At 68.0% G+C, this 55763-nt stretch carries 55 protein-coding genes and 1 pseudogene; 36 read left to right on the top strand and 20 right to left on the bottom strand.

From position 1 onward, the window contains the following. Positions 1-72 precede the first annotated feature (72 nt). Both BST28156_RS09195 and BST28156_RS09190 read right to left on the bottom strand, forming a co-directional pair. Positions 73-231 (bottom strand): annotated as a pseudogene (locus BST28156_RS09195) (type II toxin-antitoxin system HipA family toxin); the annotation flags it as partial. Positions 232-234: 3 nt separating this feature from the next. Beyond that, positions 235-474: a helix-turn-helix domain-containing protein gene (locus BST28156_RS09190; RefSeq protein WP_174902013.1), complete on the bottom strand. Its 240-nt coding sequence runs from the start codon at positions 472-474 to the stop codon at positions 235-237. 182 nt (positions 475-656) lie between these two features. Between BST28156_RS09190 and sapR the strand changes: the two genes are divergently transcribed. From sapR to BST28156_RS09145, 9 genes are all read left to right on the top strand, one after another. After that, complete coding sequence (gene sapR, locus BST28156_RS09185; protein ID WP_174902012.1) at positions 657-1523, top strand: sap1 transcriptional regulator SapR; 867 nt, start codon at positions 657-659, stop codon at positions 1521-1523. Between the two features lie 24 nt (positions 1524-1547). Continuing rightward, positions 1548-2111 carry a D-alanyl-D-alanine dipeptidase gene (ddpX, locus tag BST28156_RS09180; protein ID WP_174902011.1) on the top strand — a complete coding sequence of 188 codons (564 nt, stop codon included), beginning with the start codon at positions 1548-1550 and terminating at the stop codon, positions 2109-2111. 47 nt (positions 2112-2158) lie between these two features. Next, positions 2159-3760: an ABC transporter substrate-binding protein gene (locus tag BST28156_RS09175; protein ID WP_174902010.1), complete on the top strand. Its 1602-nt coding sequence runs from the start codon at positions 2159-2161 to the stop codon at positions 3758-3760. Positions 3761-3770: 10 nt separating this feature from the next. Then, on the top strand, positions 3771-4841 hold the full coding sequence (locus BST28156_RS09170) for an ABC transporter permease (RefSeq protein WP_174902009.1): 1071 nt from the start codon (positions 3771-3773) through the stop codon (positions 4839-4841). Positions 4842-4904: 63 nt separating this feature from the next. Then, a complete protein-coding gene (nikC, locus tag BST28156_RS09165) occupies positions 4905-5819 on the top strand; it encodes a nickel transporter permease (RefSeq protein ID WP_060237200.1) in 915 nt (304 codons plus the stop codon). Position 5820: 1 nt separating this feature from the next. After that, entirely contained in the window at positions 5821-6732 is a 912-nt protein-coding gene (locus BST28156_RS09160) for an ABC transporter ATP-binding protein (protein WP_254596362.1), read from the top strand. After that, on the top strand, positions 6729-7505 hold the full coding sequence (locus BST28156_RS09155) for an ABC transporter ATP-binding protein (RefSeq protein ID WP_174902007.1): 777 nt from the start codon (positions 6729-6731) through the stop codon (positions 7503-7505). The genes BST28156_RS09160 and BST28156_RS09155 overlap by 4 nt, the downstream gene beginning before the upstream one ends. Positions 7506-7628: 123 nt before the next feature. Then, positions 7629-7883: a GlsB/YeaQ/YmgE family stress response membrane protein gene (locus tag BST28156_RS09150; RefSeq protein WP_060237189.1), complete on the top strand. Its 255-nt coding sequence runs from the start codon at positions 7629-7631 to the stop codon at positions 7881-7883. Between the two features lie 334 nt (positions 7884-8217). Further along, positions 8218-8553, top strand: coding sequence for a type 1 fimbrial protein (locus BST28156_RS09145; RefSeq protein WP_174902006.1), 336 nt, complete (start codon positions 8218-8220; stop codon positions 8551-8553). Between the two features lie 45 nt (positions 8554-8598). Here BST28156_RS09145 and BST28156_RS09140 read toward each other — a convergent pair whose 3' ends face one another. The 3 genes from BST28156_RS09140 to BST28156_RS09130 form a co-directional block, all read right to left on the bottom strand. Next, complete coding sequence (locus tag BST28156_RS09140) at positions 8599-9471, bottom strand: LysR substrate-binding domain-containing protein (protein ID WP_174902005.1); 873 nt, start codon at positions 9469-9471, stop codon at positions 8599-8601. Between the two features lie 103 nt (positions 9472-9574). Then, positions 9575-10477 (bottom strand): class A beta-lactamase, encoded by a 903-nt coding sequence (bla, locus tag BST28156_RS09135; protein ID WP_174902004.1) that lies wholly within the window; start codon positions 10475-10477, stop codon positions 9575-9577. A gap of 205 nt (positions 10478-10682) precedes the next feature. Beyond that, entirely contained in the window at positions 10683-11522 is an 840-nt protein-coding gene (locus BST28156_RS09130; protein WP_174902003.1) for a peptidoglycan DD-metalloendopeptidase family protein, read from the bottom strand. Positions 11523-12023: 501 nt separating this feature from the next. Between BST28156_RS09130 and BST28156_RS09125 the strand changes: the two genes are divergently transcribed. From BST28156_RS09125 to BST28156_RS09110, 4 genes are all read left to right on the top strand, one after another. Beyond that, positions 12024-12926: a LysR family transcriptional regulator gene (locus tag BST28156_RS09125; RefSeq protein ID WP_174902002.1), complete on the top strand. Its 903-nt coding sequence runs from the start codon at positions 12024-12026 to the stop codon at positions 12924-12926. Between the two features lie 84 nt (positions 12927-13010). Further along, positions 13011-13718 (top strand): P-loop NTPase family protein, encoded by a 708-nt coding sequence (locus BST28156_RS09120; RefSeq protein WP_254596361.1) that lies wholly within the window; start codon positions 13011-13013, stop codon positions 13716-13718. Between the two features lie 53 nt (positions 13719-13771). Next, on the top strand, positions 13772-14158 hold the full coding sequence (locus BST28156_RS09115; RefSeq protein WP_174902001.1) for an ester cyclase: 387 nt from the start codon (positions 13772-13774) through the stop codon (positions 14156-14158). Positions 14159-14661: 503 nt separating this feature from the next. Next, a complete protein-coding gene (locus BST28156_RS09110; RefSeq protein ID WP_174902000.1) occupies positions 14662-16836 on the top strand; it encodes a hypothetical protein in 2175 nt (724 codons plus the stop codon). A 102-nt stretch (positions 16837-16938) separates the two neighbouring features. Here the strand turns inward: BST28156_RS09110 and BST28156_RS09105 are convergent, their stop codons facing one another. Both BST28156_RS09105 and BST28156_RS09100 read right to left on the bottom strand, forming a co-directional pair. Then, on the bottom strand, positions 16939-17679 hold the full coding sequence (locus BST28156_RS09105) for a sulfite exporter TauE/SafE family protein (protein ID WP_174901999.1): 741 nt from the start codon (positions 17677-17679) through the stop codon (positions 16939-16941). A gap of 123 nt (positions 17680-17802) precedes the next feature. After that, positions 17803-18816 (bottom strand): aldo/keto reductase, encoded by a 1014-nt coding sequence (locus tag BST28156_RS09100; RefSeq protein WP_174901998.1) that lies wholly within the window; start codon positions 18814-18816, stop codon positions 17803-17805. A gap of 140 nt (positions 18817-18956) precedes the next feature. Here BST28156_RS09100 and BST28156_RS09095 point away from each other — a divergent pair, with 140 nt between their 5' ends. Then, positions 18957-19907, top strand: a complete 951-nt coding sequence (locus tag BST28156_RS09095) for a LysR family transcriptional regulator (protein ID WP_174901997.1) — start codon at positions 18957-18959, stop codon at positions 19905-19907. Between the two features lie 25 nt (positions 19908-19932). Here the strand turns inward: BST28156_RS09095 and BST28156_RS09090 are convergent, their stop codons facing one another. Then, positions 19933-21087 (bottom strand): porin, encoded by a 1155-nt coding sequence (locus tag BST28156_RS09090; protein WP_174901996.1) that lies wholly within the window; start codon positions 21085-21087, stop codon positions 19933-19935. A gap of 387 nt (positions 21088-21474) precedes the next feature. Between BST28156_RS09090 and BST28156_RS09085 the strand changes: the two genes are divergently transcribed. Together BST28156_RS09085 and BST28156_RS09080 are read left to right on the top strand one after the other, a co-directional pair. Further along, positions 21475-22572, top strand: coding sequence for an OpgC domain-containing protein (locus BST28156_RS09085; protein WP_060237146.1), 1098 nt, complete (start codon positions 21475-21477; stop codon positions 22570-22572). A 61-nt stretch (positions 22573-22633) separates the two neighbouring features. Further along, complete coding sequence (locus BST28156_RS09080; RefSeq protein ID WP_174901995.1) at positions 22634-23569, top strand: alpha/beta hydrolase; 936 nt, start codon at positions 22634-22636, stop codon at positions 23567-23569. A 58-nt stretch (positions 23570-23627) separates the two neighbouring features. On the opposite strand, the gene pdxR is transcribed toward BST28156_RS09080, so the two are convergent. After that, complete coding sequence (gene pdxR / locus BST28156_RS09075) at positions 23628-25034, bottom strand: MocR-like pyridoxine biosynthesis transcription factor PdxR (RefSeq protein WP_174901994.1); 1407 nt, start codon at positions 25032-25034, stop codon at positions 23628-23630. A 93-nt stretch (positions 25035-25127) separates the two neighbouring features. Between pdxR and BST28156_RS09070 the strand changes: the two genes are divergently transcribed. From BST28156_RS09070 to BST28156_RS09045, 6 genes are all read left to right on the top strand, one after another. Then, positions 25128-25544, top strand: coding sequence for a cupin domain-containing protein (locus BST28156_RS09070; protein ID WP_174901993.1), 417 nt, complete (start codon positions 25128-25130; stop codon positions 25542-25544). A 22-nt stretch (positions 25545-25566) separates the two neighbouring features. Continuing rightward, positions 25567-26022, top strand: coding sequence for a carboxymuconolactone decarboxylase family protein (locus tag BST28156_RS09065; protein WP_174901992.1), 456 nt, complete (start codon positions 25567-25569; stop codon positions 26020-26022). A gap of 59 nt (positions 26023-26081) precedes the next feature. Beyond that, positions 26082-26999, top strand: a complete 918-nt coding sequence (locus BST28156_RS09060) for an NAD-dependent epimerase/dehydratase family protein (protein ID WP_174901991.1) — start codon at positions 26082-26084, stop codon at positions 26997-26999. Between the two features lie 46 nt (positions 27000-27045). Continuing rightward, positions 27046-27720 carry a Crp/Fnr family transcriptional regulator gene (locus BST28156_RS09055; RefSeq protein ID WP_174901990.1) on the top strand — a complete coding sequence of 225 codons (675 nt, stop codon included), beginning with the start codon at positions 27046-27048 and terminating at the stop codon, positions 27718-27720. Between the two features lie 98 nt (positions 27721-27818). Continuing rightward, entirely contained in the window at positions 27819-28235 is a 417-nt protein-coding gene (locus tag BST28156_RS09050; RefSeq protein ID WP_174901989.1) for a RidA family protein, read from the top strand. 54 nt (positions 28236-28289) lie between these two features. Further along, the gene (locus BST28156_RS09045; RefSeq protein WP_174901988.1) at positions 28290-29321 is read left to right on the top strand and encodes a 4-hydroxyphenylpyruvate dioxygenase family protein; all 1032 of its coding nucleotides are present in this window, start codon (positions 28290-28292) and stop codon (positions 29319-29321) included. A gap of 88 nt (positions 29322-29409) precedes the next feature. Here BST28156_RS09045 and BST28156_RS09040 read toward each other — a convergent pair whose 3' ends face one another. Beyond that, positions 29410-30624, bottom strand: coding sequence for an FAD-dependent monooxygenase (locus BST28156_RS09040; protein WP_174901987.1), 1215 nt, complete (start codon positions 30622-30624; stop codon positions 29410-29412). A gap of 174 nt (positions 30625-30798) precedes the next feature. Between BST28156_RS09040 and BST28156_RS09035 the strand changes: the two genes are divergently transcribed. Together BST28156_RS09035 and BST28156_RS09030 are read left to right on the top strand one after the other, a co-directional pair. After that, positions 30799-31743, top strand: coding sequence for a LysR family transcriptional regulator (locus BST28156_RS09035; RefSeq protein ID WP_174901986.1), 945 nt, complete (start codon positions 30799-30801; stop codon positions 31741-31743). Positions 31744-31840: 97 nt separating this feature from the next. Further along, positions 31841-32599, top strand: coding sequence for an SDR family oxidoreductase (locus BST28156_RS09030; RefSeq protein ID WP_174901985.1), 759 nt, complete (start codon positions 31841-31843; stop codon positions 32597-32599). 111 nt (positions 32600-32710) lie between these two features. On the opposite strand, the gene BST28156_RS09025 is transcribed toward BST28156_RS09030, so the two are convergent. The 3 genes from BST28156_RS09025 to BST28156_RS09015 all read right to left on the bottom strand — a co-directional run bounded on the left by BST28156_RS09025 (position 32711) and on the right by BST28156_RS09015 (position 35755). Further along, positions 32711-33037, bottom strand: a complete 327-nt coding sequence (locus tag BST28156_RS09025; RefSeq protein WP_174901984.1) for a hypothetical protein — start codon at positions 33035-33037, stop codon at positions 32711-32713. A 206-nt stretch (positions 33038-33243) separates the two neighbouring features. Beyond that, positions 33244-34338 (bottom strand): potassium channel family protein, encoded by a 1095-nt coding sequence (locus tag BST28156_RS09020; protein WP_060237113.1) that lies wholly within the window; start codon positions 34336-34338, stop codon positions 33244-33246. Between the two features lie 82 nt (positions 34339-34420). Beyond that, positions 34421-35755 (bottom strand): NAD(P)/FAD-dependent oxidoreductase, encoded by a 1335-nt coding sequence (locus BST28156_RS09015; RefSeq protein ID WP_174901983.1) that lies wholly within the window; start codon positions 35753-35755, stop codon positions 34421-34423. 237 nt (positions 35756-35992) lie between these two features. Here BST28156_RS09015 and BST28156_RS09010 point away from each other — a divergent pair, with 237 nt between their 5' ends. After that, complete coding sequence (locus BST28156_RS09010; RefSeq protein WP_060237105.1) at positions 35993-36847, top strand: helix-turn-helix domain-containing protein; 855 nt, start codon at positions 35993-35995, stop codon at positions 36845-36847. A 127-nt stretch (positions 36848-36974) separates the two neighbouring features. Next, positions 36975-38642 carry an ATP-binding domain-containing protein gene (locus BST28156_RS09005; RefSeq protein ID WP_174901982.1) on the top strand — a complete coding sequence of 556 codons (1668 nt, stop codon included), beginning with the start codon at positions 36975-36977 and terminating at the stop codon, positions 38640-38642. A 102-nt stretch (positions 38643-38744) separates the two neighbouring features. Here the strand turns inward: BST28156_RS09005 and BST28156_RS09000 are convergent, their stop codons facing one another. Then, positions 38745-40304 (bottom strand): methyl-accepting chemotaxis protein, encoded by a 1560-nt coding sequence (locus tag BST28156_RS09000; protein ID WP_060237098.1) that lies wholly within the window; start codon positions 40302-40304, stop codon positions 38745-38747. Positions 40305-40533: 229 nt separating this feature from the next. Here BST28156_RS09000 and BST28156_RS08995 point away from each other — a divergent pair, with 229 nt between their 5' ends. The 4 genes from BST28156_RS08995 (at position 40534) to BST28156_RS08980 (ending at position 44767) form a co-directional block, all read left to right on the top strand. Further along, entirely contained in the window at positions 40534-42051 is a 1518-nt protein-coding gene (locus tag BST28156_RS08995; protein WP_060237095.1) for an MDR family MFS transporter, read from the top strand. 208 nt (positions 42052-42259) lie between these two features. Continuing rightward, a complete protein-coding gene (locus tag BST28156_RS08990; protein WP_174901981.1) occupies positions 42260-42826 on the top strand; it encodes a GNAT family N-acetyltransferase in 567 nt (188 codons plus the stop codon). A gap of 9 nt (positions 42827-42835) precedes the next feature. Further along, complete coding sequence (locus BST28156_RS08985) at positions 42836-43663, top strand: MerR family transcriptional regulator (RefSeq protein WP_174901980.1); 828 nt, start codon at positions 42836-42838, stop codon at positions 43661-43663. A gap of 123 nt (positions 43664-43786) precedes the next feature. After that, a complete protein-coding gene (locus BST28156_RS08980; RefSeq protein WP_174901979.1) occupies positions 43787-44767 on the top strand; it encodes a sulfonate ABC transporter substrate-binding protein in 981 nt (326 codons plus the stop codon). Between the two features lie 108 nt (positions 44768-44875). Here the strand turns inward: BST28156_RS08980 and speB are convergent, their stop codons facing one another. After that, positions 44876-45844: an agmatinase gene (speB, locus tag BST28156_RS08975; RefSeq protein WP_174901978.1), complete on the bottom strand. Its 969-nt coding sequence runs from the start codon at positions 45842-45844 to the stop codon at positions 44876-44878. Between the two features lie 362 nt (positions 45845-46206). On the opposite strand from speB, the gene BST28156_RS08970 reads away from it, so the two are divergent. Further along, the gene (locus BST28156_RS08970; RefSeq protein ID WP_174901977.1) at positions 46207-46914 is read left to right on the top strand and encodes a lysoplasmalogenase; all 708 of its coding nucleotides are present in this window, start codon (positions 46207-46209) and stop codon (positions 46912-46914) included. An 81-nt stretch (positions 46915-46995) separates the two neighbouring features. On the opposite strand, the gene arsH is transcribed toward BST28156_RS08970, so the two are convergent. The 4 genes from arsH to BST28156_RS08950 form a co-directional block, all read right to left on the bottom strand. After that, on the bottom strand, positions 46996-47718 hold the full coding sequence (arsH, locus tag BST28156_RS08965; protein WP_174901976.1) for an arsenical resistance protein ArsH: 723 nt from the start codon (positions 47716-47718) through the stop codon (positions 46996-46998). 20 nt (positions 47719-47738) lie between these two features. After that, entirely contained in the window at positions 47739-48809 is a 1071-nt protein-coding gene (arsB, locus tag BST28156_RS08960) for an ACR3 family arsenite efflux transporter (RefSeq protein ID WP_174901975.1), read from the bottom strand. Positions 48810-48875: 66 nt separating this feature from the next. Next, a complete protein-coding gene (locus BST28156_RS08955; protein WP_060237039.1) occupies positions 48876-49370 on the bottom strand; it encodes an arsenate reductase ArsC in 495 nt (164 codons plus the stop codon). Positions 49371-49383: 13 nt separating this feature from the next. Then, a complete protein-coding gene (locus tag BST28156_RS08950; RefSeq protein ID WP_174901974.1) occupies positions 49384-49731 on the bottom strand; it encodes an ArsR/SmtB family transcription factor in 348 nt (115 codons plus the stop codon). A 378-nt stretch (positions 49732-50109) separates the two neighbouring features. On the opposite strand from BST28156_RS08950, the gene BST28156_RS08945 reads away from it, so the two are divergent. From BST28156_RS08945 to BST28156_RS08930, 4 genes are read left to right on the top strand one after another with little or no spacing between them, the layout of a single operon-like run. Continuing rightward, positions 50110-51687: a flavin-containing monooxygenase gene (locus BST28156_RS08945; protein WP_174901973.1), complete on the top strand. Its 1578-nt coding sequence runs from the start codon at positions 50110-50112 to the stop codon at positions 51685-51687. Between the two features lie 21 nt (positions 51688-51708). Further along, positions 51709-52647: an SDR family NAD(P)-dependent oxidoreductase gene (locus BST28156_RS08940; RefSeq protein ID WP_060237027.1), complete on the top strand. Its 939-nt coding sequence runs from the start codon at positions 51709-51711 to the stop codon at positions 52645-52647. Beyond that, positions 52644-53549: a metal-dependent hydrolase gene (locus BST28156_RS08935; protein WP_174901972.1), complete on the top strand. Its 906-nt coding sequence runs from the start codon at positions 52644-52646 to the stop codon at positions 53547-53549. Before BST28156_RS08940 ends, BST28156_RS08935 begins: the two co-directional genes overlap by 4 nt. Before the next feature lie 4 nt (positions 53550-53553). Then, positions 53554-54465, top strand: a complete 912-nt coding sequence (locus BST28156_RS08930) for an alpha/beta fold hydrolase (protein ID WP_174901971.1) — start codon at positions 53554-53556, stop codon at positions 54463-54465. Here the strand turns inward: BST28156_RS08930 and BST28156_RS08925 are convergent. After that, positions 54426-54983, bottom strand: coding sequence for a putative glycolipid-binding domain-containing protein (locus tag BST28156_RS08925; RefSeq protein WP_174901970.1), 558 nt, complete (start codon positions 54981-54983; stop codon positions 54426-54428). The two genes, BST28156_RS08930 and BST28156_RS08925, sit on opposite strands and share 40 nt — an antisense overlap. Before the next feature lie 121 nt (positions 54984-55104). Between BST28156_RS08925 and BST28156_RS08920 the strand changes: the two genes are divergently transcribed. Further along, on the top strand, positions 55105-55763 hold a 659-nt coding region (locus BST28156_RS08920; RefSeq protein ID WP_174901969.1), incomplete at its 3' end, for an urea transporter.

Genomic DNA, 55763 nt, shown 5'->3' with positions numbered 1-55763 from the left:
ATGAGGACAATGGAAACGATCGGAACACGCCACGCGGGATGCCGGCCGATCGATTCGGATCACTGAGCGTATGAAGCAAACCCGGACGCACGCCGCACGCCCGATTGCAGACTGCTTCCAGCCGGCGTCGTAGATCAGTTCCATGTCGCCGCGCACCGGGATCCGCCAGGTCCCGACACGCAGCCCGTTGGTCCAGATCGATAGCGCGCGCGTCGCGGATTTGCGCCCCATCGCCTACCACTCCGCGCCGCTGTCCCCCTTCGTGCGAACGCCGAGTTCGAGGCCATACAGTGCGGTCAACGCAAGCAGCCGGTTCAACGACAGGGTCTCGGTGCGCGTGGTTTCGAGCGCCGACAGGCGCGGCTGGCTGATTCCGGCCCGGGCGGCGGCTTCGGCCACCTGCGTCATGCCCTTGGCCTGGCGCGCGGACGACAGGATTTCGCCCAACTGGGGGGTGTTGACGATGAGGTTCACGACACGGATTCCTGGACAGAATCACGTGACTTAATTGCAACACAAATAAATCCCGCTCCATTCCCCGCCATCCGCGCACTATCAGCTGCGCCGACCAATAGTTTTTATCCTCTGGCGCGAATGATTTTGGTTTTGTTAGATGAGTGACATCCGATCCCAGGACGACAGCGTTCTAACAGCCGATGACCTGCACGTTCGCCCGCACCGTCGAAGCCCGCTTTGCCGAACTGACGCCGACCGCGAAGCGCATCGCGAGCTACATGCTCGCGAACCTCGACCGGCTCGGGCTCGAGACCGCCGACCAGATCGCGCAGCAGGCCGGCACCAGCGGCATCTCGGTCGGACGCTTCCTGCGCAGCGTCGGCTATCGCAACCTCGACGACCTGAAGCGCGAACTGCGCGGCAGCAGCGACCGCCCGTGGATGATTACCGACCGGCTCGACGAATACCGCCGCACCGCGGGCGCGCCGTCGGCCGGCGCCGAACGCGCGCTCGCGGCGTCGCTCGAACGCGAACTCGATGCGATCCGCCACGTGTACCGGCTCGCCGAAGGCCCGGTGTTCGCGCAGGTCGCCGACCGCATCGCGCACGCCGACGCCGTGTTCATCCTCGGTATCCAGTCGACGCGCGGTATCAGCAATGCGTTCAGCAGCTATCTCGAATACGTGCGCCCGCACGTGTTCTATTCCGACGGCCAGTCGGGCTCGTACGTCGACTCGCTGAATTCCGGATTCGAGCGGCCGTACTGCGTCGTCACCGACACGCGCGCGTATTCGCGCAGCGCGCGCCGCTATTGCGAGGCCGCCGCCGGATACGGCCAGCCGTTCGCGCTGGTCACCGACCTCTATTGCCCGTGGGCGCGCGAATGGCCGGCCGACCTGCTGCAGGTGAAAACCGACGTCGGACAGTTCTGGGACTCGCTCGCGCCGCTCACCTGCCTGTTCAACCTGCTGATCAGCGCCGTGATCGACCGCCTCGGCCCCGCGATCGACCGGCGCGTCGCACGCAACCGCGAACTGCAGCACACCTTCGACCAGTTCGAATCCTGAATGCCCGTGCCCACCGAACCGCCGATGACCTCTCGCCGCCTCGTCGAAATCACGCCCGCCACGCACGGCGTCGACATCGACCTCGTCTACGCGACCGACCGCAACCTGACCGGCAAGCCGATCTATCGCCGCGCGCACTGCCTGCTGCTCGAACCGGCCGAGGCCGCGCTGCGCCGCGCGGTCGGGATCGCCGCGCAGGCGGGCCTCACGCTGCGCATCTACGACGCCTACCGGCCGCCGCAAGCGCAACAGGTGCTGTGGGACTTCCTGCCCGATCCGAACTTCGTCGCGGATCTCGGCCGCGGCTCGAATCACAGCCGCGGCACCGCGCTCGACCTGACGCTCGTCGGCGCGAACGGCGAGCCGCTCGACATGGGCACCGGCTTCGACGAGATGGTCGCCGCGTCCGGTCATTTCCACGCGGGGCTGCCCGACACCGTGCAACGCAATCGCCTGCTGCTGCTCGGCGTGATGCACGCGGCCGGCTTCGCGCACATCGACAGCGAGTGGTGGCACTACGAATTGCCCGGCTCGCGCGCGCTGCCGCAGATCGACAACGCGGCGAGCGGCCCGTGGCGCCTGATGTGATGCACGCTTCGCCTTTCCGTTCACGTTCGACAACCGATGGAGTCCCCATGAATGTCCTGACCTCCCGGCTCGTCGCGGCACTGTCCGCCGCGTCCGTGCTCGCCGCCGTGCCGTTTGCCGCCGCGCACGCGGAAACGCCGAAAGACATGTTCGTGATGGCGACGCTGCTCGACGAATTCACGACGCTCGATCCGGGCGAGATCTACGAGCTGGTGCCGGAGGAATACGTCGCGAACACCTACGACCGGCTCGTGCGCGTCGATCTGCGCGATCCGTCGAAATTCAACGGCGACGTCGCGCAGTCGTGGACGGTCAGCCCCGACGGCCTGACCTACACGTTCAAGCTGCGGCCCGGCCTCAAGTTCCACTCGGGCAATCCGCTGACGGCCGACGACGTCGCATGGTCGATCCAGCGCGCGGTGCTGCTCGACAAGGGGCCGGCCGCGGTGCTGACCGGCATCGGCCTGACCAAGGCGAACGTGGCCGCGAACGTGAAGAAAATCGACGACCTGACGGTGTCGGTGACGACCGATCGCAAATACGCGCCGACCTTCGTGCTGAACGTGCTCGGCGCGTGGCCGGCGTCGGTGGTCGACCGGAAGCTGCTGCTGTCGCACCAGCAGGGCAACGATTACGGCAACGCGTGGCTGAAGACCAACGAGGCCGGCTCCGGCGGCTACAAGCTCGTCAAATGGACGGCCGGCGACAGCGTCGTGCTGCAGCGCTTCGACGGCTACCGGCTGCCGCTCGCGATGAAACGCATTGTGCTGCGCCACGTGCCCGAAGCCGCGAGCCAGCGTCTGCTGCTGGAAAACGGCGACGTCGACGCGGCGCGCGACCTGAGCCCCGACGATCTCGCCGCCGTCGTGAAGTCCGGCAAGGCGAAGGTCACCGCGTCGCCGCAGGCGACGCTGCTCTACCTCGGCCTCAACACGAAGAACCCGACGCTCGCGAAGCCCGACGTGCAGGAAGCGCTGAAGTGGCTGGTCGACTATGCGGGGATCCAGCACAACGTCGTGAAGACGACCTACAAGGTGCACCAGACCTTCCTGCCCGAAGGCTTTCTCGGCGCGCTGAACACGAACCCGTACAAGCTCGACGTCGCGAAGGCAAAGGCGCTGCTCGCGAAGGCCGGTGTGCCGAACGGTTTTTCGGTAACGATGGACGTGCGCAACGACTATCCGTACACGGAGATCGCGCAGGCCGTGCAGGCGAACTTCGCGCAGGCCGGCATCAAGGTGCAGTTGATCCCCGGCGACAACAAGCAGACGCTCGCGAAATATCGTGCACGCCAGCACGACATCTACATCGGCGAATGGTCGGCCGACTACATCGACCCGCACAGCAACGCGCAGGGTTTTGCATGGAACCCCGACAATTCCGACAAGTCGAGTTATAAAATGCTGGCCTGGCGCAATAGCTGGGATATCCCGCAACTGACGAAGGAAACCGACACCGCGCTCGCCGAGCCGACTGCCGCAAAACGCGCGCAGCTGTACCAGGCGATGCAGAAGGAAGTGCTCGCGCATTCGCCGTTCGTGATCATGTTCGAGAAAGTCGCGCAGGTCGCGACGCGGCCCGGCGTCAGCGGACTCGAGGTCGGCCCGATCAACGATCTCGTGTCGTACCGCAACCTGAAGAAGCAATAAGATTCGCCGCATGTCGACTCCCGCCTCCTCCCTCGAAGCGCTGCGCACGCTGCCCGCGCGGCGCCCGGCCGTGCGCTGGGCGCTGCGTGTGCTGCGCTGGGCGCTCACGCTCGCCGTCACGTTCACGGGGCTGCTCGCGCTGACCTTCGTGATCGGCCGCAAGGTACCGATCGACCCGGTGCTGGCGATCCTCGGCGATCGCGCGTCGGCCGACGCCTATGCGGCCGAGCGCATCGCGCTCGGGCTCGACAAGCCGCTGCTGACGCAGTTCCTGATCTATGCGCGCGACGTGCTGCACGGCAATTTCGGCATCTCGCTGCTGACGGCGAACCCGGTGCTCGACGATATCAAGCGCGTATTTCCGGCCACGCTGGAACTGGCGACGATCGCGACGCTGATCGGCATCGCGGTCGGCGTGCCGCTCGGCGTCGTGGCCGCGGTGAAGCACAACCGGCCGATCGACCACGTCGCGCGTTTCGTCGGGCTGATCGGCAGTTCCGTGCCGGTGTTCTGGCTCGGGCTGATGGGGCTGCTGCTGTTCTACGCGAAGCTGCACTGGGTCGGCGGTCCCGGCCGGATCGACCCTGCCTACGACGGGATGGTCGATCCGCGCACGGGCAGCCTGCTGATCGATGCAGCGCTCGCCGGCGAATGGGACGTGCTGCGCAACGCGCTGTCGCATATCGCGCTGCCGGCCGCGATCCTCGGCTACTACTCGGTCGCGTACCTGAGCCGGATGACGCGCTCGTTCATGCTCGACCAGCTGAGCCAGGAGTACATCGTCACCGCGCGCGCGAAGGGGCTGTCCGAGCGCCGCGTGATCTGGCGGCACGCATTCGGCAACATCATGGTGCCGCTGCTGACCGTGATCGCGCTCACCTACAGCAACCTGCTCGAAGGCTCGGTGCTCACGGAAATCGTGTTCGCGTGGCCGGGGCTCGGCTCGTACCTGACGGGCGCGCTGCTCAATGCCGACATGAACGCCGTGCTCGGCGCGACGCTCGTGATCGGCGCGATGTTCATCACCGTCAACCTGCTGACCGATGCGCTGTATCGCGTGTTCGATCCGCGTGCGCGATAAGGGCCGTGTCGACATGACCGCTTCTCTACCTGCTTTCCCGTCCATGCCGAAGGTCGTCGAATCATGAATGCCGAGCGTCTCACGCTGCGCGCGTGGCTGCTGTCCGATGCGCCCGTCTCGCGTTCGCAGGCCGCGCTCGGCCTCGCGTATCGCCGCTGGCGCCGCTTCGCCGCGAACCCGCTGAACCTGTTCGGGCTCGCGATCCTCGTCGCGCTGGTCGCCGTGGCGATCGTCGGCCCGCTGATCATGCCGCACGATCCGCTGCGCCAGGTGCTGTCCGATCGCCTGCTGCCGCCCGGCTCGCCGTCGCACTGGCTCGGCACCGACCAACTCGGCCGCGACATCCTGTCGAGGCTGATCGGCGGCTCGCGCCTCACGCTCGGCATCGCGCTGCTGGTCGTCGTGATCGTCGTGCCGATCGGCCTGCTGATCGGCACGACGGCCGGCTACTGCGGCGGGTTCGTCGACAGCGTGCTGATGCGCATCACCGACGTCGCGCTCGCGTTCCCGAAGATCGTGCTGGCGCTCGCGTTCGCGGCCGCGCTCGGGCCCGGCGTGATCAACGCGGTCGTCGCGATCTCGATCACCGCGTGGCCCGCGTATGCGCGGCTCGCGCGCGCGGAGACGATCCGCATCGCGCAGGCCGACTATATCCACGCCGCGCGGCTGCAGGGCGCGTCGGGCCCGCGCATCCTGCTGCGCTACATCGTGCCGCTGTGCATGTCGTCGGTGATCGTGCGCGCGACGCTCGACATGGCCGGCATCATCCTGACCGTCGCCGGGCTCGGCTTCCTCGGCCTCGGCGCGCAGCCGCCGAGCCCCGAATGGGGCTTCATGGTCGCGTCCGGCCGCAACGTGCTGCTCGACGCATGGTGGGTCGCGACGCTGCCCGGCGCGGCGATCCTGCTCGTAAGCCTCGCGTTCAACCTGCTCGGCGACGGGCTGCGCGACGTATTCGATCCGCGGCATGGAGCCTGACATGCAGACGAATTCCAACGCCCCCGCGCCGCTGTGCGAGATCGACGGCCTGAAGATCGGCTTTCGCGGCCACGACGGCGTCGTCGCCGACGCGGTGCGCGACCTGTCGCTGACGCTCGCGCCGGGAGAACGGCTCGGCATCGTCGGCGAATCGGGCTCCGGCAAGTCGCTGACGGGCCGCGCGCTGCTCGGCCTGCTGCCCGACGCTGCGCACTGGTCCGCACGCACGATGCGCTTCGCCGGCCACGACCTGCTCGCGCTGTCGCCGCGCGAGCGCCGGCGGCTGTGCGGCAGCCAGATGGGCATGATCCTGCAGGACCCGAAATATTCGCTGAACCCGGTGATGACGGTCGCAAAGCAGATGGGCGAGGCGTTCCGGCTGCACGAGCCGGGCCTGCGCGGCCGCGCGCTGCACGAGCGGATCGTCGAGGCGCTCGCGGCCGTGCAGATCCGCGACCCGGCGCGCGTCGCCGATGCGTACCCGCACGAACTGTCGGGCGGCATGGGCCAGCGCGTGATGATCGCGATGATGGTATCGACCGGCCCGCGCCTGCTGATCGCCGACGAGCCGACCTCCGCACTCGACGTCGCGGTGTCGATGCAGGTGCTTGCGGTGCTCGACGCGATGATCGCGCGGCACAACACGGGCCTGATGTTCATCAGCCACGACCTGCCGCTCGTGACGTCGTTCTGCGATCGCGTCGCGGTGATGTATGCGGGCCGCGTCGTCGAGACCTGCGCCGCGCGCGACCTGCGCCACGCGACGCATCCCTATACGCGCGCGCTGCTCGCGGCCAACCCGCCGCTCGCGAACCCGCCCGACGAACTGCCGGTGCTGCGGCGCGACCCGGCGTGGCTCGACGCCGCTGCGTCCGCGCCGACCTCACACGCACCGCAGGAGGCCGCACGATGATCGACATCGACCACGTCTCGATCCGTTTCCCGAGCCGCACCGGTCACATCGACGCCGTGCGCGACGCGAGCTTCGCGGTGCGCGACGGCGAGGTGTTCGGGCTCGTCGGCGAATCGGGGTCCGGCAAATCGACGCTGCTGCGCGCGCTGACCGGCCTCGTGCCGCTCGCGTCCGGCAGCCTGTCGATCGACGGACGGCCGGTCGGCGGCACGCCCGACCGCGCGTTCCGCCGCCACGTGCAGATGGTGTTCCAGGACCCGTACGCTTCGCTGCATCCGCGCTTCACGGTCGACCAGACGCTGCGCGAGCCGCTGTCGATCCACGGCATGGGCGACGCCGACGCGCGGATCGCCCGCGCGCTGGCCGAAGTCGGCCTCGGCCCGACCTTCCGCTTCCGCTATCCGCACCAGTTGTCGGGCGGCCAGCGGCAGCGCGTCGCGATCGCACGCGCGCTGATCGTCGAGCCGCGCGTGCTGCTGCTCGACGAACCGACCTCGGCGCTCGACGTGTCGGTGCAGGCCGAGATCCTGAATCTGCTGCGCCGCCTGCATCGCGAACGCAACCTGACGATGATCCTCGTCAGCCACAATCTCGCGGTGATCGGCTTCCTGTGCCAGCGCGTCGCGGTGATGCAGCACGGCGAGATCGTCGAGCAGCTGCGGATCGAGGACGTGCGCGCCGGGCAGGTCGCGCGCGACTACACGCGTACGCTGCTGCGCGCGACCGAAGGCTACCGCCGGCTCGAGCCGGCCGCCGACGCACCGGCCGCCTGACATCTTGCCGACGCGGCGGCGTGCGATAGTCGGCCCGCTGTCCGCCGCGCCGCGCGGAACCCTTGCGTTGCGCGCGAGTCCATTCGTTTCCGTCAACAACGCGATATCGACAGGGAGGCGTTCATGCTGCAATTCATCGAAATGCTGGTGGTCGGATTCATCGTCGGCCTCCTCGCCCGTGCGCTCAAGCCCGGCGACGACAAGATGGGCATCCTGATGACGACCGTGCTCGGCGTCGTCGGCTCGCTGGTTGCGGGCTACGTCGGCCGCGCCGCCGGCTGGTATGCGCCCGGCCAGGGCGCGGGCTGGATCGCGTCGATCGTCGGCGCGATCGTGCTGCTGGTGATCGTCGGCGCGGTGCGCAAGCGCGCGGGCTGAGAACCGGTTCTCCGGCCGCCGCGCAGAAATGGCCGCTCACTCGGTGAGCGGCCATTTTGTTTTGCCGGATCGCAACCGACCGTTGCCCGCGCAACGATCCCGACGGACGTCCGTTCCGGGCGCCTATGCCACCCGGCAATACCCTGACTTGCGGTTGCGCAGATTCGGCCTACATTGTCTGAAGCAACACGACATCGTTTGCTTATTGCCGGTATTTCGGATTTTTCGCTCAAGAGGTTCGATGGACTTGCCGTTTACGCATTCAGCACCGCAGCGTTGACGGACTGCCATTCGAGCGGCCCCGCTGCGACGCGCTTCCTCTCTGGAGCCTGTCATGAAGCATCGTCTGATCGCCGCCTCGTTCGTGCTGGCTGCCTCGCTTCTGGGCACATCCTCGTCGTTTGCCGCCGGCGCGTCCGGCATCATCCACTTCACCGGCATGATCGTCGAACCGCCGTGCTCGTTCGCGCTCGACGCCCCCGATGCCGCGCCCGCGCACGTGCGCGCCGACTGCCCGCGCCCGGCGACCGGACAGATTGCGTTCGTCGACGCGGCGAGCATGCAGGCGGTCAGGACCACGACCTTTACTCAGGCTTCGCGCGCAATCGTTTTACCTGACCGTCCGGGACGCAATCGCGCGCCGATGATCGCCGTCGTCACGTATCAGTGACGCCGGCCGGCCGCGTGTCGCGCAGCGCTTCGGCGCGCCCGCGCGTCAGTCGCGATGGCGTGCGATCCAGTCGCTGAACGCGCGGATCTTCTGCTGGCTGCCGCTGTTTTCCGGATAGACGAAGAAGTAGCGCGCGCCGGTTTCGAGCACGATGTCGAACGGCCGTTCGAGCCGGCGCGCGCTGACGTCGTCGTCGACCAGCGTCACGTCGCCGATCGCGACGCCGAAGCCCTGCATCGCCGCATTGGTCGCCAGATCGAGCGTGTCGAAGGTCGGCCCGCGCTCGGCGTCGACCGTGCGCGCACCCGCGTGATCGAGCCATGCGCGCCAGTCGCGGTGGTCGCGAGTCGGATGCAGCAGCGTGTGGCGCGCGAGATCGCCGAGCGCGTCGAGCGGCGACGCCCGCCTCAGCTCCGGCGCGCAAACCGGCGTCAGCCGCTCGTCGAACAGCGGCAGCGCGAACACGCCCGCGCCCGGCGAGGTGCCGTAGACGATCGCCGCATCGAACGGCTCGCTCGAAAAATCGACGACGTGCTGCCATGCGGTCGTGATCTGCACATGCAGGTCGGGATGCTCGCCCTGGAACCGCATGATGCGCGGCAGCATCCAGCGCATCACGCAGGTCGGCACCTTCAGCGCGAGATCGGTGCGCTGCCGCGTGAGCTTCAGCGAAATGTCCTCGATCCGCGCGAAGCTCTCGTTGACCACCGGCAGCAGCTGCTCGCCCTCGGCCGTCAGCGTGAGGCCCTTCGCATGCCGCCTGAACAGCGGAAAACCGTAGTGCGCCTCGAGCGTCTGGATCTGCCGGCTGACCGCGCCCTGCGTGATGCACAGTTGCTCGGCCGCGCGCGTGAAGCTGCGGTGGCGGGCCACCGTCGAGAAGATCTGCAGCGCGTGCAGGGGCGGAAGTCGGCGCATGACGAAGCGAAGTGAGCGGAAGAATCGCGCGCCGGCACCGGCGCGCGCTGACCGACACGATAAGGCAAACGCCGGCTTTGCGCGAGGTGCCGGACGCCGGCGTTCAAGCCGTCGCGGCGAGCGCGTTCGCGGCGATGCGCGCGGCGGACGCGACGACATCCGCACGCGCGGCCGCATCGGCGCGCGGCTGCGTAAACGACACGGCCATCACGAGCGGCGCGCGCGACGGCGGCCATACGACCGCGACGTCGGTCGTCGTGCCGTAGCCGCCCGTGCCGGACTTGTCGGCGACGCGCCAGCCGGGCGGCACGCCCGCGGCGATGCCGGCCGCGCCGCGCGCGCCGCCGACCATCCATTCGATCAGCTGCGCGCGTTGCGGCTCGCGCAGCAGCGTGTCGCCGAGCAGCAGCCGCTGCAGCGCGTCGACCATCGCGACCGGCGTCGACGTGTCGCGTTCGTCGCCGGGCGCGGCCGCATTCAGCTCGGGCTCCCAGCGATCGAGGCGGAACGTCGTGTCGCCGCTTTCGTGCGCGAACGACGTGACGGCCTGCGGGCCGCCGAGCACGCCCATCAGCAGGTTGCCCGCCCCCTTGTCGCCGGCCTGCAGCATCGCCGCGCACAGCTGCGCGATCGTCATGCCGGTGTCGACGTGGTTTTCCGTGACGGGCGAGCCGGCGACGACGTCGTAGCGGCGATACAGGATGCGGCGCGGCAGCAGCGTCGCGTCGAGCGAACCGCGCGCGAGCACTGCGGCGGCCGCGACGACCGCGTACGTGCCGCACAGCGGAAAGCGTTCGCGTGCATGGTGCGCGACGCGTGCGCCATTCGACGTGTCGAGCGCGGCGACGCCGAGCCGGCCGTTCGACGCTTTCTCGAGCGCGGCGAGGTCGGATTGCGCAGCATGAACGCGCCCTTGATCGGCGACGGGAGCCGGCGCGCACGCGGCGACGAACGGCGCGGCGACGGCGGCGAGCAACAGCGAGCGGCGTGTCGAGGAATGGTCCATGGATGAATGGTGTTCGGTCGGAAGCGGTGGCATCGAGCAACGCGCGTCGGCGACGCGCGCCCGTTCACGCCGACGGCCGGCCCGCGCGGCGCTTGCCGCACACCTCGCAGACGCCCGTCGGCCCGCGCTCGCGGACAAGGTGAACAGGCCCTAGCGTAGCAGCGACCGTGCCTGCATTCCACCCTCAAAGGGCCGGTTCCCGCTTTTAGCCGGGCAGGTAGGGCAGCGGATTGACGGGCTTGCCGTCGCGCCGCACCTCGAACAGCAGCGCGACGCGCGAGTTGTCGAGGTCGCCCATCTCGGCGATCTCGTCGCCCTGATGGACGACGTCGCCGGTCTTCACGAGCAGCTTGCGGTTGTGCGCATAGGCGGTCAGGAAATCCGCGTTGTGCTGGACGATGATCAGGCTGCCGTAATCGTTGAGGCCCGTGCCCGCATACATCACGCGTCCGTCGGCCGCGGCGCGCACCGGGTCGCCCGCCCGGCCGGCGATCTGGATCCCGCGGTTCTGCCCCGGCCGGAACCCTTCGACGATCTTGCCGTGCGCGGGCCACGCGAGCGCCACGCCGCTCGCATGCCGCTTCGTCTGCTGGACGACCTGCCGGTCGCTCGCCGTCGATTCGGCCGGCTGGCCCGCCGTCGTCGCATCGCTCGTCGCGGCCGGCGCGGCCGTTTGCGCGGCGGACGGCTGCCGCGTGTCCTGCGTGACGATGCGCAGCGTCTGCCCGATGCGCAGCTTGCTGCGCGCGCCGAGCTTGTTCCACAAGCGCAGGTCGTCGACGCCGCAGTCGTTCGCCTTCGCGATGCCCGTCAGCGTGTCGCCGCGCTTCACGACATAGTCGTGCGCGACGAGGATCGGCGCCGGCGCAGGCGCGGCGGGTGCGGCCGCCGGTTGCGCGGGTGCGGACGGTCTCGCCGGCGGCGCTTGCCCCGCGAGCGTGTCGCTCGGCGGAAGCGACTGCGTGCTTGCGCAACCGGCCATCACGAGCACGGCGAGCAGGCTCGACAGCCGAGCTGCGTGGCGGTTGATCTCGCGCTTTTCCATGGTCGATCGGGCTCCGGTTTGACAATCTTTCAAGCATCTCAAAAACGGAACGGCCGACGTGTAACCGGATGCAAACAATGATGACAAACGATCACGAACGAAGCGTCGAGGGCGATTTTCCGCGATCGAATCAGGCAAATATGACAGGGTCCGCGCACGAATCAGGCATTTTTTCCGCTCATCGGCGAGCGATTTTTTTTCCGATAGATCCTGAGCGTGGATCGATCCCCGCACTCAGCGCAGCCAGTCGAGCAGTTCCGAACCGGCCCACGCAATGCCGACGCACAGGAAAAACACGTGCAGCGCAATCTTGAAAGACACGCCCCAGGACGGATCGCCAGGCATGACAGTCTCCCCCGTTGATGTCCGGCCATGATCGGCCATCGATCGCGCCCCGAAAATGCGGAAGCGGCGAATCGGGTCTCAGGCTGTGCCTGAGCCTGACGCCGCCGTTTTTGCTACCTTATCGGCCATTCCAACGATATCGCGCCCCCCCACATCATGCGCTTCGACCTGACCGACCTGCGGCTCTTCCTGAACATCTGCGAGGCCGGCACGATCACGAGCGGTGCCGAACGCACGCATATCACGCTGCAGGCCGCGAGCGAACGCATCCGCGGTATGGAAGACGAACTCGGCGTGCCGCTGCTGCACCGGACCAAGTCGGGCGTGCAGGCGACCGATGCCGGCCGCGCGCTCGAACACCATGCGCGCACCGTGCTGCAACAGATCGACCATATGCGCGGTGAGCTGCAGCAATACGGCCAGGGGCTGCGCGGCCATATCCGGCTGCTGTGCAACACCGCGTCGCTCAGCGAATACCTGCCCGACGCGCTCGCCGCGTACCTGCCCGATCGTCCGAAGCTGTCGATCAGCGTCGAGGAGCGTTCGAGCCAGGAAATCGTCCATGCGATCCGCAACAAGACCGCGGAGATCGGCATCGTCGCCGATTCGGTCGGCCTCGGCGGGCTCGAACAGAAGCCGTTCCGCGAAGACTGGCTGGTCGTCGTCGTGCCGGCCGGGCATCCGCTCGCGTCGCACGACAAGGTCGCGTTCGACGCGATCGTCGATGCCGACTTCATCGGCCTCACCGACGGCAGCGCGCTGCAGGTCCATCTCGCCGACCAGGCGCGCACGCTCGGCGAGCGGATCCGCTATCGTGTGCAGTTGAAGAGCTTCGACGCGATCTGCCGCGTGATCGAAAGCGGCGTGGGCATCGGCATCGTGTCGCGGCATGCGGCCGTGCGCGCGATGCAGACGATGGACGTGCGGCTCGTCGAGCTGTCCGATTCGTGGAGCCACCGGAAGCTGACGCTGTGCGCGCGCTCGTTCGACGCGCTGCCGAAATACACGCGCGAGTTCGTTGCGTTCCTGTCGGGGGAGGCGCCGACAAGAACGCGCTGATCCTGCGCGGCCACGCCGCGTGCTTGCGTTCCACCTGCCCGACACTGCCAGCTCCCACATTCGAACCCGCGCTCCGAACCCGACATGACCGCCATCGCCAACGCCTCGCCTGCACGCACCGATCGTCGGCTGGTGATCGTCGAAGGCGTGATGGGCTCGGGAAAATCGACCATGATGCGCTTCATCGCGACGCGGATGCAGGCGACCGGACGCGATGCCGTTGCGATCCACGAGCGGACCGATCCCCATCCGGTGCGCGCCACCGACGAACTCGCGCACTGGTTCGAGCCGTGGCGCGATGCGACCGCGGCGCAACTCGCCGCGCGTGCGCTCGCCCGCTGGCGCGCATTCGCCGACACGGTACAGCGCAGCGGCGCGCTGCACGTGCTGGACGGACAGCTGTTTCATGGCGACCTGACCAACATGCTGCTGATGGAAGCCGACCCTGCGTTCATCGATGCGTACGTGCGCGAGCTGGCCGCCGTCATCGCCCCGCTCGCGCCGCTCGTCATCTATTTCTGGCAACGCGACATCGGTGCGGCGATCCGCACGGTGTGCGCGGAGCGCGGCGAGGACTGGGTCGCGTACCAGACGAACTGGAAACTGGCGTCGCCGTACTGCGTGCGGCGCGGCTACGTGGGCCTCGACGGGCTGATCGCGCTGTACCGCGACTACCGGCAGTTGACCGACACGCTGTTCGGCCGGTTGCCGCTCGACACGCTGTCGATCGAAAACGGCGCGCGCGATTGGGCCGCCCATGAGCGCAGGATTCTCGATGCGCTGAACCTGTAGCGGCAGCGGTGCGGCGTTCGCGCCGCCGTCGCCCCAACGAGGAGCCATCGCTCGTGACTCGAACCGATCTCGCCGCGCGCTACCGCGCGTACATCGACTGCCTGAACCGACGGGACTGGGCCGCGCTCGATCGCCATGTCGCGGCCGACGTGATCCACAACGGCCGCCCGCTCGGGCTCGCCGGCTATCGCGCGATGCTCGAGCAGGATGTGCACGACATCCCCGATCTGCGCTTCGATATCGAATTGCTCGTCTGCGAGCCGCCGCGCGTCGCGTGCCGGCTCGGGTTCGATTGCTCGCCGCACGCGACGTTTCTGGGCCTCGCTGTCGACGGCAGACGGATCTCGTTTACCGAAAACGTGTTCTATGAATTTCTCGACGGGAAGATCCGTCAGGTCTGGTCTGTCATAGACAAGACAGCGATCGAGCGGCAGCTTTAGCCGGCTTTGGCGCGATCGATGGCGGGTGCGGCCTGCCGTCGATCGTCACGCCCATGTCGCCCCGACTCTTATGGATAACGTTTTCTTCTAAAAACCAGAGAAAGCGCGAATCTCTTGCGCTCCGATCTCCATCGCTTCCACACCGCTCACCGCAAACTCGCGTCGGAAATATCTACAATAAAAAAGCGTTAAAACCGCAAATTTCCGATCTATTCCGACACCTTCCGCGCCCTGCCATCCGGGTTTCCCCCGTCACCGTCTGCACGAAAGTTCATTGACAGGAGGCCGGTCGATGCCTAAATTTGGAAAACGTTTTCCAATTCCGAAGACCCGCGGCCCGAAGCGCCGCTCCGGCAACGGAAAGCGTCTGCCCGCTCGGGTTGCGATTCAGGCGTCCGCCTTCAGGGATCAGGGTTGCGAGGCGGAAGCCGGGCACGGGCGTCGAGCGAGGCAGCGTCGGATCGGCCCGTCCTCACCACTACTCAAACCGGAGACACCCCACAATGCATCCGCGCAGCAGATTCGCGCTCGGCGCCGCGCTCAGCGCCCTTTCCGTCCTGTTCGTCAGTGCGTGCGGCGGCAGCGACGTGACCGACACGCCGCCGTCGTCGCCTTCATCGCCGTCGTCACCGTCGACGCCCGCACTCGCCGCCAACTCGCTGCAGGCGCTCGTCTATGGCGCGCCCGACACCAGCGTGCCGGCCGGCGCCGACATCCCCGTCACGATGATGGGACAGATGCGCGCGCTGTTCGACCTGATCCGCAAGTCGCCCGACTTCACGCAGGTCGTGATGGATCTCGGCGACGGCACGCCGGTCCACGTGCTCGACACGAACACCGGCGACAAATTCCTGCCCGGCAAGCTCGCGCTCGGCCTGTCGTACATCCTGATCGACATGAAGTCGAAAGGCGACCCGCAATACGCGAGCTATCTCGCGACCTACCAGCAGATCACGACCGCGATGATGGCGCAGTCGGGCGCCGACTACACGTATGCGAATACGTCCTGGGGCGAGTACTACTATCTCGTCGCGCTGAACAACCTGAAGGCGCACGGCATGCTCGACGAGGTGTTCAGCGATGCGATGCTCGCGACGCTGCAGCGTCGGCTCACGTTCTGCGACATGTTCGGTCCCGACGCGAGCGGCAAGACCGACACGTGCCCGGCCGCCGGCACGCCGATCGACATCGCGTCGCTCAACACCGCTCAGAACTACTATGCAGTGTCGTACGGGATCGCCGGGCTGCGGCAAAAGCTCGGCTGGAGCAATCCGTCGTTCGCGTCGGCGACCGATCCGGCCGTCGCGACGATGGGCGCGCGCGACGCGCTGCTGTACACGCTCACGAACCATATCCGCAACGATTCGTCGGGCGGCTTCTCCGACGAGGCATCGAACACGCACACGACGTACTACGACAAGGCCCGCTTCGACCGCTACAGCACGCTGCTGATCGGCGAAGTGGTCGAGCGCACCTTCGAAATGGACAACGCGGCGAATCTCACGCCCGAGCTGAAGGGCTATCTGCGCAAGTCGGTCGACCTGATCCTGCCGCAGCTGAACACGGACGGCCAGGGCTTCAACTACGGCCGCTCGATCGGCCCGTACGGCGACTCGGCATTCATGGAGGTGCTGACCGCGGCAGCCAATGCCGGTGTGCTGACCGACCAGGAAAAGCAGATCGCCTACGCGTTCATCTACAAGGCCGCGCACCGCTTCGACACGTACTGGTACGACCCGTCGCTGCCGACGCCGTCGGTGAACATGTGGGTCAAGGGGCGCGGCACCGACGCGTATCGCGGCAAGCCGCGCGTGATGGGCGAGAACTTCAGCCTGCTGCACCAGTACCTGTACGTGAACGCGTGGTGGAACAAACTCGGCTTCGGCGGCAAGGCGCCGATGGCCGACGCGGACTACGGCGCATGGCTCGATGCGCTGCCGCGCTACACGCTCACCTGGTACAACCAGCCCGGCGACACCGCGCATCCGTACAGCGCGGCGCTGCTCACCGTGCGCGACGGCCGGCGCGTGATCAACCTGAACCTCAGCCAGGCGCCCGACTACAACTCGTACACGCCGTACTATCCGGTGCCGTTCTCCGACCAGCTGTCCTACGGGACGACCGATCTCGGCTACGCGCTGCTGGTGCCGCAGGTCTCGTACAACGGCAAGACCTACATTCCCGTCACGTACTACAAGAACCTGAACGTGCAGCAGACCGGCACCCAGGTGATCGTGTCGTTCGATACGGCGAAATTCCGGCTCGCGACGAAGAACGCCGCCTACACGACGGACCTCGACCTGCAGGCGCATACGGTATTGACGTTCGACCACGGCACGATCTCGCGCAGCGACACGCTGAGCTCGGGCACGCTTGCCGGCACGCTGTCGGTCGAAACGGACTTCGCGTCGTTCGCGGACTTCGCGGCCACGCAGGTCAATGGCGACGGCGCGTCCGTCAGGTATGCGAACGGCATCGCGACCGGCTACGCGGCATCCGGTTTCGACACCTGCGCGCTGTCGGCTTTCGACACCGTGAACGGAGCGACGAATCCGCTGTCGACGACGCCGATCGGCCAGCTGCATTCGAACTTCGCGTGCACGACCCGGCCGTTTGCGCTCGGCTCGGGAGCCAGCCGCTCGTTCGGATGGACGCTGAAGTACGCGGATCCTGCCTGAGCGCGGCGCGCGTTGCGCAATGCCGCCGGAAGCCGATTGTCGGTGCCGGCTTCCGGCGGCTGGAATGCGAGCGGCGGCGCGCGTGGCGTCGGCCCGGCGTTTTTATCGCAGCCCGGAAACCGCCATATACGCGCCGAGCGCGATCAGCCCGACGAAGAAGCAGCGCTTGAACGTCTTCTCGCTCATCACGCGCCGCGCATACTGGCCGCCGGCCATGCCCGCCAGCGCGGGCGCCAAGGCAAGCGCCGACACGCCGAGGTCGACGGTCTGCAACGCTCCCGACACGCGCAGCTGCAACCCGAGCGCGATCGTCGACGCGGTAAACGACAGCCCCAGCGCCTGGATCAGGGCGTCCTTCGACAGCCGCAGCGCCTGCAGATACGGCACGGCCGGCACGACGAACACGCCGGTCGCGGCCGTCACCACGCCGGTCAGATAGCCGACCACGGCCGACAGCCACTTCTCGTGCCGGCCCGGCGCGGGCAGCCGCGCGGCCGCGAGACCCCACAGGCCGTACAGGATCAGCACGACGCCGAGCGCCGCATGCGTCCACGTGCTGCCGGCCGCGAGCGCGGGCAGGCCGCCCGTCAGCGTGCCGATCGTCAGTCCTGCGATCAGCGGCCACAGCCGGCGCAGCAACGGCCCGAACGACGGGCCGAGCCACAGTTGCCAGATATTGGTGATGAACGACGGCACCAGCAACAGGCTGGCCGCGGCCGACGGCGGCATCGCGAGCGTCAGCAGCCCCATTGCGATCGTCGGCAGGCCAAGGCCGATCATGCCCTTGACCGCGCCGGCGAGCAGGAAGACCAGCGCGATGATCGTCAGCGTATGAATCTGCATGGCGGGCGTTCCGTCCGGTTGAATAAGGCGCCGATGGTGCACCGCCCGCGCGCCGCCAGCCATCTGGTTTTGCCTGAGTCTGGCTAGGCCTTGGCGGGCGGGATCGTCCGCCCGGCGCGCCGCTCAGCCTTGGTGAGTCGCCCGCCCCTGCTCGCTGTCGAGGTGCGCCATCTGCGCGGCCGGATAACGGTCGCCGGCAGCCGCCCCGGCGGGAACCGCCGCTTCGATGCGCGCGACGTCATTGACCGTTAGTTGCATGTCGGACGCCTGCAATGCGTCGCGAAGCTGCGTGCGCTTGCGGGCGCCGACCAGCGGCACGATGTCGTCGCCGCGCGACAGCGCCCATGCGATCGCCACCTGCGCCGGCGTGCAGCCGCGTTCGTCGGCGATCGCCCGCAGCGCGTCGACGAGCGCGAGGTTGTGCGCAAGGTTCTCGCCCTGAAAACGCGGGCTGGCCGCACGGAAATCGCGCTCGCCCTGCCGCGCCGCGCTCCATTGGCCGCCCAGCAGCCCGCGCGACAGCACGCCGTAAGCGGTCACGCCGATGCCGAGTTCGCGGCAGGCCGGCAGGATCTCGGCCTCGATCCCGCGCGACAGCAGCGAGTATTCGATCTGCAGGTCGGCGATCGGCGCGACGGCCGCCGCGCGGCGGATCGTGTCCGCGCTGGCCTCCGACAGCCCGATATGGCGCACATATCCGGCCTTCACCAGATCGGCGATCGCGCCGACCGTGTCCTCGATCGGCACCGCCGGATCGACGCGCGCCGGCCGGTAGATGTCGATATGGTCGGTGCCGAGCCGCCTCAGCGAATACGCGACGAAGTTGCGGATCGCGACCGGCCGCGCGTCGTAGCCGGCGAACCCGCCGGCCGGATCGCGCAGCGCGCCGAACTTCACGCTGATCAGCACCTGGTCGCGCGCGCTGCCGCGCAGCGCGTCGCGGATCAGCATCTCGTTGTCGCCCATTCCGTAGAAATCGCCCGTGTCGAGCAGCGTGATCCCGTTGTCGAGCGCAGCGTGCAGCGTCGCGATGCTTTCGTCGCGGTCGGCCGGCCCGTAGAAGTCCGACATCCCCATGCAGCCGAGCCCGATCGCCGAGACCTGCGGGCCCGTGCGGCCCAGTTGACGCGTATTCATGTCCGTTTTCCTCACATAGTCGGTGGATGGACCGGATTCTGCGCGCATCGCGGCGTGCGATAAACGCGAAACACGCCACCAAACCATTCGACGCTGATTAACAATGGAGCCTGTCCCAATCCGCCGGGGTTCCGTCACGCATGGATCATCTGCATGCAATGCGCATCTTTGCGCGCGTCGCCCGTCTGGGCAGCTTCACGAAGGCGGCCGAGCAGTTGCAGCTGCCGCGCCCGACCGTCAGCAACGCGGTCCAGTATCTGGAAAAGCATCTGAAGGTCCGCCTGCTGCAAAGGACGACGCGGCGCGTCGGGCTGACGGCCGAAGGCGCGACCTACTACGAGCGCTGCGAGCGGCTGCTGGCCGATCTCGACGATGCCGAGACGCTGTTCGAGGAAGCCGGCGCATCGCCGCGCGGCGTGATCCGCGTCGACCTGCCCGAGCGGTTCGCGCTGAACCGCGTGATTCCGGCGCTGCCGGCGTTCCACGCGCGCTTCCCCGACCTGCGCGTCGTGATCGGCACGACCGACCGCTTCGTCGACCTGGTCGCGGACGGCATCGACTGCGCGGTGCGCGTCGGCGCGCTGTCCGACACGTCGCTGGTGGCGCGGCGCGTCGGCGAGATGGCGCAGATCAACTGCGCGTCGCCCGCGTATCTCGCGCGCCACGGCACGCCGCGCTCGCCGGACGACCTGCCCGACCATGTCGCGGTCGGCTATTTCTCGAGCCGCACGGGCCGCGAGCTGGACTGGGAATATGCGGACATGGACAGCGGCGAGCTGCACACGGTGAAGATGCGCAGCATCGTGTCGGTCAACAGCTCGCACGCGTATCTCGCGTGCTGCCTTGCCGGCCTCGGGCTGATCCAGGCGCCGCGCGACGGGCTCGCGCCGCAGCTCGCGGACGGCTCGCTCGTCGAAGTGCTGCCGGAATGGAATGCGGCGCCGCTGCCGGTGTCGGTGGTGTTTCCGCACGGCCGCCATCTCGCGCCGCGCGTGCGGATCTTCGTCGACTGGCTCGCCGAGACGCTCGGCGACTTGGGCGGCGCGAACCGGCCGGCGCCGACCGGCGACGCCGAATCGCGGAACGATTGACCGGACGGTCGGGAACCGCCGCCGCTCAGAATTTGTGACGGATCGCCGCGCGCACCGAGAACTGGTTCGACGACGACGACGGGCCGTCGGTCCCGACCACGTAGCCGCCATCGGCCGCCGTGCCGGTCTTGTCGCCGGCCACCTTCTGCCATGCGCCCTGCAGATACACGTCGGTGCGCTTGGACAGGCTGTAGTCGGCCATCAGGCCGACCGTGTGGTACTTCGGCTTGAACGAGCCGGCCGCCGCATCGAACTTGGCGTCGGTGTACACGTACTGCGCGCCGAGAAAGAAATCGGGTGTGAGCTGGTACTTGCCGTTGACCTCGAAGTTCTGGAACTTCGTCGCGGTCAGCCCGAGGCCCTCGAACGTCGAGGCCGGCAGGTAAACGGTCGACACCGGATTCTTCACGTCGGTCTTCGTATAGACGAAACCGACCGTCGCCGGGCCGAACGTGTAGTTGATGCCGCCGCCGAAGATCCGCAGGCGGTCGGCGACGAAGTTCGCGTCGTCGGCCGCGATCGCGCCCGCGCTGCCGACGCCCGGGTTGTTCGCCTGCAGATAGGCCGCCGCGACCTGCAGCCCGGCCAGCGAATACTGCGCGCCGACGCTGTACTGGCGGTTGTTCGAGAAGCCCGTGCTGTTGCTGAAGCTGTAGGTGCCGCCGAAGCTCAGCCCGTTCCAGTCGCGGCTCGCGTACTTGACCGTGTTGTTGACGCGGAACGAGTTATCGGTGTTGTCGTTGTCGAACGGATGCGAGAACAGCGTGCCGCCCCAGTTGCCGTTCGCGGTCAGCGGCGCCAGATAGTCGACGACCGAGTCGTACTGGCGGCCGAAGGTCAGCGTGCCGAAGCGGGAATCGGCAAGCCCGACGAATGCCTGACGGCCGAACATGCGGCTGCCTTGGCCGAGGCGGCCGTTGTTCACGTCGAAACCGCTTTCCAGCGTGAAGATCGCCTTCAGCCCGCCGCCGAGATCCTCGGTGCCCTTCAGGCCCCAGCGGCTGCCCTGCGCATAGCCGCTTGCGAGCTGGTAATTCGCCTTTCCGACCCCGTTGACGTTGACGTTGTTCGTGTAGTTGAAGCCCTCGTCGATCAGGCCGTACAGCGTCACGCTGTCCTGCGCGAAAGCCGGCGCGGCAAAGACTGCGAGCGCGGCGGCAAAAAAGACGTGCTTCCTCATGTCGGATCTCCGGAGCCGGGTGCCGGGCAGGTGCGCGCCCGGCGAATTGTTTGGACTTTTAGGGTGTTGCATGGTTGGCCCGCAGCGCGGACGACGCGGTGTGCGGCCGCGCGAACAAAATGGTGTCACGTCGCAAATCGTCCGTCCATCGGGGCTCGCACACGACGCGCAAAGCGTTGCGCCCTCCCAACTGCGTCGGCGGCGCGGCCGGCCTGACTGCCTTGTCGGCCGCGGCGAGGCGGCTCACCATCGGCGTTAACCCGGGATCCGTCGCATCGGTGGCACAATGCGCATCCATTCGTCATTTCTTCACGCAGTCATGCTTTACCCCGATTCACGCGCGGCCGGTGCCGGTCGCGCCCGCGGGTTCCGCCGGGAGGCGGCCCGATGACCGCCCCGGCCCGCGCCGGCCGCTACGCGGAGCTCGATTTCTTCCGCGGCCTCGTACTGCTCGTCATCGTCGTCGACCATATCGGCGGCAGCATCCTGTCCCGCGTGACGCTGCACGCGTACGCGCTGTGCGACGCCGCCGAGGTGTTCGTGTTTCTCGGCGGCTTCGCGACCGCGATCGCGTACAACTCGCTCGCCGAGCGCCACGACGAGGCCGCCGCGCGCCAGCGCTTCATCCGGCGCGCGTTCGAGATCTACCGCGCGTTTCTCGTGACCGCCGGCCTGATGCTGCTGATCACGGCCGTGCTGAACGCGTTCGCGATCGACGGCCCGAACATGCCGACCAACGATCTCGACGGGCTGCTGCAGAAACCGCTCGCCGCGCTGCGCGACATCCTGCTGTTCCGCCGTCAGCCGTACCTCGCGTCGGTGCTGCCGATGTATGCGTTCTTCGCGCTGCTCGCGCCGCTGGCGCTGCCGCTCGCGCGCACGCAGCCGTGGCTGCTGCTCGCGTTCAGCGGTTCGCTGTGGTACGCCGCGCCGCACGCCGCGCGCTTCCTGCCAACCGTCGAAGGCGCGCCGTGGGATTTCAACCCGTTCGCGTGGCAATTCCTGTTCGTGCTCGGCGTGATCTCGCGCTGCCAGCCCGTCTACCAGACGCTCGCGCCGAAGCCGCAGGGCTGGCTGCTGACCGCCGCCGCGCTCGCGATCGTCGCGGCCGGCGCGTACTACCGGCTGCGCATCGAGCCGTTCCCGACCGATCCGTCGATCAAGCAGAACCTCGGCGCGCTGCGGCTCGCGAACTTCCTCGCGATCGCGTGGCTCGCGGCCAAGCTCGTGCACCTCGGCTGGATGAAGAAGGTTGCGCACGCGATGCCGTGGATCGGCACGATCGGCCGGCAGGGCCTGCTGTGCTTCGTCGCGGGCACGGCCATCTCGCTCGCGGTCGATTCGCTGCTGTACCAGGCGACCGACGGCTATCTCGACGTGCCGCTCGGGCTGACCGCCGATGTAGTCGCGATCAGCCTGCTGTATCTCGTCGCGAAACTCTACGCACCGCTGATCGCGCGGCTGCCGTTCCGCGCACGGCGATGACGCGCCGCGCCGTCACGCGCCGCTGCTACGATAGCCGGCGATCCTTCTGAAACGATTCGACATGCGCCGACTCGCCCTTCCGTTCGCCCTCGCCCTGATCGCCGGCTCCGTTGCCATCGCGCACGCCACGCCGGCCGCACCGACCCTGTCGCCGGGAGCGCCGGGGTCGCCCGCGGCGGCCGCCCAGCCCGCGCCCGCCGCGCAGGGCGCGGCGGTCAATCCGGGCAGCAGCATCGTGATGCGCTCGTTCCGTTCGGCGACGCTGCAGCGCGACTGGTCGTACACGGTCTATCTGCCGCCGGGCTACAACCCGGAGGGCGCGCGCTACCCGGTGATGTACCTGTTGCACGGCAATGCCGGCAACGCGAACGACTGGATCACGCAGGGCCGGCTGCAGGCCACGGCCGACACGCTGATCGAGCGTCACGAGATTCCGCCCGTCGTGGTCGTGATGCCGCAGGGCGGCACCGACTGGTACGTGGACCGCAAGGAGAAGATGCAGAGCGCGTTCCTCAACGACCTGCTGCCCGAGGTCGAAGCGCACTTCGCGGTGTCGAACCAGCGCGCGGGCCGCGCGATCGGCGGCGTGTCGATGGGCGGCTTCGGCGCGCTGCGCTTTTCGCTGCTCGAGCCGGGGCTGTTCTGCGGCGCGATGCTGTTGAGCCCCGCGATCTACGCGAACGAGCCGCCGCTCAATTCGGCCGCGCGCTATGTCGGCGTGTTCGGCGACCGGCAGTTCGATCCGCGCGTGTGGCACGAACTGAACTATCCGGCGCTGCTGCGCGGGTATTTCGCGCGCACGTGGCGCGTGCCGATGTTCATCGCGGCGGGCGACGACGACCTGACGATACAGGCCGAGTCGAGCGTGCTGTATACGCATTTGCGGCGCGCGCAGAATGCGGCCGAACTGCGCATCGTCGATGGCGGGCATACGTGGGAGGTGTGGCGCGGGCTGCTCGGGCAGGGCTTGAAGTATGCGCTGGAGTGCGTGAAGTGACGGGCCGGCCGGCGTTCCGGTAAAGCGCCACCGCGCACGCCCCCGCCGCCGGCTGCGCTCACGCGAACCGGCTCACCACCTCGTGCAGCCGGTCGCAGGACCACGCAAGCGTGCGCTCCGGCGCCGTCGCGACGCCGAGCAGCAGCCCCGAGCGCGCGGACTCCGGCGTCGCATACCACGGCGACAGCGGAGCGGGCCCCAGGCCGAACGCACGCAACGCCTTTGCCACCGCCAGGTCGGGCACGCCGTCGGACAACCGCAGCAGCACGGCAAGGCCGGCCGTCGCCGTTTCGAATCCCCGGTGGTCCAGCGCCTTGCGCAGCGCATCGAGCTGCGCGGAATACAGCCGCTTCAGGCGCCGCAGATGGCGCAGATAGTGCCCGTCGCGCATGAACTGCGCGGTCGCCAGTTGCACCGACGGCCAGGGCGCCGGCGCGAGGCACGCGCTCACCTCGGCAAACCGCGACACCAGCGGCAGCGGCGCCACCACGAACCCCAGCCGCAAGGCCGGGCTGATCGTCTTGCTGAACGAGCCGACATGCACGACGCGATGCGCGCGATCGAGCGACGCGAGCGCCGGCGCGGCGCGCGCCGTCAGTTGCAGCTCGCTCAGATAGTCGTCCTCGACGATCCAGACGCCCTGCTTCGCCGCCCAGTCCAGCAGTTTCAACCGTCGCGCGAGCGACAGCGTCGGGCCGAGCGGCGCCTGCTGGCCCGGCGTCGCCACGACGAGCGCCGCGTCCGGCGCGTGCCGGATGCCGTACTCGACATCGATCCCGTCCGCGTCGACCGGAATCGGCGCCAGCGACAGGTTCGCGAGCGACACGCCATGCCGCGCGAACGGAAAGCCCGGATTCTCCACCCAGGCCTTGCGCCCTTCCAGACCGAGCACGCGCAACGCCAGCCCGAGCCCGCTGCTGAATCCGCCGGTGACGATGATCTGGGCCGGCGAGCAGGTGATGCCGCGCGCGATCGCGAGATACGCGGCGATTTCGCGCCGCAGCTCCGGTTCGCCGCGCGGGTCCGGATAGACGATCGACGCGCTGGACTCCGCGCGCAATGCGAACGCGCGCACCTTCGTGAACAGTCTGGCGGGCAGCGTTTCCTGCGCGGGCACGCCCATCTGGAAGGTCGCCGGGCCGGCGGTCAGCTCCCGGTAAGTCTCCATGAACGAGTCGGGATCAGGGCGCTCGTCCGTCTTCGCCGGCGCGGCGGGCCGGTCCGCGACGCGCGTGCCGGTCGCGCGCGCGGCCACGATCAGCTGCGCGTCGGACAGCCGCTCGTACGCGAGACGCACGGTGCCGCGCGCAACGCCGAGCTGCGCGGCAAGGTCCAGCCACGACGGCAGGCGCGCGCCCGGCATCAGCACGCCGCGCTCGATCGCGGTGCTGATCGCCTCGCGGATCTGTTCGGCCAGCGGCGTCTTCGCTGAGCGGTCGAGTCGAATGTCGAGCGGTTCGGTCATCGCGTCATGGTACATAAAAAATGTTCGTTCCTGGTGCTTTCTACTGACCCAGCGCGGACCCACAATGCACGTGTTCCAAGGAGAACCCGTGTCATGAACCTTCGATCCCTGCTCGGCGCCGCGGGCGCCGCCCTCGCGCTCGCCATCGCGACACCCGCGTTCGCGCATGGCGACGGCGAAACCGTCGTGCCCAATTTCCAGCACGTCATCCCGAACCTTCCCGGCAAGTCGCTGGTCGCCGTGGAAGTCGACTATGCGCCCGGCGGCGCATCGCCGCCGCACACGCACGCCCGGTCGGCGTTCATCTATGCGTATGTCGTGTCGGGCGCCATCGAGTCGCAAGTCGACGATGGCCCGAAGCGCGTCTACCACGCCGGCGAGAGCTTCTTCGAAACGCCCGGCGCGTTCCACCGCGTGAGCCGCAACGCCAGCCGTACCGAGCCGGCCAAGCTGCTTGCCGTGTTCGTCGTCGACACCGGCGACAACGCACTGACCACCCCCGTCAAATAAACCGCCTACCGGAGCATCCGTCATGAGCAAGCGTCTCGACTACAACACGATCGCGCCGGCCGGCGTGAAAGCCCTCGGCGGCGTCTACGGCTATGTGATGCAGAGCGGCCTTGCGCCGGCGCTCGTCGAACTGGCCTACCTGCGCGTATCGCAGATCAACAACTGCGCGTACTGCCTCGACATGCATACGCGCGAACTGCTGAAGAAAGGCGTGTCGATCGAAAAGCTCGCGCTGGTGCAGGCGTGGTCCGAGGCCGGCGCGCTGTTCGATGCGCGCGAGCGCGCGGCGCTGGCGTGGGCCGAATCGGTCACACGCGTCGCCGAAACCGGCGTGCCCGACGCGGCGTACGACGCGGCGCGCGCCGCATTCGACGAGCGTGAACTCGTCGACCTGACGATCGCCATCAGTCTGATGAATGCGTACAACCGGATGGCGATCAGCTTCCGGAACACGCCGCAGGCCGCGCAACAGACCTGAGGCCGCGCGGCCGAATCATGCGGCGCCGAAACGCGGCGCCGCCGACAGGAGAAACCCACATGAAGATTTTCATTGCCGGCGCGACAGGCGCCGTGGGACTGCCGCTCGTGCGCGTGCTGCGTGCGCTCGGTCATCAGGTCAGCGGGATGACGCGCGCGGGCGCGGGCGTCGATCGGCTGCGCGAGCTCGGCGCGCAGGTGTCGTGCGCCGACGCGTTCGATGCGCAGGCCGTGCATGCCGCGATCGAGGCCGCCGCACCGGACGTCGTGATCGACCAGTTGACCTGGCTGCCGGCCAACCCGGCCGACATCATCAAGTCGATGCCCAACGACACGCGCCTGCATCGCGAAGGCGGCGCCAACCTGCTCGCCGCGGCCCGCGCGCTCGGCGTCGGCCGCTACATCATGCAGTCGCGCGGGTTCTATCTCGATGCGCCGGACGGGACGCTGGCCGACGAAACGGCCCCGCTTCGCTACGACGCGCCCGGCGAAATCGGCGACAGCGCGCGCACGATCGGCGAATACGAAAACGAGGTGCTCGCGTCGCCGTCCATTGCGGGCGTCGTGCTGCGCTATGGATTCTTCTACGGCCCGGGCACCTGGTATCGCCCCGACGGCGCCATCGCGGAACAGATGCGCGACGGCGCAGCGGCGATCATCGGCGCCGGCAACGCCGTCTGGTCGTTCGTCCATATCGACGACGCGATCGCGGCAACCGTCGCGTCGCTGAACGCCGAGCCCGGCCGCTACAACATCGTCGACGACGATCCGCTGCCCGTCGCCGAATGGATGCCCGCCTTTGCGCGCTGGATCGACGCGCCGACGCCGCCGCGCGTCGACATCGCCGACGCGCTGAAGTCGGCCGGCGAAGAAGCGGTCTACTACCATACGCGGCTGACCGGTGCGTCGAATGCGCGGGCCAAGGCGCAACTGGGGTTCGCGCCGCGGCCGCTTCTCTGGAAACCCGGCGCGGCGTAGGATGGGGGGCGCCGGCGGAACCGGCCGCCCATCACGAACATCGCGCATGAAATCACACGACACGCCGACGACCGAAACCTGGCACATGGACGACGCCACGGCCGGCACCTGGATCCGTGCGGCGCATCTCGGCCGCCGCAGGAAATACCACAAGGGCGCCACGATCTACCGGCAGGGCGAACTCGGCTTCACGTTCTATTTCCTGCTGTCGGGCCGCGTGCAGGTGTCCATCTTCCAGAACGACGGCGCCGAATTCATTCTCGAGGTGATGGGACGCTGGTCGATGTTCGGCGAAAGCCCGGCGATCGACGGCCATCCGCGCATCGCGACGGCGATCGCGGTCGAGGATGCCGAGCTGCTCGAATTCGACATCCGGATCATCGAGGGCGCGATTCCGTCGCACCCCGAACTGGCGATGTCGCTGCTGCGCGTGATCGCGCTCAAGCAACGCATCCTCGCGTCGCGCATCCAGTACCTCGCGCTTCCCAAGCCGGAGATGCGCATCCGCGAGCTGCTCGTCAGGCTGTCCGACCTGTACGGCGAGAAACACGACGACCACACGCTGATCACGATCGCGCTTACGCACGAGCAGATCGCGGCGATGACGGGCGCCACGCGGGTGACCGTCACGCGCGCGCTGAAGCGGCTCGCCGACATCGGCGCGATCGAGATCCGGCAACGCCGCATCCGCGTGATCGATCCGTCCCGGCTGCTCGACTGATTTGTAAACGCCTATACAGACTTCCCTCCCGCGCGCCGGTAGAGTCCGGGCATCGGCTGTCCGCTGCAGGACACCGCCCACCACGAGAAGGAGAAGTCATGAACGGCATCAAACGGCTGCGCCTCCCCGACGACGATCCGACCTTCGGCGGCAACCGCGTGTTCGACCTGTTCCAGTATTCGCCGGCGGTCACGGCGCACGGCCTCGTCTTCATCGCCGGGCAGATCGGCCTGCGCGCCGACGGCTCGATTCCCGAGTCGCCCGCCGAACAGATCGACGCCGCGTTCAGGCGGGTCGACGCGATCCTCGCGCATCTCGGCCTGGATTTCTCGGACGTCGTCGAGCTGGTGTCCTATCACGTCGATTTGAGCACCCATCTCGCGACATTTCGTGCGGTCAAGGAGCGCTACGTGCGCGCGGATTTTCCCGCCTGGACGATCCTCGGCGTTGCCGCGCTCGCACGTCCCGAACTCATCGTCGAGATCAAGGTCGTCGCGTCGACGCGCGACGCGTAACCGCAGCCTTGCGCATCGTCGCGCGCCTCCCATCCATTCATTCAGGACTTCGACATGAATCGCTCAGTCATGACGGACGGTTTCGCGTTCGTCGAATTCGTCTCGTCGGCGCCCGCCGAACTCGTCGAGCTGTTCGAACGCTTCGGCTTTCGCGTTGACGGCCGCTCGAAACAGGGCATGGTCCTGATGACGCAGGGCGCCGCCGCGTTCGTCGTGAACGGCCAGCCGAATGCGTTTCGCACGCGGCATCGCGCGTCGGTGCGGGCCATCGGCATTCGCGTCGACGACGCGCACCTCGCACAGGCGCAGGCGCTGGCAGGCGGCGCCCGCATCGCGCAGCCCGACAGCGAAGGCGCGTTCGCCGTCGATACGCCGACCATCCTCGGGATCGGCGACAGCCTCGTGTACTTCGTCGACACCGATATCCGCAACACCTTCCGCCTGCCGCCCGAGTCGCGCCAGACGCCGGCCGGCGACGCGCATATCGTCGCCGTCGATCACGCATCCAATATCGTCCGCCCCGACAATCTCGACCGGTGGGCGGATTTCTACCGCGATACCTTCGGCTTCGACGAGCGGCAGTATCTGGAGATCAAGGGACATCGGTCAGGGATGCGCGCGCGTTCGATGGTCAGCCCATGCGGACGCGTATCGATTCCGGTCGCGGCCGCCGCGCATGACCAGCCCGGCGTGCTGAACCAGAACGACGAGTTCATTCGCGACTACGGCGGAGAAGGCATCCAGCACATCGCGCTGCTGAGCGCCGACATCGAGGCGACGATCGACGCGCTGACGGCGGCCGGCATCGCATTCATGGCCGCGCCGCCGCCAGGCTATTACGAGGGCATCGACGCACGCCTGCCCGGCCATCGCCTCGACGTACGCCGGCTGGCCGGACGCGGCATTCTGGTCGACGGGAAAGATCCGGCGCGCGTGCTGCTCCAGCGCTTCACCCGGCGCCAGATCGGCCCGGTCTTCTTCGAAATCATCGAGCGACGCGGCGAGGATGGCTTCGGCGAAGGCAACTTCAAGGCGCTGTTCGAAGCGCAGGAGCACGATCAGCAGGCGCGCGGCGCGCAGCGATGACGGCCGCGCCGCGCATGCGCTTCGGTGGCGCGCATGGCGGGCTGGACGCATGCCGCCCGGGCCCGCGTTACCGACGGAGCGCAGCGGCTCACAGCCACGTCCCGCCCTGCCGCTCGCTCGGCTCCTGTTCGAGCGCGTCGAAGTCGTGAATCCAGTCGAGATGATGCAGCACGCTGTCGCGCTCGGCGAGACGCGCATTGCGCGCCTGCGCGGCCGGCCCGTCGGGCAGATGCAGCACGTCGGCGGCTGAGATCGATGCGTACTGCACCTTGCGCGTGCGACCGCGGCGCAGCCGCTCGTACGCTTCCTGCGCTTCGCGCCAATTGCCGGGCCCCGCCTTCGCCAGTTGCGCCGCCAGCACGACCGCATCCTCGATCGACTGGTTCGCGCCCTGCCCGTGGTGCGGCACCAGCGCATGCGCGGCATCGCCGATCAGCGTCACGCGCCCGCGGCTCCAGCGGCCGAGCGGCGGCCGATGGAACAGGCCCCAGCGCTGGCTGATCGGCACCGCGGTAATCATCTGCACCACCGCCGGGTGCCAGTCCCGGAACAGGCGCAGCTGCTCGCCCTCCTCTGCCGGCATGACCCAGTCGCGCGACGGCCACGGCGAAGGATGACGCTCGACCAGCAGGAAATTCTGGTCGCCGTTGTCGCCGATCGGATAGTGCAGCAGATGCCCGTGCGGCCCGACCCAGAACTGGATGGTCTCGGGATCCGGCAGCAGGTCCATGCGCCCGGCCGGCACCACGCCGCGAAACCCCGAGCAGCCCGAATACAGCACGTCGTCGTAGCCGAGCATCCAGCGCCGCGTGATCGAGCGCGCGCCGTCCGCGCCGATCACGAGATCCGCGTCGACGCGCCGGCCGTTGTCGAAACTCAGCGTGACGCGATCCGGATGTTGCGCGAGATCGACCAGACGATGGCCGAGATGGATGCAGTCGAGGCCGACCGCTTTCGACAGCACGGCCTGCAGATCGGCGCGATGCACGCCCCAGTATGCGCCGCCGAACTGCCGGCGATAGCTCGGCTCGCCGCGATGATGGCCGATCACCGCGCCGCTGCGCCCGTCGCGATAGACGAGAGCCGGAATCTCCGCGCACACCGCGTCGAACTGCGGACGCAATCCCAGGCGTTCGTAGAAGCGCGTCGCGTTGGCCGACAGCGCGACGGCCGCACCGACCTCGCGCAACTCGCCGGTCTGTTCATAGAGCTGCGCGTCGATGCCGCGCTCGCGCAGCGCGAGCGCCAGCGTCAGGCCGCCGATGCCGGCGCCGACGATCGCAATCGTCAGATTCGTCTGCATGATGAAGGTGTCTCCGAGATTCAGGTTGTGGGGTCCGCGGGGTGCGGCGGGCGCGGCGGTCGTGTCGAATGCAGGCGCCGTACCGGTATTGTCGGGAGCGGGGTTTCATCCCACAATAAAATGGAATGAATCCGCTTCATCACTGAATGAAATGATCGGGAGCCACGTCAACCCATGGAACTGAGCGACCTCGACCTCAACCTGCTGCTGCTTTTCCAGCGTCTGATGCAGGAGCGGCGCGTGTCGACCGTCGCCGAGCAGATGAACATGAGCCAGCCGGGCGTCAGCAACGCGCTCGCGAAGCTGCGCCGGCGGCTCGGCGATCCGCTGTTCGTGCGCGGACCGGGCGGCGTCGTACCGACGCCGTTCGCGCTGCGGCTGGCGGAGCCCGTTTCGCACGCACTCGCGACGCTGCACGCCGCGCTCAATCCCGAGACGGGCTTCGACCCGCGGCACGCCGCGCGCACGATCACGATCGGCATGACCGATATCGGCGAAGTCGTGTTCCTGCCCGCGTTGCTGGAACGCGTCGCGCACGCGGCGCCCGGCATCGTGCTGAACACGGTGCGCAACACCAGCGTGAACCTGAGCGACGAAATGGCCGACGGCCGCGTCGACCTCGCGATCGGGCTGCTGCCGCAACTGCAGGGCGGGTTCTATCAGCGCCGGCTGTTCGATCAACGGTATGTGTGCCTGTTTCGGCGCGGCCATCCGCTCGAGGCCGCGCCGCTCACGCTCGACGCGTGGCGCGACGCCGGGCATCTGGTCGTGGTATCGGCCGGGACCGGCCATGGACAGGTGGACGAATGGCTGAAGCGGCGTCGCGTCACGCGCAACGTGCGGCTGACGGTGCCGCATTTCATGAGCGTCGGCTACATCCTGCAACGCACCGACCTGATCGCGACGGTGCCGGAGCATCTCGCGCTGCAACTGGCGGCGCCGTTTTCGCTAGGCTGGCGCGCGCTGCCGGTGACACTGCCCGGCGCACCGATCCATATGCTGTGGCATGCGCGAGTCAATCAGGACGAGGGCAACCGCTGGCTGCGGGACGTGGTGGTCGAGCTATTTGCGGACACCGGCGCGCGGCAGCGGAAATCCGCACCGGCGCGAAAGAAATAGGCACGTGTACGATGTCGCGTGAACAGGCGACGGAGCCTTGCGACGACATCGCCTGTGCGTCTGCGCTGCCCCCCTTCAACCAGCAGGAAATCAAGCCATGTCTGTCTCGAAGAAATTTGCAGCCGTCACGGGCGCCGGATCCGGCATCGGCCGTGCAGCGGCTGTCGCGCTCGCCGGCGCGGGATTCACCGTCGCGCTGATCGGGCGTACGGAAGCGCCGTTGTGCGAAACGCAGGAAGCGATCCGCGCCGCGGGCGGCGACGCGCACGTGTTTCCCGCCGACGTCACCGACGAAGCGTCGGTCGACCGCGCGTTTGCGCAGATCGCACAGCAGTTCGGCCGGCTCGACGTGCTCTTCAACAATGCCGGACGCAACGCACCGCCCGCTTCCCTCGACGCATACGAACTCGACGTCTGGAACGCCGTGGTCGCGACCAACCTGACCGGCGTGTTCCTCTGCGCGCGGGCCGCCTGGCGCATCATGAAGGCGCAGACGCCGCAGGGCGGCCGGATCATCAACAACGGTTCGATCTCGGCGTACTCGCCGCGCCCCGAGACGATCGCGTACACGGCCACCAAGCATGCGGTGACCGGGATCACGCGATCGCTGGCGCTGGACGGCCGCGCGTACAACATCGCCTGCGGTCAGATCGACATCGGCAACGCGGCGACCCCGCTCACGGAACGGATGACGCAAGGCGTGCCGCAGGCGGACGGCAGCATGGCGCCCGAGGCGCGCATGGACGTCGCGCATGTCGCGAACGCGGTCGTGCAGATGGCCAGCCTGCCGCTGGACGCGAACATCCTGAACATGACGATCATGGCGACGGCGATGCCGTTTGTGGGGCGCGGGTAGGTTTGCGGGCGCGGCACGACCGCGCCCGTTATTTACCCCCTGGACGCGTTGTCGAGCGTCGACATCGCGAGATCGGATGCGCGAAACCGCGCCGCCTCCGGCAGCGCCTGCTCAGATCGCGCGGACTACCGCAATCTTGCCAATCAGGACAAGATAGGAAATCGGCCAGAATAGCAGCGCGCGGACTTTGGTCGAGAATACGTTGTGCAGCGTGTTATAGACCGGATGAAACGTAATCAAATTTCGCAACACCGTACGGTTCAGGAAAATACCGCAGGCAAAATAAACGACAAAGTAGACGATCGATGCCTTGCTTACGGCAGCTATCACCGCACCGGCAATCAACGCAACCACGGCTCCGACGTAAAACCCGAAAGCCTTGCCAAGTGACATCAGTCCACCGCTCCCCCGAACGGCGTCGTCGCTTGCGATACTCATTTCTTCTCCTTATCGAATTGAACGGGTTATTTCGAGCAGCCGTCATTCGGCTGCCCAGCCCCGGAGTATCGGCATATGGAGAGAAAACTTGAGAGTGATACGAAATTGTCCGACCGAACGCGTCAAACGATTTCGAAATGGTCGTGAAGCCCGCCTTTTCGACGATACGGCCTCGGGAATTCAGCCGGCTTTTTAAAAAAAACCGCTCAAACATCCCCATCCGGAATCCTCGCCGACTGAATCACCACCAGCGTATCCCCCGCCTCGATCCGGCAAGGCGGATCCTCGTAGAACGACTGGATCTTCCCGCATCGATCCAGCCCGACGACGATCGCGCCCGGCACGACGTTCGTCATGCAGCCGATCTCGTGCGGCAGCGCCTCGCGCTCCAGCAGCGTCGCGCGCCCGCGCGTCGACAGCATGTCGTTGACGAACGGCACGATATAGCGGCTGTGCACCGCATCCGCGAGCAGCAGCGCGCCGATCTTCGTCGACGATACGATCACGTCCGCCCCCGCCTGCCGCAGTTGCCGCTGATACAGGTTCTCCTGGATCCGCACGACGATCTTCGTGTCCGGTGCGATGCTGCGCACCGACAGCGTCAACAGGATCGCGGTCGGATCGTCGGTCACCGAGATGATCACGGCCTTCGCCGCGCGCACCTGCGCCTGCTGCAGCAAGTCCTCGTGCGCGGGATCGCCGAGCAGCCCCGTCACGCCGAGCGAGGTCGCGGCTTCGAGCGCCTGCTGCTGTGCGTCGATCACGATGATCGTCGACGGATCGACGCCGCTTTCAAGCAGCTCGCGCACGGCGATCGAGCCCGACAGCCCGTAACCGCACACGACGATGTGATCGGACAATTGCTTTTGCAGACGTTTCATGCGGAATTCCTCGACGACGCGCTGGATCACGAACTGATACGCCGTGCCCAGGAAAATGAACCAGATGCCGATCCGGATCGGCACGATGAAGAACGCATCGATCAGCCGCGCCCGCGCGGTGACCGGCACGATGTCGCCATAGCCGACCGTCGCGACCGTGACCATCGTGAAATAGACGAGATCGGCGATGGTCATCGGCGTGTCCTTCGTCGAATCACGCAGGCCGCTGCGATCGAGATACAGCACGAGGAACGCAAGCGCACACAGCAGCACGACCATGCCGAGACGGAACAGCAGCGTGCGCCGCGGCGACGTCGCGGGGCGCGTGAACAGCGTGCGTGCGCGCGGCGCCTGCCACGGATTACGCGCGCGACGCAGGCGGGAACGCAACGAACGACGCTGGGCGGAGGGCGTTGCCAACGGGGATTCTCCTGAAGGATGCGGGCTCGATTCTACGACGGGAATACACGGTCCGGCCGGCGCCATGAAGCCGGTTTGTCCGCTACAGCATGCTGCGCGGACGCACCATCGTCCCGTCGACGAAACGGTGCGCGCGGAACGCCGACAGATCGAGCGACGGCGCGCCCGTGTCGATCCATTCGGCCAGCAGCCGGCCGATGATCGGCCCCATCGCGAAACCGTGACCGCAGAACCCCGTCGCGATCGCGAGCCCCGACGGCGTGCCCGGCGCATCGATCACCGGAATGCCGTCGGGCAGCACGTCGATCAGGCCGGCCCATGCCTCGACGATCTGCACCTCCTTCAGCGCGGGAAACATCCGCTTCAGCTTCGTGAGCGCGCGCGGCGCATGCGCGCGATTCGGCTGCGGCTGCGGATCGCGCGGCTCGATCGGACCGAGCCCGCCGCCGATGCGTGCAAGCGCGTCGCGCCATGCGGCGGCGTTCAGGTGCAGACGGAATTTCTCGCGCTGCGACCAGAACTCCGGCCAGAACACGCTCAAGCCGCGCAGGTGGCCGAGCGTCAGGTCGACGTCGACCTGCATGTCGTCGGCGAGATTGATCGCGCCGTTCTCGCGCTGCCGGATGCCGAGGCCATGCCCCCAGATCGTCGACGCCGATATCGGAGGCACCACGTTGGTGCGCATGCAGGTGCCGCGCACTGCCTGCTGCGGCAGGCGGATACCGACGCCGTCGAGCAGCCGGAAACTCGTCGCGCCGGCCGCGCAGATCACGCGTCGCGTGCGGATCGTGCCGCGCTCGGTCGCGACGCCGATCACCGCGCCGCCGGCCGTCTCGATCGCCGTCACGCCGCAGCCTTCGAAAAACCGTGCGCCGGCCTCGGCCGCACGCGCGGCGAATGCGGCCGCCACGCGTCGCGGTTCGGCCTGCCCGTCGGTCGCGGTGTACAAGCCGCCGAGCGTGCGCGCCTGCGTCGACAGCCCGCGCACGCGCTCGTCGATCTGCGCGCGCGTCAGCGTGCGCGTATCGAGCCCGTGCTCGCGCGCGACGGCAAGCCAGGCCTGGAACGACGTCCAGTCCGTTTCGTTGTCCGCAATATAGAGACAGCCGCCCTGCCGCCATTCGAGATCGAAACCGAGCGTTTCCTCTAATCGCTCCCAGATGCGCATGCCGGCCATCATCAGCGGCACTTCGGCGGATTCGCGACCCTGCTGCCGGACGAAGCCCCACGCGCGCGTCGACTGCTGTCCGGCAATTCGCGACTTGTCGAGCACGACGGCCTTCAGGCCACGCAAACCCAGGTAGTACGCGGCTGCACAGCCCATGATGCCGGCCCCGGCGATCACGACGTCGGCTTGGTCCGGGAACGGCGTATCGGCGCGCGTCAACGCGTCGTGCAAAGGATAGGTTGTCGTCATTATTTCTCTTTGGGTGTTAATGCACGGCCAGTGCGTGCTGCGCGGTAACGTCGAGATACACCTTTCACAGAAACGCACCGATCGCGACAAGGAACGGACGCCATTTTGCGGTAAAGTTATCTTTTCCGCGCGTGGCCGGTCGGCTCGCCATTGGACATCGTCAAGACTGTCCGCCGAGACCCGCCGCAAGGCGTCGTTCTGAACGTCATCCGAATCGACCCGATCCGTTCCCGTAGCATGACCACTGAAGCAATCACCACGGATTCCCTCGCGGTTGCCGAGCGTGTGCGCGAGCTAATGACTCGCCACGGCATCGGCAAGCGCCAGCAGACCACCGAACTCTGCCGCATCCTCGACCTGAGCTTCTCGCAAGGTCACCGCAAACTGCGCGGCAGCAGCCCCTGGACGCTCGCGCAGATCAAGAAAGTCGCCGAGGCATACGGCGAGCCCGCCGCCCAGCTGTTCGGCGCGCAGACGCTCGACCCCGGCATGGTCGGCGCGTATTCGCAGGACGCGGTGCTGTACGCAGGCGTCGCCGAAATTCCGTGCACCGCATGGATCGGCGCGCCGCTCGAAGCCGGCGCGCGTCCCGAATTCGTCGCGTACGAACAGAACGGCCGCTGGCGCGTGCTGCGCCACACGGGCGTGCTGTACCAGAACGCGTACGACGTGCACAAGATCGAAATCTACCCGCGCCGCGCGGAAAGCGACAAGCTCGTCGTCGCCGTGATCGATCCCGATCGCGTCAGCGCGACCGAGCTGTGCCGCTATCTGGAACGGCAGGGTTTCGCGACGGCGTCGTTCGACGGCATCACCGCGTTCGTCGACGCGCTGCAAGGCCAGGCATTCGACGCAGTCGTCACCGAATGGCTGTTCGACGACTGCACTGCCGCGACCGCGATCAAGGCCGTGCGTACGTCCGACAATCCCGGCGCACCGATCTTCGTGCTGACCGGCGACCTGCTCACCGGGCGCGCGAGCGAAGCGGACATCAGCGAAGTGATCCGCGCGTTCGACGTCGTCTGCTACGAAAAACCCGCACGCATGGCGATTCTCAGCGCCGATCTCGCGAAACGGCTCGCGCGCGGCTAAACGCCGCGCGTCGCGCCCGACGGCCAGAGCCAAGGCCAGGCCCACGCGGCGCCGCGGTCGCGAACGGGTTCCTCAGTACAATAGCCGGACCCGTTCACGCCCACGCCGGCATCCGCCGCCCGACGCCATGGCCCGCCTCATCCCCGACGACTGGAAAAGCCTCGCCGCGACCGGCGCGGCCGAACGCGAGCGCGAAACGCTCGCCGCACTCGAACACGCGCTGCCGGACGGCTACACCGTCTATCACGGCGTGCACTGGACGCGCGCCGAGCAGGCGTTCTCGGTATTCGGCGAAGCGGCGTTCGTGGTCGTGAGCCCGGCCGGCCGCGTGCTGCTGATCGAACAGAAGGCCGGCTTCCTGCGCGAAACGCCGAAGGGGCTGGTAAAGGTCTATCTGCAGACCGAGCGCAACGTCGCGATCCAGCTCGCGCGCACGCAGGAAACGCTGCACCGCCGGCTGACGGCCGCGCTCGGCGCGGGCATCTACGGCGTCGAGGCGCTGCTGTACTGCCCCGACTACGCGATTCGCCAGGCCGCGATCGCGGGCGTCGCGGCCGAGCGCATCGTCGATGCGTCGCGCAAGGCGCAGCTCGCGCAGGTGATCCTGCAGATCCTGCCCGAAGACGACGAAAGCCTGCCGAACGCGGCGAAACTCCATCATTTCCTCGCAGACGAACTCGCGCTCACGCCCGATACGAGCGCGCTCGTCGGGCAGGCCGGCACGCTCGTCACGCGGCTGTCGGGCGGCCTTGCCGCATGGGCGCGCCAGCTCGAATTCGCGCCGTTCCGGCTGCGCGTGACGGGCACCGCCGGTTCGGGCAAGACGCAGCTGGCAGTGCAGGCGATGCGGGATGCGGTCGCGGCCGGCAAGCGCGTGCTGTACGTCTGCTTCAACCGGCCGCTCGCCGACTACATCGCGCGCATCGCGCCGCCCGGCGCGAAGATCGCGAACTATCACCAGCTGTGCGACTGGGTTGCGCGCGACAGCGGTGACGTGCCGGACTTCCAGACGCCCGGCGCATTCGAGCGGCTCGAGGCGCGCTTCGCGCAAACCCCGGTTTCCGAACGCTGGCACGTCGACGTGCTGATCGTGGACGAAGGGCAGGATTTCCACGCGCCGTGGGCGGTCGCGCTCGAGCGCCTGCTCGCGCCGGACGGCGCCTGGTGGTGGCTCGAGGATCCGTTGCAGAACCTCTACATGCGCGAACCGGTCGCGCTGCCGGGCTGGGTCACGCTGAAGGCGCTCACCAACTACCGCAGCCCGCGCGACCTGCTCGAATTCGTGCGCGATATCGTCGGCCGCGTCGAACCGCTCGCGGCCGAGCTGCGCTCGGGCAGCCCGTTCGACGGCTCCGATCCGTCGGTATCGGCTTACGGCGAAGCCGGCGCGTCGGACGACGCGCTCGCGCAAGCGTGCATCGACGCCACCAAGCGCGCGATCACGCACGCGCTGTCGCTCGGCTTTCGCAAGCAGGACATCGCGGTGCTGTCGTATCGCGGCCGCGAGAACTCGGTGCTCGCGTCGCTCGATCAGCTCGGCCCGCACCGGATCAAGCGCTTCACCGGCAAGTACGACCTGTTCGGCAACCCCGAATATCGCGAAGGCGACGTGCTGCTCGATTCGATCTATCGCTTCAAGGGGCAGTCGGCGCCGTGCGTGATCCTCACCGAGATCGACTTCGACACGCTCGATGCGCGCGCCGCGCGCAAGCTGTTCGTCGGCGCGACGCGCGCGACGATGAAGCTGCTGCTGGTCGCGTCGTCGCGCGCGGCCGCGCAGCTCGCGACCGGCTGACACGGGCGGCCCGCGCGGGTGGCCGCGACGCCGGCGCGACGTTCCGCGGGCGGTGGCATCGCACGCCGCCGCGGCGCCCGTTGCCTCAGCTCACACCACGACTTACGCGACGCGGAACGCCCCCACCGCGCGGCGCAGCCCGTCGGCCTGTTCCTCGAGCGACGCGGCCGCCGCCGCGGCCTGCTCGACGAGCGCCGCGTTCTGCTGCGACACCTGATCCATCTGCGACACCGCGCGGTTCACCTGCTCGATGCCGTCGCGCTGCTCGTTCGACGCGGCCGCGATCTCGGTCATGATGCCGGTCACGCGCGCGATCGCCTGCTGGATGTCCTGCATCGTCGTGCCCGCCACGCCGACCAGCCGCGAGCCGTTCGCGACGCGCTCGACCGATTCGCCGATCAGCGTGCGGATTTCCTTCGCCGCCGACGCCGAGCGCTGCGCGAGCGTGCGCACCTCGCCCGCGACCACCGCGAAACCGCGGCCCTGCTCGCCCGCGCGCGCGGCTTCCACCGCCGCGTTCAGCGCAAGGATGTTGGTCTGGAAGGCAATTCCCTCGATCGTGCCGATGATGTCGGCGACCTTCTGCGAACTCTGGTCGATCTCAGTCATCGTGCCGATCACCTCGCCGACGACCGTCGCGCCGCGCGTCGCGATCTCGCTCGCGCTGTCCGCGCAGGCCTGCGCCTCGAGCGCATGGTCGGCGTTCTGCTTCACGGTCGCCGTCAGCTGCTCCATGCTCGCGGCGGTTTCCTGCAACGCGGCGGCCTGTTCCTCGGTGCGCTGCGACAGGTCGGTGTTGCCCGCGGCGATCTGATGCGTCGCCGTCGAGATCGCGTCGGAACCTTGCGCGACCTGGCGCACCGTGTCCGCGAGACTGCGCTGCATGCCCGTCACGCCCTTGACCAGCTCGGCCATTTCGTCGCGCGAGGTCCAGCGCACCTCCGACGTCAGGTCGCCCTCGGACAGGCGGCGGAAATGCGTGAGCAGCCGGTTGACCGGCTGCGTGATCGCGAAATGCAGGCCGATCGCGCAGCCCAGGCAGGCCGCGAGGCCGAGCGCGATGCCGGCGACCGCGCCTGCGCGCAGCCAGCCGTAGTACGTCTGCGCGGTGTCGTAGGCGGCCTTGCCGCGCGCGACCTGGAACGCGTCGAGCGCGTCGGTCGCCTGCGTGAGCGACACCGACAGCGGCGGCGCGACCGTCATCAGCAGCCGGTCCGCGTCGTCGCGCCGGCCCGCGCGGATCGCGTCGATCAGCGGCTTCAGCGCCTGCCCGATCAGCGCCTGGCGCGCGGCATCGAGCCGGCTCGCGAGCGGCCCTTCGTCGCCGTCGTGCGGCATCGCCGCGTACGTCGCCCATGCGGTGTCGGCCTTCGCGAGATAGTTTTCGGCCTTCGCGACGAGATCGGGCACTTCCGGCGCATCCGGATGCAGCAGCGCGCGGTCGAGCGTCGTGCGCACGATTGTCAGGTTCAGGCTCGCCGCAGCCAGTGCGGTCTTGGCGGCCAGTTGCCGCGTATAGGCCTCGTCGAGCGCGCGGTTCGAGCTTTGCATGCCGGCAAGGCCGATCAGCCCCGACACGACGAGCAGCGCCGCGACCAGGCCGAGCGTGGAAAAGATCCGCGTGCGGATCGAGAAACGGGAAAACAGGGCGTTCAGGTTCATGACGGCACGAGAGCGATGAAAGACGCCGCGACAATCGGGCCGCGGCACTCTGGATTACGGTTTGCCTGCAGAAAACTTGAGTCCGACCGGCCATTCGTCTGACCTGGATCAATTCGGCGCGCCGGCAATCTCCTGTTACGGCTGCAACAATTCGAGGCCAGACAGAAATTGACTAGTCAATAATTAGCCTCTATATTTCGATCCATTCCCTGCCATGGCAGATATATCGATGAGAACCAATACCCTGCTCTCCGCACCGGCCGCCGAAGCCGCCCGCCGCGACGCGCCGACCGGCCTGATCGTCGCCGCGCTGCTGCTGGTGATGCTGCTGTCCGCGCTCGACCAGACGATCGTGTCGACCGCGCTGCCGACGATCGTCGGCGAACTGGGCGGGCTCGACCAGTTGTCGTGGGTCGTCACCGCGTACCTGCTGTCGTCGACGGTGGTGTTGCCGCTGTACGGCAAGCTCGGCGACCTGTACGGCCGCAAGATCGTGCTGCAGGTCGCGATCGTGCTGTTCCTCGCCGGTTCGGCGCTGTGCGGGATCGCGCAGGACATGACGCAGCTGATCGTGCTGCGCGCGCTGCAGGGCCTCGGCGGCGGCGGCCTGATGGTCGTCACGATGGCCGCGATCGGCGATCTGGTGCCGCCCGACCGGCGCGCGCGCTACCAGGGGATGTTCGGCGGCGTGTACGGCCTCGCGACGATCGTCGGCCCGCTGCTCGGCGGCTTTCTGGTCGAGCACCTGTCGTGGCGCTGGATCTTCACGATCAACCTGCCGCTCGGCTTTGTCGCGCTGGCGGTGATCGGCATCGCGTTCCGGCCGCACACCGCGCACGTGAAGCACCGGATCGACTACATGGGCGCCGCGTTCCTCGCGACGGCCCTCACCTGCGTGATCCTGTTTACGAGCGAAGGCGGCTCGCTGCTGCCGTGGTCGTCGCCGCAGCTGTGGATGACGCTCGCGCTCGGCATCGTCGCGATCGGCGGCTTCGTCTACGAAGAACGGCTCGCGGCCGAGCCGATCATGCCGCTCGAACTGTTCCGCCACCGCACCTTCGTGCTGGTCAGCCTGATCGGCTTCGTGGTCGGCATCGCGCTGTTCGGCTCGGTCACGTTCATCCCGCTTTATCTGCAGGTCGTGAAGGGTTCGACGCCGTCGCAGGCCGGCATGCAGCTGCTGCCGATGATGGGCGGGATGCTCGCGACCTCGGTGATCAGCGGCCGGCTGATCTCGCGGCTCGGTTCGTACCGCGCGTTTCCGATCGGCGGCACGCTGATCGGCGGCATCGCGATGACGCTGCTGTCGACGCTGTCGCTCGATACGCCGCTGCACACGATGTACGCGTACATGGCGCTGCTCGGAATCGGGCTCGGCATGGTGATGCCCGTGCTGACGCTCGCCGTGCAGAACACGGTCGAGTTCCGGCACATGGGCGTCGCGACCTCCGGCGCGACGCTGTTCCGCTCGATCGGCGGCTCGCTCGGCGTCGCCGCGTTCGGTGCGCTGTTCTCGCACGGGTTGCAGGCGCGGATCACGGCGGCGCTGCCGGCCGGCACGGAACTGCCGCCCGCGCTCGGCCCGTCGGCGGTGCACCAGTTGCCGGACGCGGTGCGCGACGCTTATCTGCACGCGTTCGCGGGCTCGCTGCATGTCGTGTATCTCGCGGCGGCGACGGTAATCGCCATCGCATTCGTGCTCGCGTGGTTCGTCGAGGATGCGCCGCTGCGCAAGCACAATGGTTGAGGATTCTGGCGGCCGGTACGCAGCGGCTCGCCGCGTCGCCAGCCCGGCTTCGGGCCGCTGGCCGAGTGCCGGTCGTCTCGCCCCGGCTCGCGGCCTCCTTCCCGATGCCGGCCGGTCGCTCACGATCACGCGCGTCTTTACCGCCCCCGCCGACCCACCGCATAGTAGAGGCTTCGCCACCCAACCCGATCCACCCCGCCCCGCCGCCATGCCAGCCGCTTCCGCTTCCCCCTGCATCGTCCGCGACGCGACCGATGCCGATCTGCCCGCCATCCGGGCCATCTACGCGCACCACGTGCTGCACGGCGTCGCGTCGTTCGAGGAAGCGCCGCCCGATGTCGCCGAACTGCGCGCCCGTCGCGACGCGGTGCTGCGCCACGGCCTGCCGTATCTCGTCGCGGAATACGCCGGCCGCGTCGCCGGCTACGCGTATGCGACGCCGTACCGCCCGCGCAGCGCATACCGCCACACGATCGAGGACTCGATCTATATCGACGACGCACAGCGCGGCCGCGGGATCGGCCGCGCGCTGCTGGCGGCGCTGATCGCGCGTTGCGAGGCCGGCCCGTGGCGGCAGATGATCGCAGTGATCGCCGACGGCGGCACCGGCGGGTCGACGTCGCTGCATCGCGCGTTCGGCTTCGAGCCGGCCGGCACGCTGAAGGCGGTCGGTTTCAAGCACGGCCGCTGGATCGACACCGCGTTGCTGCAGCGAACGCTCGGCGACGGCGCGCACACGCACCCCGCATCGCCCGCCCCGGCCGCGTCGCGCTAGAATGGCCGCATGCCAAAACAGACTCAACCCACTCCCGACGAGGCCGCTGCGGACACCCGCAACGAGTACACGGTCGACGAACTGGCGCGCGTGTCCGACACGACCGTGCGCAACGTGCGCGCGTACCAGGATCGCGGCCTGCTCGCGCCGCCCGAGAAGCGCGGGCGCGTGGGCATCTACGACGACACGCACGTCGCGCGCCTGAAGCTGATCAACCACCTGCTCGCGCGCGGCTACACGCTGTCGAACATCCAGGACCTGATCAAGGCGATCGACGAGGGCCACGACCTGCGCTCGATCCTCGGCCTGGAAAATGCGATCGGCGGGCGCTGGTCGCACGAGTTGCCGAAAACCTATTCGCTCGCCGCGCTCGCGCAGATGTTCGGCCCGCAAACGCCCACGCAGCTCGCGCGCGTGACCGAGCTGGGCCTGCTCGAACGGCGCGGCCTGTCGTTCGTCGCGAAGAGCCCCGCGCTGCTCGAAGCGGCGGCCGCGATGACCAAGGAAGGCATTCCGCCGCGCGAGCTGCTCGACGTGATCAGCCTCGCGCGGCCGCATTTCGATGCGATCGCGCGGCTGCTCGTCGATCTGGTCGTCAAGCGGCTCGACCGCTACGACGCCGGCACGCTGCCGCCGGCGACCGACGTGCCCGCGCTGGTCGACGCGATCTGGCGGCTGCGCCCGCTCGCGGCCGTGTTCGTCGAAGGCGAGACCAACCGCGCACTCGAAACCGCGGCGAGCGCCTACCTCGGCGGCCGCGTGGCGACGATTCTCGACAGGAAGCTCAGCGACGAAGCGGCACGGCAGGCCGGCACGCCGCACGACGACAAAGCATAAGCGCGGCGCCGTCATATTCTTATCGGCATTGCTTCGTTGGCGGGCATCCACGCCCATGCGACGATTCTTCCAACCGAGCGGCGCAAGCCGCTCCCCGAAGACGCTGCGCATGGAGTTCGTTCGATGATTCGTTTCACCCGCTGGATCACCCGCACCGCCGCGACGACGCTCGTCGCGCTATCCGCCGTGTCGGCCTTCGCGCAAGGCGGCGCCGACAAGGTCGTGCGCATCGGCTACCAGAAGGCCGGCCTGCTGTCGATCGTCAAGGCGCAGGGTTCGCTCGAGGCGCGGCTCAGGCCGCTCGGCTACAACGTGCAGTGGTTCGAATTCCCGGCCGGCCCGCAACTGCTCGAAGCGCTGAACGCGAACAGCATCGACTTCGGCTATACGGGCGCGCCGCCGCCGGTATTCGCGCAGGCGGCCGGCGTGCGATTCGTCTATGTCGGCGCGGAACCGCCGGCGCCGCATAACGAAGCGGTGTTCGTGAAGGCCGACTCGCCGATCCGCTCGCTCGCCGACCTGCGCGGCAAGAAGGTCGCGCTGCAGAAGGGTTCCAGCGCGAACTACCTGCTGCTCGAAGCATTGAAGAAGGCCGGCGTGCGCTACGACGAGATTCGCCCGGTGTACCTGCCGCCGGCCGATGCGCGTGCGGCGTTCGAGAGCGGCAACGTCGACGCGTGGGCCGTGTGGGATCCGTACTATGCAGCCGCGCAGAGCGCGCTGAAGGTGCGCACGCTGTCGGACTATTCGGGACTGGCGGCGGCGAACAATTTCTACGAGGCGACGCGGGATTTCGCGCAACAGCATCCCGAGGTGGTCGGCGCGATCCTGAAACAGGCGCGCGAGACCGGTCAGTGGGTGAACGGGCATCCGGGCGAGACGGCTGCACTGCTCGCGCCGAAGGTCGGGCTGCCGCAGCCGCTCGTCGAGACGTGGATCAAGCGCGTGCCGTTCGGCGCGGTGCCGCTCGACGACAGGATCGTCGCGGTCCAGCAAGGGGTCGCCGACGCGTTTTATGCGGCCAAGCTGATTCCGCAGAAGCTGACGGTTGCGGACAACGCATGGATCGACAAGCGCGCGGCGGAGGCGCTTGCGGCGAAGTAGCGGCTGGACGCTGCGTGCGTGTCATCGAGAAAGGCCGGTGGGCAGCGTGCTCGTCGGCCTTTTTTGTCGCGCTCGAATTCAACGCCCCGGCGGCCTCCCGCCGCTCACCTACTTCAACACCCCCGCCACCTTCCTCTGCCGCCACAGACACAGCAAATCACAGGCAATATGCGCGGCAGCGATCGCCGTGATGTCCGCATGATCGTAAGCGGGCGCCACCTCGACGACGTCCGCGCCGATCAGGTTCACCGCGCCCAACGCCCGCACGATCGCCAGCGCCTGCGCCGACGACAGTCCGCCCGCGACCGGCGTCCCGGTGCCGGGCGCGAACGCCGGATCGAGACAATCGATATCGAACGTCAGATAAGCAGGCCGCGCGCCCACGATCCCGACGATCCGCTCGACCGCCGCACGCGGACCATGCTCGTGCACCCACGCCGCATCGAGCCGCTCGATCCCCAGGAAATCGTCGTTCCACGTGCGGATCCCGACCTGCACCGACGTCGCGGGATCGATCAGCCCCTCCTTCACCGCCTTGTAGAACATCGTGCCGTGATTGAGGCTGTCCGGCTCGTCGTCGGCCCACGTATCGCAATGCGCGTCGAAATGAATCAGCGACAGCGGCTTGCCGTAACGCTCCGCATGCGCGGCCAGCAGCGGATACGTGATGTAGTGATCGCCGCCGAAGGTCAGCATCTTCGCGCCCGAGCGCAGGATCGTGCGCGCATGCTCGACGATCGCCGGCTTGATCGACAGCGGGTTATGCGCGTCGAACCAGCAGTCGCCGTAATCGATCGCCGCGAGATCGTCGAACGGGTCGAAGCCCCACGGATACGGATTCAGCTCGGCGAGCTGCACGCTCGCCGCGCGGATCGCGGCCGGGCCTAGCCGCGCACCCGATCGGTAGGTCGTCGCGAGATCGAGCGGCACACCGGAAATCGCGACGTCGACGCCGTCGAGCGCGCGCGAATAATTGCGGCGCATGAACGACAGCACGCCCGCATAGGTATGCTCGATCGAGGAGCCGTACGGCGTCGTGCGACGGATCGCGCCGTCGCCGTGAAGAAGTTCGGTCATGGTCGAACCTGTGGTCGTGGGTGCCGGATTCACCCGCCTGTGCGGATCGGACACGGCGCCGATTCATCGAGCGCGCGGCACCGCGTCGTGCCGGACGCAGCCGCCGCGCCAGCCGCGCGAATCCTGTCGCGCGGCCGGACGGAACAACGGATACCGCGGCGATGATAACAAGCCGAATTGCCGCCGTTGCCCCGGCTCGGCCGGGGCAACGCGCCGGCCGGCAGCGATCGCGCACTAGAAGGGTTTGCCGGTTCCCGCACGCCGCTTCTTCCGGATAATGACCGTCGGCCGCGCTCGCGCAGGCGCGCCGCCGACAACGACAACGACAACGACAACGACAACGACAACCCGGAGACACCACCTTGATCGCCACGCTTCCCGCCGCCTACCGCCGGCTCTGGCCGCTCGCCGTCGCCGCCGCGCTGCTGTACGGACTGTCGCTCGCCGCGGCGCCCTATCCCGGCCAGGCCGCCGCGAAAGCGGCGATGGGCGTGCTGCTGCTCGTCGCGGGCAGCGCCTGCGCGGCGCCGCGAGAACGCGGATGGCTGTGCGCAGCGCTCGCGACGGCCGTGCTCGGCGACGTGCTGCTCGCGCTGCCCGACTGGCCGCTGTCGTTCGTCGGCGGCCTCGGCGCATTCCTGCTCACGCACCTGTGCTATTGCGCGATCTTCTTGCGCTGGCGCGCCCGCCCGCGCGGCTGGCGCGTGGCCGCGCTGATCGCGCTGTGGATCCCGGCGCCCGGCTTCTATGCGGCGTTCTTCCCGCATCTCGGCGAGCTGGCCGCGCCGGTGGCGGTCTACATGCTGGTGCTGTGCGCGATGGCGAGCTTCGCGCTCGCGGCCCGCACGCACGGCCCGCTGGTCGCGCTCGGCAGCCTGGTCTTCGTCGGCTCCGACACGCTGATCGGCGTCGGACGCTTCCTCGGCGCCTTTCCGGGCATCGACTACCTGATCTGGAACCTCTACGCGCTCGCGCAGGTCACGATCGTCGCCGGCGTATTTCGCGAAACGATCGCGCGTGCCGCCGACCGCCGTTTTCCTGTCGCTCGAACGGGGATGCCGTCACGGTGAAGGCTTGCACACCGGGCCAAACCGGTTTGCTGCGCGGCCGTCGATACATCGCCGCACCGCGCGCGATCGCGTCGGGCCGGATCAGATATCCGCCTGATTCACCCGCCGCGACAGCGCTTCCGCGCTTTCCTTGCGTTCGCTGTATCGATCGACGAGGTAGGGACCGATGTCGCGCGTCAGCAACGTGAATTTCACCAGTTCCTCCATCACGTCCACGACACGGTCGTAATAGGCCGACGGCTTCATCCGGCCGGCCTCGTCGAACTCCATGAACGCCTTGGCCACCGACGACTGGTTCGGGATCGTCAGCATGCGCATCCAGCGTCCCAGCACGCGCATCTGGTTCACCGCGTTGAACGACTGCGAGCCGCCGCTGACCTGCATCACCGCGAGCGTCTTGCCCTGCGTCGGCCGCACGGCGCCGGCCGACAGCGGGATCCAGTCGATCTGCGACTTCATGATCCCGGTCATCGCGCCGTGCCGCTCCGGCGAGCACCACACCATGCCTTCCGACCACATCACCTGTTCGCGCAGCTCGACGACCTTCGGATGGCTGTCCGGCGCGTCGTCGGGCAGCGGCAGGCCGCTCGGGTTGAATACGCGCACCTCGGCGCCCATCGCCGTGAGCAGGCGTGCGGCTTCCTCGACCAGCAGCCGGCTGAACGAACGCTCGCGCAGCGAGCCGTACAGCAGCAGGATCCGCGGCGGATGGGTGGACGGCGACGCCGGCCGCAACTGCCCGGCGTCCGGCACGCGAAACAGCTCGACGTCGAGTTGCGGCAGATCGTTCAAGAGATTCGGCATGGGGAAGGTTCCTGTGTTGCTCAAGCCTGCTCGTACCAGCCTTTCGACCGGTTGACGATGCGTACCACCAGCAGCATCACCGGCACCTCGATCAGCACGCCCACGACGGTGGCCAGCGCCGCGCCGGAATGAAAGCCGAACAGGCTGATCGCGGCCGCGACGGCTAGCTCGAAGAAGTTGGACGCGCCGATCAGCGCCGACGGGCACGCAATCTCGTGCTTCTCGCCGACTGCGCGATTGAGCCAGTAGGCAAGCGCCGCGTTGAAGAACACCTGGATCAGGATCGGCGCCGCGAGCAGCGCGATCACCAGCGGCTGCTTCAGGATCGCCTCGCCCTGGAACGCGAACAGCAGCACGAGCGTGGCCAGCAGCGCGGCGATCGACCACGGGCCGAGCCTCGCCATGGCCGCATCGAATGCGGCCTGCCCCTTCGCGAGCAACGCCTTGCGCCAGATCTGCGCGAGGATCACCGGGATGACGATGTAGAGCACGACCGACGTCAGCAGCGTCGTCCACGGCACCGTGATCGCGGACATCCCGAGCAGCAGGCCCACCAGCGGCGCAAACGCGATCACCATGATGCTGTCGTTCAGCGCGACCTGCGACAGCGTGAACAGCGGATCGCCGCCGGTGAGCCGGCTCCAGACGAACACCATCGCTGTGCACGGCGCGGCGGCCAGCAGGATCAGGCCGGCGACATAGCTGTCGAGCTGGTCCGCCGGCAGCATCGGCGCGAACAGATGACGCACGAACAGCCAGCCCAGGAACGCCATCGAAAACGGCTTGACGAGCCAGTTCACGACGAGCGTGACGCCGATCCCTTTCACGTGCCGACGCACCTCGTGCAACGCGCCGAAGTCGACCTTCACGAGCATCGGGACGATCATCACCCAGATCAGCAGCCCGACCGGAAGATTGACCTGTGCGTATTCGATCCGGCCGATCCGCTGGAACAGGCCCGGCAGCGCCTGGCCGAGCGCGATGCCGGCGACGATGCACAGCGCGACCCAGACGGTCAGATAACGTTCGAAGAAGCGGATGGAAGGCTGGGCGGCCGCCTTTGCGGGCGCAGCGACGCGGGTCGTGTTCATTGGGCAGGTGTCGGTCTTGCACATGCACGCGGCACCGCGATCCGGCGGTGCCGCGATGCGTGGCGATCAGTTTCGCGAGATGTCGGTCAGTGCAGCCTGGAGTTCGGCGTTGTCCATTCGATCGAGCGGCAGCGCGAGCAACTGCAGCATTCGATACGCAATCGCCTGGCGCGTCAGTTCGAACGCGAGCCGCTTGCCGTCGTCGCCTCCCGGCGCGTTCGACGGATCGGCGTACCCCCAATGCACGTTGACGGGGCTGCCGGGCCAGTACGGGCAGGTTTCCGCGGCCGCACTGTCGCATACCGTGATGACGATGCGCATCTCGGGCGCGCGATCGCCGACGAATTCGTCCCAGCTCTTGCTGCGGTATCCGCCGACATCGACGCCCGCCCGGGTCAGCGCCTCCAGCGCGTACGGATTGAGCCGGCCGCTCGGCGCGCTGCCCGCGCTATACGCGCGCACGTCCTTGCCGAGCTTCGCGGCCCAGTGGTTGAGCATGCCTTCCGCCAGCACGCTGCGCGCGGAATTGTGAGTACAGAGAATCAGGACGCGGGTCGTCATGGTCGGGAGCGCTTCAGGGTTGATCGGTGCAGACGGTTTTGCCGGACGGCGAACAGGCGGATACCGGCGAGCACGGATTGCCGCCGCAGCAGTTCTCGGTCAGATAGTCGAGCAGTCCGTTCATCGTCGCGTAGTTCGCGCAGTAGATGACGAAGCGCCCTTCCTGACGGCTGGTGACGAGCTGCGCGTGGGTCAGCTCCTTCAGGTGAAAGGACAGCGACGACGGCGGCACGTCGAGCTGCGCGGCAATCTGCCCGGCCGGCAGGCCCGACGGCCCCGCCTGCACGAGCGCGCGGAACACCGCGAGCCGGGATTCGTGCGCGAGCGCGGAGAGGACGGCGATGGTCTGATTCGTTTCCATGTTTCGATACTAATCGAAATATCAAACAAAAGAAACCGGCACCCACCGCGTCGAAGGCCTGACGAGGGCCGGCCGGTCGCGGGAAGGCTCCCTGAAAACCCTAGCTGCTGCCGAAACACGCGCATCGCTGCGACGAAATCAAACAGGCTGCGATCCGCCGGCAAGCCATTCCCGCCACCTTCCCGCCCCGTCCAACGGCCCTCGCAGCCCATTCCGCATTGCAAAAACCACACCGTTCCAAACCGCGCTCAGCCTTTCCCCGCGTGCTTTCCGGCCCTTAGAGTCCGGCTTCTAGCCTCTTGCGGTTTGCAGGCCCAGCCACTATCGTTACATCAATCAATGTAACATTCAAAAATGAGCCAAATCGGAGACACCCGGATGAATGCTCGCACCCTGCCTTTCGGCCCGCCCGGCCACGACGGCCTGGACGAAACCGTCGACATCGCCGTCATCGGCACCGGCTTCGCCGGTCTCGGGATGGCCATCCGCCTGCGACAGACCGGCGTGACCGACTTCGTCGTCCTCGAAAAGGCGGCCTCGGTCGGCGGCACGTGGCGCGACAACCATTACCCCGGGTGTGCATGCGACGTGCAATCGCACGTCTACTCGTTCTCGTTCGCACCGAACCCGCGCTGGACGCGCATGTTCGCGCCGCAGCCGGAGATCCGCGCGTATCTGGAAGACTGCGTGCAGCGCTTCGGGATCGGCTCGCACCTGCGCCTGAACCACGAACTGCAGCGCGCGGAATACGACGAACGTGCGCAGCGCTGGAACCTGACGTTCACGAACGGCAGGCGGCTGTCCGCGCGCGTGCTCGTATCGGGCATGGGCGGCCTGTCGCGCGCGGCGCTGCCGGCGATTCCCGGCGTCGAGGATTTCCGCGGCCGCGCGTTCCACTCGCAGCAGTGGGATCACGACTACCCACTCGAAGGCAAGCGCGTCGCGGTAATCGGCACCGGCGCGAGCGCGATCCAGTTCGTTCCGCAGATCGCGCCGCGCGTGAAGACGCTCGCGCTGTTCCAGCGCACGCCGCCGTGGATCATGCCGAAGCCCGACCGCAAGCTGACCCGGTTCGAGCAATGGCTGTTCCGCACGCTGCCGATCACGCAGAAGGTGATGCGCAGCGGCATCTACTGGATGCTCGAATCGCGCGTGCTCGGCTTCGCGATCCATCCGGGGCTGATGAAGAACGTGCAGAAGCTCGCGCTGCGCCACATCCGCAAGCAGATCGCCGATCCGGAACTGCGCCGCGCGGTCACGCCGGACTACACGCTCGGCTGCAAGCGCGTGCTGATCTCGAACGACTATTACCCCGCGCTGTCGCGGCAGAACGTCGACGTGATCACGACCGGCATCGACCATATCGAGGCCGACGCAGTGGTGACGACCGACGGCCAGCGCCATGAAGTCGACTGCCTGATCTACGGCACCGGCTTCCAGGTCGCCGATCCGTTTCCGCGCGGCGCGATCGTCGGCCGCAACGGCCTCGACATCGTCGATGCGTGGCGCGACGGTGCGCATGCGTATCTCGGCACGACGCTACCCGGCTACCCGAATTTCTTCATGATCGTCGGCCCGAACACGGGCCTCGGCCACAACTCGATGGTGTTCATGATCGAGTCGCAGATCGAATACATCCTCGGCGCACTGCAGGCGATGCACCGCGAACGCGCGGACGCGATCGAGGTGCGTCCGACCGTCGAGGCGCAGTTCAACAGCGAACTGCAGGGCAAGCTGAAGAAGGCGATCTGGTCGACGGGCGGCTGCAAGAGCTGGTACCTCGATCCGCGCACCGGCAAGAACACGACGCTGTGGCCGGGCTTCACGTGGCGCTTCCGCCAGGCCACCGCGCACTTCTCGATCGCCGACTACCACGCGTATCGCGCGCCCCGGCACGACACCGCCGCGCAGCCGCTGGCCGCGCCCGCCGCTTCCGCATCCGCCGAAGCGGCCTGACACCGACAAGGAGCCACCGACATGAAAGATTTCGCCAACAAGGTCGCCGCGATCACGGGCGCCGGCTCGGGCATGGGCCGCTCGCTCGCGGTACAGCTCGCGCAGGCCGGCTGCCACGTGTCGCTCGCCGACAAGAACGGCGTCGGCCTCGCCGAAACCGAGCGGATCGTCCGCGCGATCGCGCCGAACGTGCGCGTGACGACGCGCGTGCTCGACGTCGGCGATCGCGACGCGATGTTCGCGTGGGCCGACGACACCGCGAAGGCGCACGGCAAGGTCAACCTGATCTTCAACAACGCGGGCGTCGCGCTGTCGAGCACCATCGAAGGGATGGAATACAGCGATCTCGAATGGATCGTGAACATCAATTTCTGGGGCATCGTGCACGGCACGAAGGCGTTCCTGCCGCACCTGAAGGCGGCGGGCGAAGGCCACGTGATCAATACGTCGAGCATCTTCGGGATCTTCGCGCAGCCCGGCATGAGCGGCTACAACGCGACCAAGTTCGCGGTGCGCGGCTTCACCGAATCGCTGCGCCAGGAACTCGACATGATGAAGTGCGGCGTGTCGGCGACCTGCGTGCACCCGGGCGGCATCCGCACCAATATCGCGCAGTCGAGCCGCATCGCGAAGAACATGGTCGGTTTCATGATCGAGAGCGAACAGCAAGGCAAGGACGATTTCGAGAAGTTCTTCATCACGACCGCCGACGACGCCGCGCGCACGATCCTGTCCGGCGTGCGCCGCAACAAGCGCCGCGTGCTGATCGGCCGCGACGCGAAGGCCGCCGACTGGATGGCGCGGATCCTGCCGTCCGCCTACCAGACGCTCGTCGTGCTCAAGTCGCGCCAGGAGGCCCGCAAGGCACGCCGCCGCGCGGCCCGCTACGGCACGCCGGCGAGCGCGCCGCTCCACGCAACCTATAACAATGCAGGCAATCAGGGAGGAAACCAGTCATGACGACCCCGCACATGATGCCGGTAAGGCGCGACATCCGCTTCGCCCTGCCGCCCGAACGCGCGAAGGACTGGCACGTACAGGGCGTGCCCGTCACGCACTTCATGAACGCGCTGTCGCTGCTGTTCCCGGCCGGCGAACGCTTCTTCATGGATTCGGTGCGCAACTACCGCGACCGGATCGAAGACCCTGAACTGAAGAAGCAGGTGCTCGGCTTCATCGGCCAGGAAGCGATGCATACGCGCGAACACATCGAGTACAACGACCTGCTGCAATCGTCGGGGCTGCCCGCGCACAAGCTCGACAAGCGCCTGTGGACGATCCTAGGCTGGTTCCGCAAGCTGCTGCCGCACTCGATGCAGTTGGCGATCACGATCGCGCTCGAACACTACACGGCGATTCTCGCGAACCAGCTGCTGTCGGGCCACGAGCACCGCATCGACGGCTCGGTCGAGGGCTACACGCAGATGTGGATGTGGCACGCGATGGAAGAGACCGAGCACAAGGCCGTGTCGTACGACGTATGGAACGCGGTGATGAAGCCCGGCCTCGGCAGCTACCTGCTGCGCACCGGCACGATGCTGTTGACGACGCTGACGTTCTGGACCATCGTGTTCGACTTCCATGTGCGCCTGATGCTCGCGCACCGCCGCCGTCACGGGAAGTTCGGCGGGATGTGGCGTCTCGTCAAGTATCTGTACGGGCCGAAACACGGCGTGTTCCCGAGCATCGCGCGCGAATGGCTCGACTATTTCCGCCCGGGCTTCCATCCGTGGGACCACGACAACCACCAGTACCTGCAAGGGCTCGACACGCTGCTCGCGAACATCGACGCGACCAACGCGCGCTATGCGGCGCAGGCGGCCCCGCGCCGCGTGCCGCTGCATCCGATCCCGCAGGCCTGACGCGATGGCGCGCGCAAGCGACATGCTGACCGTTCGATCGGGCGACGTGAAACTCGCCGTCTACGTCAGCGGCCCGCGTCGCGCGCCGCCGCTGATCCTCGTGCACGGCTACCCCGATTCGGCGGCCGTGTGGGCGCCGATCCGCGCACGGCTCGCGCAACGCTACCGCGTGATCGCGTATGACGTGCGCGGTGCGGGCGCCTCCGATGCGCCGCGCCGCCGCGCCGACTACGCGCTCGCGCGGCTCGCCGACGACCTGCAGGCCGTCGCCGACGCGACCTGCGGCGGCCGGCCGTTCCACCTCGTCGGTCACGACTGGGGCTCGATCCAGTGCTGGGAGGCTGTCACCGATCCCGCGTTTCGCGGGCGGATCGCGTCGTATACGTCGATCTCGGGCCCGTGCCTCGACCACGTGTTCCGCGCGAAGCTGCGGCTCAAGCAGAGCCTGAAGTCGTGGTACATCGCGTTCTTTCACCTGCCGCTCGTGCCGTCGCTGGTCTGGCGGCTCGGCGGCGCTGCGCTGTGGCCACGCTGGCTGCAGCTGACCGAACGCGTGCGCGTCGAGCGCGATCCGTCGCAATTGAAGAATGCGCTGAACGGGTTGCAGATGTACCGCGCAAACTTCATCGCGCGTGCAAGAAGGCCGCGCGAGCGGCATGCGCAGGCGCCGGTGCAGATTCTCGTGCCGGTGCGCGACCGCTACGTGACGCCCGAGATGACGGTCGATCTCGATCGCTGGCTCGGCGAGCATGTCCGCGAGGAAATCGACGGGGCCCACTGGATCGTGCTGCGCAATCCCGACCTGATCGCGTCGCGGATCGACCGTTTCGCGTCCGCGCAGGACCGCAAGGCGGCGCCGTCGCACGCGGCCGCCGCTCAGCCGGGCTCCGGCAGACGCCTGAACAGCGTCTCGTAGTCGATCACGAGGCCGTCGTCGTCGATGTCCATCTCGGCGGTGAAGTTGCGGAAGATGCCTTCGTAGCGGTAGCGCCGGCCCGGCTCGATGCAGGTGTACGCCTGCTCGACCCGCGTCGCGGCCAGGTCGGGCACCGACACGTAGACGACGTCGATCGGCCGCCGCTCGCCGCGCGCGAGTTCGAGGCGGCCGATCGGCAGCGCGTTCGTGAACGGCGTCGCCGCGATATCGATGTCGATGCAGCCGTCCAGTGCGGGCAGCGCACGGCCCGCACCGTCGCGCCAGTGACCGGCGCCGTCGCCGCGCAGCTCGAGCGTGCCGCCGCCCATCACCCTGAGCACCGCGTCGGTCACGCGCCATCGCGGATCGCAGACCAGCCGATACGCGAGCCCGTAGGCCCGGCCGTAGCGCTGGCCGACCACCGCGCTTTCGACGACGATGCCGACGTCGCTCCGCTCGAACGTCAGATGTTCGATGCCGTCGCCCTCGAGCGACGCCCAGCGCACCGCTTTCGTCATTCCGCCTCCTTCCGCGCCCCACGGTGGGGCATCGCGCACAAATCCCGACTATCCAGAATTCCCTATTCCGGTGCACGGGATTGTGTCCTATGCTCGCGGCTCGTCCTGCTCCGCCGCCATCATGTCCACCGCACACTCTGCCACGCCGTCGATCGACCTGCGCATCCTGCTGCGCAGCATCGGACAGATCGTGCTGCAGGCGAACGCGCTCACGGGCGCGCTGCTGCTCGCCGCGCTGGCGCTGACCGACCTGCGGCTCGCCTGCGCGGCCCTGCTCGGCGCGGCCGCCGCCAACCTGGCCGCGGTGCTGACCGGCGCGCGGCGCGACGATGTCGAACAGGGGCTGCACGGTTTCAACGGCGCGCTCGCCGCGCTGATCGCCGTCGTGTTCGCGCCGGATCCGCTGATCGGCGTCGTGCTGTCGCCGTTGCCCGCGATCGGCGCGGCGCTGGTACATCGCGCGATGCGCGGGCCGCTCGCGAAATGGCGGCAGTGTCCGTATTCGAGCCCGTGCCTCGCGGTGTCCGCGCTCTGGCTGCCGTTTTTTATTGCGACGCAGCATGCGGATGGCGCGATCGCCGGCGCGACGCCGACGTGGTCCGCCATCGGCCCCGCGCTGCTCGCCGGCGTCGCGCAGACCACCTTCGCGCAAGGCGCGTGGGCCGGCGCGCTGATCGTCGCGGGCATCGCGGCCGAGTCGCGCCGCGCGGCTGCATGCGCGCTCGCCGGCGCGATCGTGTCGACCGTGCTGCTGACCGCGCTCGGCGCCGACCCTGCGTC

It is taken from the genome of Burkholderia pseudomultivorans, assembly GCF_902499075.1.
Lineage (GTDB): Bacteria > Pseudomonadota > Gammaproteobacteria > Burkholderiales > Burkholderiaceae > Burkholderia > Burkholderia pseudomultivorans.
This window is presented reverse-complemented; position numbering and strand designations above follow the sequence as displayed.

Coding starts and splice junctions, on each gene's coding strand:
- BST28156_RS09120 (WP_254596361.1), top strand. CDS start 13,011: ATGACCGCCATCGCCAACGCCTCGCCTGCACGCACCGATCGTCGGCTG.
- BST28156_RS09150 (WP_060237189.1), top strand. CDS start 7,629: ATGCTGCAATTCATCGAAATGCTGGTGGTCGGATTCATCGTCGGCCTC.
- BST28156_RS09000 (WP_060237098.1), bottom strand. CDS start 40,304: ATGAACCTGAACGCCCTGTTTTCCCGTTTCTCGATCCGCACGCGGATC.
- BST28156_RS09125 (WP_174902002.1), top strand. CDS start 12,024: ATGCGCTTCGACCTGACCGACCTGCGGCTCTTCCTGAACATCTGCGAG.
- BST28156_RS09030 (WP_174901985.1), top strand. CDS start 31,841: ATGTCTGTCTCGAAGAAATTTGCAGCCGTCACGGGCGCCGGATCCGGC.
- BST28156_RS08950 (WP_174901974.1), bottom strand. CDS start 49,731: ATGGAAACGAATCAGACCATCGCCGTCCTCTCCGCGCTCGCGCACGAA.
- speB (WP_174901978.1), bottom strand. CDS start 45,844: ATGACCGAACTTCTTCACGGCGACGGCGCGATCCGTCGCACGACGCCG.
- sapR (WP_174902012.1), top strand. CDS start 657: ATGACCTGCACGTTCGCCCGCACCGTCGAAGCCCGCTTTGCCGAACTG.
- BST28156_RS08990 (WP_174901981.1), top strand. CDS start 42,260: ATGCCAGCCGCTTCCGCTTCCCCCTGCATCGTCCGCGACGCGACCGAT.
- BST28156_RS09005 (WP_174901982.1), top strand. CDS start 36,975: ATGGCCCGCCTCATCCCCGACGACTGGAAAAGCCTCGCCGCGACCGGC.
- BST28156_RS08940 (WP_060237027.1), top strand. CDS start 51,709: ATGAAAGATTTCGCCAACAAGGTCGCCGCGATCACGGGCGCCGGCTCG.
- BST28156_RS09095 (WP_174901997.1), top strand. CDS start 18,957: ATGGATCATCTGCATGCAATGCGCATCTTTGCGCGCGTCGCCCGTCTG.
- bla (WP_174902004.1), bottom strand. CDS start 10,477: ATGGACCATTCCTCGACACGCCGCTCGCTGTTGCTCGCCGCCGTCGCC.
- BST28156_RS09175 (WP_174902010.1), top strand. CDS start 2,159: ATGAATGTCCTGACCTCCCGGCTCGTCGCGGCACTGTCCGCCGCGTCC.
- BST28156_RS09035 (WP_174901986.1), top strand. CDS start 30,799: ATGGAACTGAGCGACCTCGACCTCAACCTGCTGCTGCTTTTCCAGCGT.
- arsB (WP_174901975.1), bottom strand. CDS start 48,809: ATGAACACGACCCGCGTCGCTGCGCCCGCAAAGGCGGCCGCCCAGCCT.
- BST28156_RS09045 (WP_174901988.1), top strand. CDS start 28,290: ATGAATCGCTCAGTCATGACGGACGGTTTCGCGTTCGTCGAATTCGTC.
- BST28156_RS08980 (WP_174901979.1), top strand. CDS start 43,787: ATGATTCGTTTCACCCGCTGGATCACCCGCACCGCCGCGACGACGCTC.
- BST28156_RS09145 (WP_174902006.1), top strand. CDS start 8,218: ATGAAGCATCGTCTGATCGCCGCCTCGTTCGTGCTGGCTGCCTCGCTT.
- BST28156_RS09085 (WP_060237146.1), top strand. CDS start 21,475: ATGACCGCCCCGGCCCGCGCCGGCCGCTACGCGGAGCTCGATTTCTTC.
- BST28156_RS09060 (WP_174901991.1), top strand. CDS start 26,082: ATGAAGATTTTCATTGCCGGCGCGACAGGCGCCGTGGGACTGCCGCTC.
- BST28156_RS09090 (WP_174901996.1), bottom strand. CDS start 21,087: ATGAGGAAGCACGTCTTTTTTGCCGCCGCGCTCGCAGTCTTTGCCGCG.
- BST28156_RS08925 (WP_174901970.1), bottom strand. CDS start 54,983: ATGACGAAAGCGGTGCGCTGGGCGTCGCTCGAGGGCGACGGCATCGAA.
- BST28156_RS09010 (WP_060237105.1), top strand. CDS start 35,993: ATGACCACTGAAGCAATCACCACGGATTCCCTCGCGGTTGCCGAGCGT.
- BST28156_RS08930 (WP_174901971.1), top strand. CDS start 53,554: ATGGCGCGCGCAAGCGACATGCTGACCGTTCGATCGGGCGACGTGAAA.
- BST28156_RS09105 (WP_174901999.1), bottom strand. CDS start 17,679: ATGCAGATTCATACGCTGACGATCATCGCGCTGGTCTTCCTGCTCGCC.
- arsH (WP_174901976.1), bottom strand. CDS start 47,718: ATGCCGAATCTCTTGAACGATCTGCCGCAACTCGACGTCGAGCTGTTT.
- nikC (WP_060237200.1), top strand. CDS start 4,905: ATGAATGCCGAGCGTCTCACGCTGCGCGCGTGGCTGCTGTCCGATGCG.
- BST28156_RS09100 (WP_174901998.1), bottom strand. CDS start 18,816: ATGAATACGCGTCAACTGGGCCGCACGGGCCCGCAGGTCTCGGCGATC.
- BST28156_RS08985 (WP_174901980.1), top strand. CDS start 42,836: ATGCCAAAACAGACTCAACCCACTCCCGACGAGGCCGCTGCGGACACC.
- BST28156_RS08935 (WP_174901972.1), top strand. CDS start 52,644: ATGACGACCCCGCACATGATGCCGGTAAGGCGCGACATCCGCTTCGCC.
- BST28156_RS09130 (WP_174902003.1), bottom strand. CDS start 11,522: ATGGAAAAGCGCGAGATCAACCGCCACGCAGCTCGGCTGTCGAGCCTG.
- BST28156_RS09140 (WP_174902005.1), bottom strand. CDS start 9,471: ATGCGCCGACTTCCGCCCCTGCACGCGCTGCAGATCTTCTCGACGGTG.
- BST28156_RS08995 (WP_060237095.1), top strand. CDS start 40,534: ATGAGAACCAATACCCTGCTCTCCGCACCGGCCGCCGAAGCCGCCCGC.
- BST28156_RS09080 (WP_174901995.1), top strand. CDS start 22,634: ATGCGCCGACTCGCCCTTCCGTTCGCCCTCGCCCTGATCGCCGGCTCC.
- BST28156_RS09155 (WP_174902007.1), top strand. CDS start 6,729: ATGATCGACATCGACCACGTCTCGATCCGTTTCCCGAGCCGCACCGGT.
- pdxR (WP_174901994.1), bottom strand. CDS start 25,034: ATGACCGAACCGCTCGACATTCGACTCGACCGCTCAGCGAAGACGCCG.
- BST28156_RS09110 (WP_174902000.1), top strand. CDS start 14,662: ATGCATCCGCGCAGCAGATTCGCGCTCGGCGCCGCGCTCAGCGCCCTT.
- BST28156_RS09170 (WP_174902009.1), top strand. CDS start 3,771: ATGTCGACTCCCGCCTCCTCCCTCGAAGCGCTGCGCACGCTGCCCGCG.
- ddpX (WP_174902011.1), top strand. CDS start 1,548: ATGACCTCTCGCCGCCTCGTCGAAATCACGCCCGCCACGCACGGCGTC.
- BST28156_RS09055 (WP_174901990.1), top strand. CDS start 27,046: ATGAAATCACACGACACGCCGACGACCGAAACCTGGCACATGGACGAC.
- BST28156_RS08955 (WP_060237039.1), bottom strand. CDS start 49,370: ATGACGACCCGCGTCCTGATTCTCTGTACTCACAATTCCGCGCGCAGC.
- BST28156_RS09160 (WP_254596362.1), top strand. CDS start 5,821: ATGCAGACGAATTCCAACGCCCCCGCGCCGCTGTGCGAGATCGACGGC.
- BST28156_RS09040 (WP_174901987.1), bottom strand. CDS start 30,624: ATGCAGACGAATCTGACGATTGCGATCGTCGGCGCCGGCATCGGCGGC.
- BST28156_RS08945 (WP_174901973.1), top strand. CDS start 50,110: ATGAATGCTCGCACCCTGCCTTTCGGCCCGCCCGGCCACGACGGCCTG.
- BST28156_RS09025 (WP_174901984.1), bottom strand. CDS start 33,037: ATGAGTATCGCAAGCGACGACGCCGTTCGGGGGAGCGGTGGACTGATG.
- BST28156_RS09070 (WP_174901993.1), top strand. CDS start 25,128: ATGAACCTTCGATCCCTGCTCGGCGCCGCGGGCGCCGCCCTCGCGCTC.
- BST28156_RS09050 (WP_174901989.1), top strand. CDS start 27,819: ATGAACGGCATCAAACGGCTGCGCCTCCCCGACGACGATCCGACCTTC.
- BST28156_RS09015 (WP_174901983.1), bottom strand. CDS start 35,755: ATGACGACAACCTATCCTTTGCACGACGCGTTGACGCGCGCCGATACG.
- BST28156_RS09065 (WP_174901992.1), top strand. CDS start 25,567: ATGAGCAAGCGTCTCGACTACAACACGATCGCGCCGGCCGGCGTGAAA.